Consider the following 57,671-nt stretch of genomic DNA (forward strand, 5'->3'; position numbering starts at 1 on the left):
CGAATTGGGCATGGGCACCTCCTGAAAAGGAGTATGCCCGATTTATCCAGCGCCGCATCCGCTGCGAATTTTCCACCGAGTCTGACGCCGTTGGGACTGGTCAGTTTGTTCCGGAATCGGTGGTCAGTTTGTCGTGGAATCCGTGGTCAGTTTCCCATGGAATCGGTGGTCAGTTTCCGCCGGAATCCGTGGTCAGTTTGGACCGGAATACGCACTCATTACTTTCAGCGCAACATGTACAATTCCAAGGCTGCGCTATGTGCTTGCAGCGATTCAATAAATTCTAAAGGGAGGATTTTTTATGTACCGAAAAATGACTGTCTTTTTTATTGGAATGGCGCTGCTCTTGTTTACAGCAAGCGCTCAAGCCGCAGTGTCTTTCGAATTTACAATTGACGAGGGGACACCCGCAAATGGCGGATCTACTTGGTCACCGTATGCGGAGTTTAACATAAATTTTAGCGATAGTTTTCAAGGAGTGACGGAGACTTTTGGATATTGTGCAAAATTTGACGAAAATATTTATCTCAACAATGAATACGGATTTACAAGCGAGGGGATTTCAACACTTGGAGAATACCGAGCGGCTTGGCTGATGGAAGAGTACGCTTTTAAATCAGGCGGTTATAAAGGTTTAAGCGACAACGACAGTAACACGATCACGGCGTTGCAGGCCTCGATATGGAAACTGCTGGGCACAGAAAATCAGTGGACCCCAATCACCAAACCTGAAAGCGTCCAAACTCTTTATGATGAGATGATATCCTTAGCCGAATCCAAATCACTCGCCGAGCTAACGAGCCTAGGCCTTGGCCTGAACTATCAGATTCTCATGCCGAATCTTCGACTGCCTAATACGACCGGCAACTTCCAAGACCTGATCGTCCGCACCAATGCCGTTCCCATCCCCGGCGCAGCCATGCTGCTCGCTCCGGTGCTCCTCGGCCTGGTCGGCATCCGCAGAAAATTCGCTGCATAGACGGCACCACTGCGCAAAAGGCGGAGCCACACTCCGCCTTTTCACTGCCCCAGCGCCAGCAATCTGAATTACAAGCCTACCCCAAGTTTTCGCGGCCTCCATCCCCGCCTCGATCGCTGCCTCTATCGCTGCCTCAGTCGTTGCCTCAGTCGTTGCCTCCATCCCCGCCTCCATCGCTGCCTCTATCGCTGCCTCCGTCGCTCTCCCGTCACTGCCTCTATCGCTGCCTCAGTCGCTGCCTCAGTCGTTGCCTCTATCGCTGCCTCTATCGCTGCCTCAGTCGCTCTCCCGTCGCTCTCCCATCGCTACCTCCATCCCAGCCTTTCCCACCACCTTGACTTCATCCACACCCAGGCTGCATGCATGATGACAACCATTCTCACGTGAACCGAAACGAGGAAGTTGCACATGAAAGAAACGACAATCCTTCTGGCGGTTTTGATGCTACTTGCGATCTGCCCTATCGAGGCCGGGAGCGCGTCGCAAAAGGCGATGGAGGCGTTTGAGGACGTTTGCCTGCGTACGGATGAATACGGCTGTTACGTCAATCACAAATATGGATACGCCCTGGCCTGGCCGAAGCGGTTGCTCAGGCCCTTGGGCGAGTCGGATGCAGGAGACGGTCAGATATTCGCATCAGCGGACGGCCTGGCCGAGCTGCGCTGCTGGGGGAGCTTGAACGATCCGCCGCAAGAGACGGTCTCCGCGGCCATGGCCCAAGCCCTGGCCGCGCCGGGGAGACAGGTGACCTACAAACATTTGGGCAAGGGATTTTTTGTACTTTCCGGCTACGCGGACGGCAGAATCTTCTATCGCAGATCAATCATGGCCCATGGAACGCAGGCCACCTTCGAACTCACCTACGAAACATCGCTCAAGAAAGTCTTCGATCCAGTGATCCGGGACATCTCCACAGGCTTCATCATCGATCCAGCCTTTGGACTGCGCTAAAAAATTGAAATTTGAGGCAGGATGGAAGCAGGGCGCAACCCAATGACACGCCGGCTCCCAGCCCCAACGGGGCGAACGGTGACAGCCCAGGGCAACGCCCTGGGAACAAGGTTCAAATGAAATCCAGCCCTGAAGGGGCGGAACACCTGGCCGGGCCAATGATTGTAATCTGGCAAAGAGTTGCGCCCTTTCAGGGCTTGGAAATTTGGAGCTCCCAGCCCCAACGGGGCGAAGGGTGATAGCCCAGGGCAACGCCCTGGGAACAAGGTTCAAATGAAATCCAGCCCTGAAGGGGCGGAACACCTGGCCGGGCTGATGATTGTGATCTGGCAAAGAGTTGCGCCCTTTCAGGGCTTGGATATTTGGAGGACCTGATACCCAGGGCGTTGCCCCGGGCTATCACATGATGCCCCGTTGGGGCTGTGCGTTTCACCCCGATTCCCCGCCTTTCCCAATCACCAATGAAGATATTTGCCTTCTCCTCCGGCGCGACCGCCTCACATGCGATTTCTGTTCGTCGAGCCAGGGTCTTGCCTGCGGCTTCCTTCAGATTCCACCTCGCGATGGACACCCTTGCCGTCCGGCTACCGCTTCCCCCTGTCGGGTGCGTAGAGGGCTTCACACCTCCAAATGAGTGCGCCCTGCCGGGCGCACCAATAAAAAAGCCGGAAGGGACTGATCCATTCCGGCCGTGAGGACGATGAGGTAAGATTTTGGGATGAAGAAGGTGTGCTAGGAAATCTGTCTGCGACGAATACCCACGATGCCGAGCAGGCCAGCGCCGAGGAGGAGGGCGGCGGCGGGGACGGGGACGGATTGGACAGGCGAAATACCAAAAGCGTATGTACCACCAAAATCCCCAGTAACAGTCCCTGTTATTGCGATAAAATATTTAGCTGCAGGCAACGAGGACATAATCAACTTTTCAGTATCTGTGAGAGACCCAACAGATCCACCCTCTGCATAATTTAAAGTCGCTGAAAAACCATCAATCCAAGATACTTCTGTAAGACCGAAAGAGAAATTAAAAGGGTTCGCAGATCCATAAACATCAGAACCACTCAATTCAAAATTATAAATATGATTAATCGTATTACCAATATTTTGTTGTACGGTCGCAACATACTCTAATCCATTTGTTAATATACCGTAATCCTTATCCCAAGTCTCTTCACTTGAACTTGGCAAGGGGTTTAAATTAACGGCCGCAAATGCAAAATTACAAACCATCAACAACCCAATCGTCAGCAAAGCAACCTTTTTCATCTTCTACCTCATTGTGAATATTTTGGTGACTCGTCTTCGGGCCTTTCAAAGTTGATCAGCCCTAGGAAAAATCATGCCAATCCATAAAAAACACTAACATTCAATAAGTTGCAACCAATTATCGTGACAAGACAGCAAGCATTCCTCGCACCGTCCAGCCGCATGAGACACCCCTTTAAGCAGCCCTTTTGCGCTCAAGCTGCCGAACTTCAAGGCATAGCCGCCAGCTCGGTCTTGCGAGCCCGTTAAAAGGTCTCCGGGCAGTCCGAAACGGTCGGACCTACCGAGGCCATGGCCTTGCATTAAAAAAGGCGGGACCAACCCGCCTTTGCAGATGCACGGAAACGAAAAAATCCAGGACGTGCATAAGCGGCCTGGATTTTTTTGTTGGCGAAGCTGTTCGCCGTTTTTAAGCAGCCTGTTAGGCCATGAACTTCTTCCGCACTCCGACCATGCCGATCAGGGCGCTGCCCAGGAGCAGGGCTGCTCCGGGGATGGGGGTCGCTTATCGACAACTGACCGTTTACACAAAATTTTTTACACCCCCAATCGTGATCGACAAGGCACTTTACCTCTGTCGCTGCCGCCATGAGCTATCCCCGCCTTTACCCTGCCTCCACCATTCACCATTCACTACTCACTATCCACCAACCAAGAAACACACCGCGCCGCCGTCAGCCCGTCCCACAGTTCCGGACGCTGCGGTGCGCGGTCATTTTGCAATGCGGTGTGGAATTCCTCGCGTATGCGGTCCACGTTGTTGCCCACCAGCACGCTGGCCCCGCCGTGTTCCTTCAGGGTCACGGGGCGTTCGGTGTTCCAGCGCAGGGTCAGGCAGGGCGTTCCCAGTACGCAGCATTCCTCCTGAAGGCCGCCGCTGTCCGTCAGCATGATGCTGGCCTGCATGTTGAGGCGGAGCATTTCGTGGTATCCGATGGGATGCAGCAGGACCAGGTTTGCGCAGGCCACGGCTTTTTCCCATAGCCCGAAGTTTTCCAGCATCTTCCTGGCTCGCGGGTGGATCGGCCAGATGAGCGGCATTCTGGGGGCGACTTCGCCCGTGAGAAAGTTCAAGATGGGCCCCAGTACCTCTTTTTGGTCCACGTTGGAGGGGCGGTGCATGGTCAGGAGCGCGAAGTCTCCGGACAAGTCCACTGCGGGGGATTCCTTCTCTGGCAGGAGCAGGTTCTCGCGCAGAATGTCTTCCATTAAGAGCTGCGCGGCCTTGTCGCGGTTGGCTTCCAGGGTGTCGATCATGATGTTGCCGACAAAGCGGATCTTCTCCTCGGGGACGCCTTCTGCCCGCAAGTTATGGCCGGAAATGGCGTCTGGGGTCAGCAGCAGATCGCTCAGACGGTCAGTGACCAAGCGATTGATCTCCTCGGGCATGGTCATGTCGCCGCTGCGCAGACCGGCCTCGATATGGCAGACCTTGACGCACAGTTTCTTGGCCGCCACCGAGCAAGCCAGTGTGGCGTTAACATCCCCCACCACCACGACCCAGTCGGGCTTCTCCTGGATGAGCACCTTTTCAAAGGCGATCATGGTCTGGCCGACCTGTTCGGCATGAGAGCCGGAACCGATCTCAAGGTTGATATCCGGGTCCGGAATGCCGAGGCTGTGAAAGAAGCCTTCGGACATGCGTACGTCGTAGTGCTGGCCGGTGTGAACGAGGATGTGTTCGATGAGCCTGTCTGGATCGGCGGAATTATGCGCGCTTATGGCCTTCGCGAAGGGCGCGATTTTCATGAAATTGGGGCGAGCGCCCACCACGGAAATAATCTTCATCGAATGTCACCTTTGGCGCATTGCGCCGGAAATTTACAATGAGTGAACAGTGAATGGTGAGCGGCTAACTATTTCTTTCCATTCACTAATCACCAGTCACCAATCACCATTCTCAACTTACGGCCTCCGCTGAAACCGTCACACCATCACCCCGCGCGACCTCTTCCAGCACCCCCAAATACGCCATCGCCAGCACCTCCCGGTCAAACCGCCGCGCCACAAACTCCGCGCCCCGGTCGCCAAGCGCCGCCGCCAACTCCGGTTCCCGCGCCAGTCTCAGCACCGCCTCGGCCAGCTCCTGGTCGTTCTCCGGCTCAATGCACAGGCCGCAGCCCCCCTCTTCCAGCAGCTCGCGACTCTCGCCTTCCACGCCCAGGATGATGGGGCGTTTCATGGCCATGGCCTCAAAAATCTTGGACGGGAGCACGGTCTTGAAAAGCTCCGACTTGATGAGCAGCACCAGGCAGGCATCGCTTGCGGCCAAAAACTCGGGCATGCGCTCCTTGGGTTGCTGCCCGAGCATGATCACGTTGGGCAGGCCCAGGGCCTCCTTTTCGCTCAGCAGCTTTTCCCGCTCGGCCCCATCGCCCACCAGCAAAAAGCGGATATTCGGCTCGTTCTCCAGGCGCTTCGCCGCCCTCATGATGGTTCCCAGGCCGTGGGCCATGCCGTGGGTGCCGATATAGGAGGCCAGAAACACGTCCGCGCCCAGTCCCAATTCCTTGCGCGCCTCGTTCATGCTTTCGCCCGGACTGTAGCGCTCCAGATCCGCGCCGTTGGTCACGACGCTGATTTTGCCGCCCGCGATGCCCCGGCCCATGATGTGGCGCTTGAAGGCGTTGGTCAGTGAAATTATGTGGTCGGCCTTGCGGTACAGGAAGCTCTCAATCCCTTCGAGGGCCTTGATCACCCGACGATTCTTTATGGCACCCACGGCGATGATGGATTCGGGCCACAGGTCGCGGATCTCCAGCACCCAGGGGCAGCCCTTGAAGCGGGACACGAAATACCCGCCCATGCCGCAGAAGAACTGGGGCGAGGTCGAGACAACAAGATCCACGTCCTTCACCCGCCAGCACTGCGCCATGGCCGAGAGCATGAAGGACACGTAGTTGGCCGTGCGCTTCACAAAGCCCTTGTTCGCGCTCAAATAGGTGCCCACCCTGAGTACCCGGATGCCGTCCTTCTCTTCCCAAGCATGAACCGAGTTCTTGAAGCCCGGATAGACCACGCCCCCCGGATGACTCGGATGGCAGGTCAGGACCGTGACCTTGTGCCCGGCCCGCACCCAGCGCTTGGCGTTCTCATAGGTGCGCGAGGCCGGGGCGTTCACCTCGGGCGGAAAATAGTGGCAGAGAAACAGAATATGCACGCGTCAGCTCTCCTTGGTCATGACAAAACCGCCAGTCCAGGGCAGGACAGCCCTCTGGCGCACGCAAAGCACGAAGCACGGCAATGGCTGCCCAAATCGCGGACAATACCAGCCCCGCTCAAGTTCCAGATCGCCCTGCGCCGATGTAACGCAAAGGCCCTCCTTCCCCAGCTTCAGGGTCACGAGTCCGCCCGGGCCAGACTCCACAGTCCAGTCCGGGTGGACGTGCAAGCGCAGTTCCAACACGTGCTCGCCCTGCCCTTCCACCTGATCCCGAATCTCGATGCGGCCGCCGGACCAGACAATGCGCCGCCTATGTATCGGCTTGCCCGGAAGGCGCTTGTAGCCATCGTGAGCCCCTTCGAAAATCAGCGCGCCGTCGTCATCCCTCGCCTCCGCAAAGAGCGGCCTTGCGCGGCGGGCCACCCGGTGCGCCCCCCACACTTCGGACTGATTCACTCCGTCGATGGCCAGCGTGTTATGACCCAAGCTACCCCGGTTGTACTGCCGGATTTCCCCGTCCACATACTGGCTGCACCCGGAATCCACGATGACCCGCCGCCCGTTCAAGGACAGTTCAAAGCTCAAGGTGTCGCAGTGCGCGTGCCCCGGCTGATAGTCCGGGCCGATCGGACCGCAGTCCACGACCAGCATGTCACCGGGCATCGGTTCAAGCCGGAAATATCCGCTTGCGGGAAAGGGCAGAACACGCGCCATCGGCTGCGCCATTGGCTCCCCTCCAAGCCGCTCATGATAATCCCGAAGCTGCGCGAAATCAGGCTCGATGCCGAGCGCCGCGTCATTGAACAGGGCAATGCCGCCATCAGGATGGGTCAGGCCCCCGGCAAAGCAAAGCATGGCCGGGATCACGCGTTCCAGTTCCCGCGCAAGCTCAGTCAGCTCCGACAACCCGCTGCCCCGGCACAGATTCAAGAGGTCCAGGCAGTCCTCCAGGATCATGCAGTGATACATGGGGCTGCGCTCAAAATGCCCGCCGTCGGACAGAACCTGTTCGGCCAGCTCTTCGGACACAATGCGCAGACCAAGGCTGAGCCAGCGCCGGGCTTCCGGGCCGTCGAAAAAAATCCCGGCAAAGATCAGGGCCTTGGCATTCTTGAAATAGTGGTTGGCCAGCAGATGGTATTCGATGTTCTTTGAGAGCCAGCGGGCCTGCAGGGCTAGGCTGTCCAGCCACGATGCAGGAAGGGACGGAGCGCCGGGCGACAGGAAAAACTTGATCCAGTTGACCAGCCGCAGCGACACGGGAAACGGCTCCCACGCATCCGCCCTGCCCTGCGGGTTGGCCGCTATCCAGCTCTCGATCAGCCCCGGCCCGTTAGTGCGACCCGGCTCATGCAGATAGTCGAAATAGTGCTGATTGTAGCGCCAGAGCTTGTCCTGTTCCATGCTCGCCCAATCAAAACGGGCGGGATCGAAGCTCTTGCGCACGCCGATGAAGGTCATGGCCCATGGCTCGCCGCCGCAGTCGCGCGGCAATGGAGGCGTCAGGGACAGGCCCGGCCTTGGCGAAAGGCCGGACGGCGGCCGCACCCGCGACTTCGGCCCCAGCCTGCGCAGCAGCTGATAGGCGATCTGGCGCGGCGTCAGGTGGGAGATGGTGCGCAGGAGGCGAAGTTGGGTGAACAGCACGATTACACACGGATGAAGTTAAAAATCGGAAATAATGGATTTTTCATATAAGTTTGAACTATGGTCTCACGCCTGAAGCTTTTTCCAACAAAAACAGCCTCGTCTCTTCAAAAAATTTGTAGTCATCAGGGATGGAAATGACGCGATCCAGTCGGCGATAAAACTCGGCCTTTTCAATTTCACTGCTCAAATTCCTTTCAGCCAATTCTAGCAGCGCATAATCCTCGCACCCTTCACGCCACGCTTCCCAGCGTTTACTCGAGATGATCGTATTGTTTCCTTCGTAAATGACGGAATAATCAGGTCGCGCGCCGTCAATATCGTTCCAGGCGGTTCCTTCGCGTCCAGTATCCGCATACGCCCAAAAACCGATCCCGGTTGCACCACGACGAAATGCCCTCCAAGCCATCAAACGATAGCCCTGCATCGGACTCGCTGTTTTCTCGCCAGAAACACCGTAAACCCATAGCTCCCTGCCAAGAGACTGCACATACCGCGCATCTTCGGATAACAGATCATTCTCTTCAATCTGTATAACGTCGCACGCTTGAGCCAAAGAATAGAAATCAGATTTTGAAAGTCTACTGATACGGTCGATGGTCGTATAGGTGCGCAATTTAGAATCAATATTTTTGAGCACTGCAGCAAAATTAAGTATCATTTCAACGTGTTGTGAATTTTGTGGCTCATCAACTGGATAAAAGAGAATCCGCTCTGGTTCATATCCGTTTTTAACGAAACGATCTCTCATGCTAACTATCCATCTTTTAAGATTTGCATTCCACCGTGGCTTGTCAGCATAATCACCGAATTTTTCAAGATTTTTTTCATCACGCAAGTGAAGAAACAGTAAAACGTGTCTTTTGTTTTTCAGGAGGGAAAGAGCCTTGTCGAATTTAAGCACATCTTGGAGCGAAAGGGATTGCGTCAGCTTTTGAGGCCATGGGATCTGATTCGGGTGGATGATCCCGATATTGACGTGATGCTTCTGCAAATCTTCAAGCGCCTTTTCAGGCATATCCTTAACGGGACGCCACGATAAATATGCCCATGCGTTGGAGTACGGTAGATTGCCATCGTGGATGGATGCTCCAAAGACATGAACCTTGAATGGAATAGTAATTACTGGCGCTACGAAATCAGGAATCAGCTGAAACGAACCAGAATAGGTACCGGGAGGTACATTTCCCTTAGCGGCAAGGATGATCTGCCGGGCTACTCCAGGCTTTAATGAAAGTTGACCAGCGACAGGCAAAAGAGGGTCGCAGAGCAAGATTCCTGATTTTGTGGTAACGGGCAGGCAATCAAAGACTGAAATTTCAGGTGCAGTTACGGAAGGACTTTCATCCCAAATGACAGCAAAATCAGTCTTAGTTACCTTATCCAACGTCGAAACAATATTTACGCTCTGGCAAGATGTACCATTGGTGAGGACTTGAAAACTCAGTGACGGCGAGTGAAAAGCATCGAGCCCAGGATTGTCCACAGGCGTAAAAATATCCCAAGGGCTTCCAGACCAACATATTAGTCTGTTGGGATAGTTAGCCGCAATTTGCTGGGCATTGGCAGCAAATAGCTGCTCCCTGTCCCTTGCGATCTGCTCAACCTTCAGAGGGAATAACGCAGGAGACGAAGCGGATGGTGAAACTTGTTGTTGAACTAGCCTTTGCTGAAGAAAAGAAGAAATTTCCAACTCGTGTTCATTCGAAATGATGGCGCTTTGAAAATTCCGCAATTTGGAAACAGGAATATTGAAACCAGATTCGGCTTTACCACCTGGCTTTCCCCAAATTTCAACCTCATCGAGAAAAGTGTAGTTCCCTTTGGGAGATATAAAAATTGAAACGTAGCGAGTTGTTTCATTCAAGGACGGAGAGATGAATTTTTTAACCAGATATGGGCCGTCCGGCAAATCAGCACTTTCAAGAATATTACCTACATACTTATAAATTTTCGCATCAGCAGAAATATAGACATCAGCACGTGAAGGGAAAGAAACTCCGGCTTTTATGCCACGCGCTGTTTGGAAATGAATATTTTGAATTAAATATATTCCCTGCAAATCAAAATCTAATCTTATTAGTCCATTTTGTTGCCATCCAACAGTCGATTTTGAAGACCAAAAATGACCACTGGTGTATTGGCCATCAGTTAAAATATTTCTCGTAGAATCTTTAGAAGTTAAGGAATAATTAGGTTCTGGAAATAAATGGTACTGATGATTTTTCACTATATTTGTGGATGAAAAAGACAAACAAGGGGAAAAAATAAAAAAAAGAAAACAAGAAAAGTAATAAAATCGGAAAAAATACATTAAACTGAACTCTCAAGTAAATTGCTATAAAATCGTTCCGCTGCTGATTTATTTAAGTGCTTTTTGAAATAGTCGTGACAATTTTGAGACATTTCATTGATAAGCGGTCTATTTTTGGACAAAGCCTTTATTGTTGAGACTAACGCTTCGACATCTCGTTCAGGAACTTTAAACCCAGTCACTCCACCTACAACTAAATTATCAAGTGCACCTGAACTCGTGGAAATTATAGGCACACCGGCACGCATAGCTTCAATGACTACGTAAGGAAATCCTTCAGGATGGTATGTTGGGAAAACCAAGAGGTCCGCGTCACGATAAGCCATTTCTAAAGATTGACCACTCAAGTACCCAAGGAATCGGATAGATTCAGAATTAAATTCTCCGGCAAATTTAATTAGTCCAGAGAGGTCTGGTCCATCGCCAACTATGGTCAAACGGACTTTTACATGACCTTCAATCAACTCTTTAACTGCCGAAACAAGTTCATAAACACCTTTTTCTCTGACAACCCTGCCTACAAACAAAAGTTGGAGACATCCTTCTTTCTCGTGTCGTTTAGATGACCAAATATCGTCAGAAGTAGCGTAGTTTGCATAGAGCCTTGAAGGGTAACCAGGAAAAAAAAACATAAATCCATCTCGTTGAACATTACTCAAGAAATAAAAATATCTGACTTTTAAAAGCGCAAATCGAAAGAATATTCTCAGCAAAAAAGCAGTGTTCGAATTTAAAAAAGAAAACCTGCCGCCGTGAAAAAAAACATCCACTACAGTGTGTTTGTTTCCGGGCAAAACAGAAAGCATTATTAAGAGTTTAAGAAGTGAAGAAGGATAAATAGAAGAGTTTACGAGTATGTGTTTATATTTTTGAATTCGAACTCTATTGAACAAACTAAACAATGAGTAAAGAATTTCAAAATATCCTTTTTTAAAATTCGAATTCGCCGAACCGATATCTATAATATCAGCATATTGAAAACACGACAGCGATTTCAAATTTTTAATATGTGTAGCAACACCTCCTAAGTATTTAACACTAGGTGATGGCCCAATAATACAAAATCTTTTAATTTGAAAAACTGACAAAATACGCACCAATATTAAGTAAATAAGTTTTTATAAATTTTAAAATAACCATTAGCAGTACATTCAATGGAATAACGTTGCTGAAATTTATCCCAAGCATTATTCTTGAGAGAAGCTATCGGTAATTCGACCTGCAACACTCGCAAAATTGCATCAGCAAGCTTAACTTTATCACCTTTAGGCACAAGCAAACCATCCTTCTCGTGTTCAATAACGTCAGGAATTCCACCGACAGACGTACAAACCACGGGAACTTTAGCTCCCATAGATTCGAGAAGCGTAAGGGGGACACCTTCCCAATCAGAAGAGAGTACAAACACATCAGAAACATTAAGAAGATCTGGAATGTCGCCTCGTGAACCTAAAAATAACACATTTGACCTGACACTTTCCGAAAATGAAGATAATTTATCCTTAAGAGATTTCTGGTAGTGCCCACCCATCGCATCCTCTCCAACCAGCAAAAGAGCACATTCAACTTTTTTGAATACCTCATTAAAAGCATCTAGTAACAAAATTTGATTTTTTTGCTCACAAAGTCTACCGATTGAAATAAGCACAAGCTTATCAACTGGTATACCTAAGATTTGCTTAAACTGATCTCGGTCTAAAATATTTAAAGATTCATCAACCTTAATACCATTCATCACTATGGGCGAATTTACACCGTAAACATCGTGAATACTCTTCTTAACCTCTTTGGATAGAGCGACAGGTTGCCAACCAAGATATTTAAAAGCAAGTTTATGAAAATATTGAACATATTTAGAACACTCGTATTTTGCAATATTATGAACGGTGTGAACCTTAACAGCATTTATAAAAAATATGGAGGCAAAAATTGAGTACCGAAGGCCAGCAAGATGCGTATGAATTACATCAGGCCGAATGAGCAACAGCATTTTTAACAAGCGAATAACTACAATAAGATCAAAACCTTTTTTCTTACCTAAAGAATGAATTTTAACTCCAGAAGACAATGCTTCATCATAAACTACAGTTGATATTGGATCGTAAAGGCTAATGAGATTAATATTATATTCAGGTCTTTGCCTCAAAATCTCCGCACATAGCCTTACAGCCAGCAACTCGCCTCCACCCACATTAAAGCTTGGTATGATTTGAACAATCTTCATAATGTTATAAATTCAGTTTTTACTTTCAAGTGAGTGCTGCTTGATCAAAGAAGAAAAAGAAAAACCAATTCCGACCATAAACCATAACACAGAATTTTTACCTTGAGACAAAAATAAACCCGAAAAAAGCAAACCAGACAATGCGATTGCATAAGCGCTACCAAGACCAAAAGGCTTATCTAACTTTGAATTACAAAATAGTGCAATTCTGTCATATTTGAGCATACTCATAATAGCGAAAAAGAATATCCCAAGGAACAACAGACCTGAAAATAAACCATTCTCAACAAAAAATTCTAAATACATATTGTGAGCAACCGACGCAGCATGTTTAGATCCAATATTCAACGAACTATCCGTACCATAGCGCGCAAATGATTCACCAAAATTCCCAGCACCAACGCCCAATATTGGATTATCCATAAACAGAGCAAGACCTACAAATTGGAGTTGTGAGCGGCTAGATAAAGAGTGACCTTGGTGCAAATCTTTTCCAGAAACCAGTGTTTGCATACGATTCCAATAATTTTGAGGGGCAGCAAACAAAACCAAAAATAATAATGATAATAAACAAAAAGCAATTTTAATATCTGGTTTTTTTATAAAAATAAGAATAGAAACAAAAATCATAGCGATAAATCCACCACGAGAATGGGTGAGAACTATCGAAGCTACCAATGATAAAAGAATAAAAAAGTAAAACAATTTGGTTAAAATTTTATTCCTTTTAAATAATGCATAAATAGTTAATGATAAACCAGACACGAGGAGCATAGCAGTATCGTTTGGATCACCGCGCAATGTAGCTACCCTCTGTATATAAACACTATCAATAGCGTAATTACCCATGAAATGCTGATATAACGCAAATAATGAGCCTATAAAAAGTCCATACAAACAATAATTTAACATTAACTCAATATTTTTTTGCGATCTAATTATTATAGAAACTACTATTGCGAGTAAAAATGATTTACAATATGTAACAAAGGATAAAATTGAATTTTCGGGGTTAATTCCAAAAAAAACAGAAACAGACATTAAAAAAATTAATGATAAAAGCAAAGCAAACAACAATAAATTGACGTCGGAAAATTTCCGAAAAAAAATAATTGAAAACAAAACTCCAATACCTGCAAAAAATGGAACATGCTGAGTTGATGAGCCAAGTATGTTATATAATATCCCATGAATTAACATAAGAACAAGCCAACATCCAACAGAATGTGGAATTGAAAATATAAAACTTATTAAAAACATGAAAAAAGAGACTAGCGCGTATATCATATGTTTTTTTTATTATTTAACAAATATTTAAAACCAGAACATATCCCAATGATTGGCTGAAAAGTCATTGAACGCGCTGATGCGACACATGCTAACAACACTATACCAGTAATATATCGCGTTATTGAAATTTTTGAATTCAATTTTTCTGTAATATGAAATGAATATTGCGGATAGATATACCTTTTCCAAAACAGATAATGATTAAAAATTTGAGCCTTGTAAGACATTTCCAACCGTGATGGATCTAATCTGGTTGTTCCGCCAAGATGATCAAAATAAATCCCCCCAACCATGAGGCAAAGCCCACCTTTCTGTGAAATATCCAAGATAAAAGCACCGTCATCACGAAGGGCGTAAACAGACACAGCTTGCAGGGCTTCTTCTCCAAAACAACCTTGTTGCATACAAAATTCTCTATCCACCATAATTACTGCCCCGGAACCACCCTCAGTTTTCAAGGGAATTGTCGGCTCAGTTCGAGGATAATAGTATCCTCCGCCAGATGTGTACCGAATACCCCCCGATTCCTGAGAAATTGCAATCCCCCAAAAGGCCATATAGGCCCTGATAAACTTTTTTCTGGGCCATCCCTCATCCCAATAAGGCAATGCGCACGCAGCATTGTGCATTCGAATGCAATTTAATAGCAAAGAAGCTGTATTGTTGGACAGAACAACATCGTCATCCAAAAGCAAAATATATTTATTCATTGCGGCTATTATTCCAGCCGCACGTTGAGTAACCATGCCACGAACAGATTTAACAAATCTAACAATAGAAATACTTGTCTCCCACACATCAACATCGAAAGGAATTACAATTATTATTTCATTTGGCAATACATCTTGTGTCATTATAGCGTTAAGATTTTTACGCAAAAAATCGTTATTATTAACAGATCTTATGACTACAGAATAGGAAAAATCACTCATTATTGAGCTACACTCCACTAATCGACATTTTTAAAACAATTCGATTCACAAATAATGATTTAACAAGTTCACCAACTAACAATGCAACTACGTATGCAACAACAACAGCTAAAAGTGACACATACTTCATGAGCAAAACGCCACATAGGACAAAACATATTAATGTTGCTAAATTGACATAAGCTCCAATTTGTGGACGTTGAATCGTATGCATAACCATGGAATAGTAGCTAATACATGCTGTTAAGGCAGTACCAAAACCGGTCACCCAAAATATCGGCATGGATCTGGAATAATTTTCACCGAGAAACAAGACCATAGCTATGGATAAAATGAAAATTATAGTTACGGTTCCCATTACGAGCAAAGGGGCAAGACGGAGCAGGCGACGACGGTATTCGCTAATGCGTTCATGTGGCAAACTGGCGAGCTTACTGTACAGTACCTGACAGACGGCGTCGTTGATCAGGCTGAAAACAGCTGTGAACACCAGGCCGGCAGTTAAAAGAGCCACTTCCTTTACTCCACCTATAACGGATACGATATATACTAGACTTTGCTGAATAAGAATAAAGGAAATTCCTGTCAAAGCTATCCACTTTGAATAGCGGACGCTTTCGAGTCCGGCGAAAACTAATTCTTTAATGTTGATTCGAAAGTTCTGCACATTACTCTTTAATTGAACTAGGCCCCAACAAAGGATGACAAGCAAAGGGATTACATAGATAGCTAGAAGCAATAATTCCTCTGATACAGATCGGTGCCAGAGGAATAATGATCCTAATAAAGCCACTCGCAAAAGAGCATAAACAATTGTCTGGCAAGCTATGGCTTTAAAACGTTCTACAGCCTGTAAATATGCACGGACAAAACTGGATATCCCAAGAATACCGCCGGTGACAAACGCCACAGTCGCCAAACTCCATCGATCTACATCGTGCATAAGAACATCAGCAAAAACTCTGCCCCCTGCCAAGCCGAAGAAGATCAAACATAACAATAGTAGCAATTTAAAATAAAGATTAGCCAATAAAACTGATCTACTTTTCGCCTTATCGTCTATGTAAATTTTATATAACCTAATCATTGAATAGTTCATGCCAAATTCAGATACTGATAGCGTCAAAAGAGCAATGTTTACGGCAATAGAAAATAATCCATAAAACTCAGGCCCATAATTACGAGCAATGATAATATTAGCTGCAAATATAGTAGCATTATTCACAATATTTGAAGTCATGATATATACTACATCGCTAAAAAATTTTCGCGGGATCCGACAACGGTCTACAAAATTATTTATAAAATTTAAAATCATCTAAATAAAACCTTTAATAAACTTTACAATATCATAATAAACAATAATTATACAAACATTCAATTATATTATTTTATTTAAATAGAGAAAATTTATTTATACATTAGTATAAAATTATAAATAAATATATTTAAAACAACTAAAACCACTCTCATTTTACGCTAATTAACACATCTGTAATTAATTAAACAATAAGAGTCTAATAAACTTTAACATTTTTCGACTATAGCTATAACACATATTTTTTTTAACAGAATGATTTTTACATGAACTTAAAAAATACTTCACGTCGCTGACTAAATAAATTACACTATTTACATTTTTATCTATTTGATAATTACATAAGTTCTTTATATCAAATGTTACAATATGATTATCAATAAAATTAGGACGCGGAAAACAAAAGCAAGCGCCACAACCGCAACTACTTAATAAATTCAAATTATTTATATTATCATCAATAAAAATAAAAGATTGAATGTCAAAACCATTTGATTTCAAATAATCACAAACATAGCTTTTTTGCACACCCTTTCTAAATAAATCGAGAATTTTTCCATATTGAATACTAAAAACTGCTAAATCTTCAGCCGCAACAATACGTTTAACCCTAGCGCTTAACTCAGGATATAAATCAACAATCTGCGACGCCTCATACCTACACCTGTGAGTTAAAACAAAAATTTCTCCATCAAACACACTTAAAAACTTATTTAAAAAAGGTTGTAACACAACAATAGTTTCTTCAAAATTCGTACTAGAAATAGTAGTCACAAGAACTTCGTCGAGATCTAGCAATAAATTCGGCACATTTACTCCCAAATCTGCACATTTCTACAACTAAGCCACTTTAAAAAATCGTCATATTGTTTATTATTTTGCGACCAAGGATAGTGCATAACTTTTGTATTTAAAAAAATTATCGGAGAATTAATCACTGAAGTTTCTTGAAATTTATTAAAATTTTTAAATGTTAAAACACCAACAACAATTAATGACGCATTTTTTTCTTGTAAAATATCATGTGAAACACGAATCGATGCACCAGATTCAACACAATCGTCAATTAAAATAATTTTTTTATTTTTGTATCTATTTTCATCACAATCTACTTTTTCGATTTGATTCATTGAATTAATAATGTATTTAATTAGGGTACTAAGTATCGGAATATTCAAACTCACAGAGCAAAATTTAACAATACTTTTAAAATTTCCGAAATATCTTTTGATTTTGCTATTTTTTCTTCTAATTTTTAATGTTTCAAATGGAAGATTTAATTTTTCAGCAACTATTTTTGCAACCATCAACCCGCCATTTGCAATACCAACCACAATTGTATCATCATCAATTACACCTGAATGTTTCTCCATAATTTTATTAGCAAGCATCTGAGATAAAATCTCAGATTCCTCCATGGACATATATAATTTCTCATTTGCTTGAACATATTTTTCTAGAACTTTCTGTTTATCCATCGAATCAACCCTCTTTGCTACTAATATATGGGCGCAAAACTGCTAGTAATGAGGTAAGAAATTGTTTTATTCTCTCATCAGCATTTGAAATTTCTTCACCTTTTAATAACGGAGTCACGATCCTGATTAATGCGCCATCAGACCTATTAAACAGCAACTTATTAAATATTAAATAAAACTTAACCAAATACTCATTTGTTACGATTTTATTTCCAACTATATATGTATAATAAACAAGCTGTTTCTGGTCACCAATTTTTATTATAAATCGTTTAAAATTGAATTTTTCACTTTCAATAAATACATCCCCCCCATCGATCATTTCCCATCCTCCACCGCGCAAACAGGCTTTAGGAGAATGAATTGATGCGCCAGGTTTTTGTGAGCCATAATATGCAACCCAAATTTCAATTGAAGATTGATTATCTATTGTATATATTCTGCTCAAATAATCATCTAAATGTAAACTTGCTAAATCATTTTTATCAACATAAGACTCTTTTCCATGATAATTCTTAATAATTACTGGAAAATTTACAAACATTTCTCTTTCAGGAATATAATTTTGATTATGATTTTTTAAATATATCGAACTTAAAACAATTAAAGACAAATAAATTATTAAGTTTAATCTAATGAAACGAAATTTATTAAAACTATTTTCAAAAGAAAAATATCTAGATGCTGAAAAACTAATATTTGAACTGTTTTTTATGAAATAAAAATACAAAAAACTAAATAGGCAAAGAACAGTTAGAATGATATAATTTACAGATGAACTAAGAATTTTATTTAACTCACTACCTATTTTCACATAATAAACAAACAAAATTGACTTAAATACTACAGCACAAAAAAATAAAATCAAATTAGACAATAAAAACACAATCCGAACAACAAAATTTCTATTAATAAAATGTGATAAAAAAATTATAAAACCAATAAAAAAAAACATAACAGACAAAAAATTATTTATATCTATACTGCTAATTTTTGCAAGACCAAGATCAACAATATTTCCATCAAAATAAACAGACCATCCAAGGAATAACAAAATTTTTTCAGAAATTAACGAAGATATTATCGATATTTTTGAATAGATTTGAATTAATATGTATTGCGGCAATGGAACTAAAAAGAAAATTAAAAATACTAAAATTTTGTTTTTTAAAATCCCATCATAGCCATAAAAATAAATTATACACGTTAAAATTGATAATATAATACCGATGTTTGATACATAGTAGATCGAAGATAATGACCCTATAATTATTAATACAAGCGAAATAATAAGAATAATAAACGGAGAGATATAATTTTTTGATTCTATATAGCAAATTGAATCTTTAATAATTTTCCCTAAACATATTGGAAACAAAATTATAGAATGATTATGAATAAAAAATTTGTTGACTTCTCTTTTTGGGATTTCAAACCATAGACGAATCATGTACGAAAATTGTTCACGAAATAAAATAGGAACACATAAAATTACTGCACAAAATATAAGAAAGTAATATCGACTCTTAATTTTCATTTTCCTGCCTGGGGTCGCGGGGCCTGGGGTCGCGGTAGGAATGCCGGTTACCCGGCACCCCCCGCACAGATCCGTACGTGAGGAATTACCTCATACGGCTCCTATCTCGAGTACTTGGCGTCAAATTCGCCTGGGTCTCTGAGCTGCCTGGGTCTCTGAGACCAAGAAACCACCAATTTCATTCACTTTTTTCTCTAAAAAGGCCCTTTTTTCGACCTTAGAATGAGGTCAGCTGCCGAAAATCAGCCTATTTTTATATCTAATACTCTAAAATTTATGAGCGCCTGGGTCTCTGAGACCAAGAAACCACCAATTTCATTCACTTTTTTCTCTAAAAAGGCCCTTTTTTCGACCTTAGAATGAGGTCAGCTGCCGAAAATCAGCCTATTTTTATACCTAATACTCTAAAATTATTGATAAAAACTCGCGCTGCGAACCTTCAAAATCCCCATTCTGTTTGTGATTGGTGAATAGTGGCTGGTGATTGGGAAAAGGCAACGGAACAGGACAGCGATCATCAACCGCATCCCCTGACGGCCTGGGTCTCTGAGACCAAGAACAGACTAATTTCATTCACTTTTTTCTCTAAAAAGGCCCTTTTTTTACCGCCTGGGTCTCTGAGACCAAGAACAGACTAATTTTATTCACTTTTTTCTCTAAAAAGGCCCTTTTTTCGACCTTAGAATGAGGTCATCTGCCGAAAATTAGCCTATTTTTATATTTAATACTCTAAAATTATTGATAAAAACTCGCGCTGCGAACCTTCAAAATCCCCATTCAGTTTGTGATTGGTGAATAGTGGCTGGTGATTGGGAAAAGGCAACGGAACAGGACAGCGATCATCAACCGCATCCCCTGAAACCATCCAATCACCGTTCCCAGATTCTCACGCTAAGACGCGCAAATAATACAAGTCCCGTGCCAGCAAGACTTTTCTCGGAACCAGCGGGAAAGCCACGCCAGGCGGAGTTTTGGCTGGTTTTTCAGAGGAGTTGAGCAAGGAGCGGGTTGTCTGATTTGGTTGGACTGTCGTGATTGGGGTAAGCCGAGCCTCGCAGAGCCAATGCCAGGGACGGCCTTGGAATACGTATTCATCTGCATTGCTTCCCGTGCTTTCAAAAGACATTGGACTTTGAGTGATCGGTGAACTCTGCGCTTTCAAACCAATTAGCGGCTTTGACATCCGTAACCAATATGGTTACAAACTATGATAAAGACATTTGCACACAAGGGGCTTGAAGCATTTTTTAGAACGGGCTCGACAAAGGGGATTCAAGCCAAGCATACATTCAAGTTGTCTTTGATACTTGACCGGCTTGATGCCGCAACGTCTCTGCAAGACGTTCATTTCCCAGGCGCTGGGCTTCATCCCCTCCAGGGCAACCTGACTGGCCATTGGTCAGTTAGGGTTTCAGGCAACTGGAGGGTGACGTTCCGACTCGAAAATGGTGACGTTCACGTCGACAATTATCTCGACTACCATTAGGAGGCCGCATGCAGACCAGAACCCGCAAACCGACGCACCCAGGCCGCATCATAGAGCACCACTACCTGAGGCCCTTGAACTTGACAGTCACGGCCCTGGCCGGACACTTGGGTATATCCCGGAAGCACCTTTCCAACCTTATCAACGAAAAGGTGGGAATAACCTCGGATATGGCCATGCGCCTTTCCCGTGCTTTCGGGACTTCTCCCGATCTGTGGATGAACATGCAGAAAACTCGGGATTTATGGGAAGCGGAACACGAGCGCACCGGCTGGGAGGAGGTGAAACCTTTGCCCGGAGTGCAAGGTGTTGGCGGCGTTAATGCGGTGGCGGATTAGGGAGTGGTGATTTGTGAATGGGAAAGGCAGCGACGGAGGCAGCGACAAAGGCAACGACCGGAGAACGACGGCGGTGCCTGGGTCTCGTGCCTGTATGCCTGCTCTGCTCTGCCTGGGTCTCTCTGCCTGGGTCTCTGCTCTGCCTGGGTCTCTGAGACTAAGAAGTGCCTTATTTTTTTATCTTTTTTCTCGAAAAAGGGCCTTTTTTCGACCTTAGAATGAGGTCAGCATCCGAAAATTGGCCTATTATTATACCTATCTATCAAATATTATTACTTAAAACTCACGTCGCGGACCTTCAAAATCCCCACTCCAGCATGTTCCCGCCATCCGCCTGCGCACCGTACGGGGCCGGTTGCTCGCCGAGCATGTTGCTTTCGTCCTTCACAATGGACGCATATCCGCTCTGCCTGCGCACATGGTCCACAAACTTTACGCTCCCCACTGCCAGCTCCGCTGTCCACACATCATCCCGGCACAGATGCCCGCGCTTGACCACGTTCTCCACCCATCCCGCGTAATGTTCCGCAAATGACGGATCATCCGGCATACCCGCCAGCCTGGACAGCTCGGACAGGTTCACGGTCTTGTAACGCTGCTTGGGCTTCACGATCTCGTGATACCCGCCATGCTTCCATTCGGAAGGATGCCTGACCACTCCCGCCCGCAGCATGTTGGTATCGATATACAGCGAACACCGAACCAGATGCTCTCCGCTCTCCACAGCCGTGGCATGATAGCGCCGCTCCCAGAAGCTTCCCTTGCGGCCGCTCTTCTTGTTGTAGGCGGCGGCCACCTTGGAACCCAGATCGCGCATCATCTCAGGAATCGCGTTCTTGTCTGAAGGACTGACCACCAGCAGGTGAACGTGGTTGGACGTCACGGTAAAGTTCAGCACCGGCACCCGGTAGCGGGCCTGATTTTCAAACAGCGCGTCCGTCAGCAGTTTGCGATACAATACCTGGCTCAGAAGAAAGTCCCGGTTGTGGCAGCGCGCAGTCAAATGCCACACATAACCAGGTTCAAAAAACCTTTGCGGGTAACCCATAAAGACCAGTCCGGCGTTACTGGTAGCATCCATGGCCCAGACCGGCGATTCACCGATCAGGACCGGGCATCATCCAAGGTGTGCGCGTATGCTGTCTAATTATCGCGCTCAAGAACGGCAGACCTCATGTGCACAACCTGGATGGACCGCTACCAGCGCAAAAATTCCATGCCAATTCGACCTGTTACCCATCTTTTACTGCAGGAGCCTCTGGAACAAAGAACAATTGACCAAAAAAAGGCGACAGGATCAGGATCTGACTACTGCCAACGCCCTGCTCTGAAAGCGGTCACGCACCTTTCCCAGATTCTCACGCTAAGACGCGCAAATAACACAAGTCCCGTGCCAGCAAGACTTTTCTCGAAACCAGCGGGAAAGCCACGCCGGGCGGGATTTTGGCTGGTTTTTCAGAGGAGTTGAGCAAGGAGGGGGTTGTCTGATTTGGTTGGACTGGGAGGGGGAGGGGGGGGGAGGCAACGACCGGAGGACGACAAAGGCAACGACAGAGACAACGACCGGAGAACGGGAAAGTCAATCCAGATGAGGGCGTCTATCGCTGCCTCCGTCGTTGGTTCTATCGATGCCTCCGTCGCTGCGCGATAATTGAAAAAAAATTGACCTGTCCATTCACCATTCACCATATTCACCTTTCAAATAAACCCGAACAGCCACAGCGGAATCCTCCGCCCCACTCCTATCTCGATATTATCGAGAGCCAACCATGCGTTTTCAATGCCTTTTATCTGCCCGCCATCCTTGCCTTTCCCGCCGATTTCAAAGGTCAGGCTTCCGTCAACCAGAAAATCACCCTTGGGCGCGACCCTGACCGTGTGGTCGGCCTGCAGCATGTTCAGGAAGAACGTTTCGCGGACCGCGCCCCTGTCCGCTACCGAATTGCCGGCAAGGGCATGGTAGAGGTTGGGGTTGTTCAGGTAGATCTTCTCGGGCTTCTCCATGGCACGCAAGCCCTTGTCGCTCTTGGGCACGGTCAGCAGAATGCCCGCCTCCTCCAGAAATCCGAGATAGTTTTTCAGGGTCCGCTCATCGCCGATCTCAAGCATGCCCTTGAGCGCCTTCATGTCCGGGGTAAACGGCACCAACCCCGCAACGACAGCAAGGAGTTTACGCATCTTGCGGATGCTCGCCCCGCCGAGCGCGGGATGAATGGCGGGCAGGTCCACTTCCAGCGCAGCCTGGACCTGCTGGGTCAGCGTGAGTTGAAACTGCGCCGTATCGGGGTATTCCAAAAAATACGGATAATATCCGCGCATCAGGTAGTCGTTGAAAAGGGGCAGCACCTTGTTCCCGCCCTGCTCCAGTTCTCGGACAATCAGCTCCGCCGACCGTGCATGCCCGGCGACCAGATCCGTGAGCGCCAGCCGCTCGAACTCCAGCCCATGGACCATGCCGAGATACTCCCTAAACGAAAGTCCCCGCATCCGCAGGACCAGCGCCCTGCGGCTCAAGTCATGGCTGCCGCGCGCGATCTCCAATGCCGAACTGCCCGAGGCGATGATTCTCAGACCAGGAAAGGTGTCGGCCATGCTTTTGAGTTCCATGGACCAGGATGGATATTTGTGAATTTCATCAAGGCAGAGAAGCTCCCCGCCATACTTGTGAAATTCATCGGCGATTTCATACAGGGATGAACGTGCGACCAGAAAATGGTCCGCCTGAACATACAAACCCGTGCGCGTGAAGATGTCGCCTCCACAGCCAGCCAACAGGTTCTGGATCATGACTGTGGTCTTCCCGACCCCACGCGGACCGACGATAATGTGAAATCGGCCGCCGGAAAGAGCATCCTCAAAGAAAGGACGTCTGTAGGGGCGATTGCGGACGCGGATCAATGTCTGGCTGAGGCCGAAAAGGTCGTCGAGCATGGCGAACTCCGAAAAATAGGATTGGAGTCCGACCATATTTTTGTTTTATTAGGATTGCAATACTATTTCCAGGTGTGAGGACAGGAGTCGGTTGTCGATAATCGCCCTCACAAGGAAACGACATGACCGCACGCAAGCCTCTTCATCCATGGTAGGCGCCAAGGCGTTGCCTTGGGCGTAGGTGCAACCGTGTTGCTGGAAACCTTTGCCAGGCGGCGTTAATGCGGTGGCGGATTAGTGAGTAGTGATTGGTGATTGGGAAAGGCAGCGACTGAGGCAACGACTAAAGCAACGACCGGAGAACGACGGAGGCAGCGATAAAGGCAACGGGAAAGGCAATCCAGATAGAGGTGTCTGTCGATGCCTCCGTCGCTGGTTCCGTCGCTGGTTCCATCGCTGGTTCCATCGCGGCCCCCTATTCCCGCTCCTTCGACAGATATCCGATAAGAGCCTCTTCATCCATGGTCGGTGCCAGGGCGTTGCCTTGGGCGTAGGTGCAGCCGTGTTCCTGCAGTGAGCACAGGCGCGTTGCGTCCTCGACGCCGGGGGCGATGAGGGTGAGGCCTGTGCTTTTGGCGATGGCGGAAAGGCTTGTCAGTACTCCCGGATCGTTCTGCAGCGAAACGTTCAGTTTGAGCCCGCGCAGCGGGAAGTGGTGCAGGTCCGCAAGGGAGATGTGGGTCGCGTCGAAATGATCCACAACGATGCCCACCCCGGCCTTGTCCACTTCCGCGAAAACACTTGAAAACCGCTCCCCGAAATATTTCAGCCACTCCTCGCGCACCTCCAGAACAATGGCCTCGGGTCTTAATCCATGTTCAAGGACGACTTCCGTCAACTCCTCGATGAAGCCAAGACGCAGGGCGTTTCTGAGAGAAACGTTGAGGCCCAGAAAAAAACTTTCCCCCATGACCTGCTGAAAACGCTTCAAGGCCGAGCAGGATTTCCGGACCGCCCACGCCTCAAGTTCGAACACCACGTCGCTATGCTCCGCAAACGGCAGAAACCATTCAGCCCGCAACAGTCCCTTGCGCTTGTGGTTCCAGCGCATGTACGCCTCGACTCCGCAGATCGTTCCGGTCTGCAGGTGCACTATCGGCTGATAATGCATGCACACTTCGTTCTCCAGGAGCGCGTTGCGCAGCCCGCTTTCGATCCGCAAGAACTGCACGGCCTCGTTGTTCTGCCGGTCATCGAAGATCACAATCTGCCGCTCGCCCCGCTGCAGCGCCCTACCGAGCGCGACCCTGGCATCCTTGAGCATGTCCTTTTCGTCCGTATAATCCCTGGGCGCCATGACCACGCCGAAGCTGCACGTCACCCGCAACTCGCTCTGACCGAGCTTGAAGGCCCTGGCGGTTTCCTCCTGGATGCGCTGGGCGACGCGGACGGCTCCGATGACGTCGGGGACATTGTCCAGCAACATGAAGAACTGCTCGGAATCCAGATATGCCGGAATATCGAGGGTGCGCAGACATTTTACGGTCCGCTTTGCAAGCATTTCAAAAAATGCTCTCTGATCCTCGATCTGGAGGAGAACCTGCTCCGCATTGTCGATGCCCATGACCAGCACGGCGAAAGCGTAGTCCGGGTGGCGGATGGACCGCTTCAGGGCGTATTGCAGGCTGTCGGAAAACGTGTGGTCGGAACCTGCTTTCGGACTATCCGAGCCCGGCGAATCCGTGGCCGGATGATAATGCGCGGAGAAAAAAAGCGGATAGTCCTTTTCATCCTTGTGCAGATAGACGCGGACATGGCAGGGCACGAACTTTCCACCGGACGTTTGCAGCTCCGTATCAAGTTCCTGTGTGCGGCCGGTTTCAAGAAGGGAGGCCAGGACATTTTCCTGCAAGGCTTGAAAATCCAGGCTCGCCAGATCGAGAGTCCAGTTGCGTGTCGCAAGTTCAAACCGGGAATAACCGCTGAGATTGAGAAAAGCCTCGTTTCCCCCCAGAACCCGGCCGTCAGCGTATCCGGCCAATACCGGAGTTTCCAGATGACCGAGAATTTCTTCCATGAAAACATTTTTCTGCGCCAGGCGGTGATACTCCACAAACCCGTCGAGAACCGAATCGACCGAAGGCGTTGCCTCGGCGGGCCTGTCTGACGCGGAAGACAGATCTGGCCTGAGATAGACCTCCGAATCGATGATCACGGCGGGAGAGATCATGAGCGCGCCCAACGCCTCGGGTTGCAAGGGGGGCCGAACGAGCGTGAACGACACCACGGACGGCTTTTGCTCCCCGGACCGACCCGGAACCGAGCCCTGCGAATCTTCCGCGGACGGTTCCGGGGCGCGCTGGGCTTGGACACGACAAATCTTGAACGCGCCACTCCCCGCTTCATCACTGACAAGATTGGTCGCCGGTGAATCCACATTCCCCGGTGCATCGAAACGAGCATCGCCACGCAGGGGGCCAGGCGCCGGAGTCCGGCAAGGCTGATCGTCCTCGCCACCATCAAGCGCAAGCCGATGGCCTGCAAGGCCTGCCTGGGTTTTGAGCGCATCGAGAAAATTCCGGACGCTCTGCTCGGAAGTGCAGATCACAATGCAAGAATCGACAGGCAGAAGAAAGAGAAAGTTGTCCAGATCGGGAGAGACACGACGCAAACGGAAATATTCCGTTTTTCCTGAAGCATTCAAGGAAGGAAATGAGAAAAAAACCAATTCTTCCGGTGAAAGTAAATTATTACTCACGGCACATCCCGGCTGTCTTATCTCATCTTTTGGAACTCGGACTTGCGTGAAAGTTTCAAGACACAATTTGTTTTTCTATACATTGCGGTCTTAAAGTCAACGAAAGCGGCTTTGTGACGACACTATAAAAAGTCGCAAAAGAACCTGGGTGTCATTCCCGCGAACGCGTGCCAGCACGGCCAGCCGGACCAAGTCGGGCGATAGCGCGAATGTCGGGCGATAGCGCGAATGTCGGGCGATAGCGCGAAATCAGTTCTTTTCGGATAGTTAAAAAGGCATGGCTCCCCTTCTTCAAGGGGATGACAACTTTATGCAGGCCGCCTTTACCCCCGTCGCCACAGCCATTGCAGAAAGCCGCCGGATTTTTCCGGTTTCTTTTCCGTGGGCATGGGCGGGGTTTGGGCGGGTGGAGCCTGAGGAGTGAGAGCCTCGGGCTGCGCGGGGGCCGACGGCACGGATTGCCCTGGGTTCGTTTCACCGGCTTTTGCAGGCGTGTTCCCGGCTGGCTTGCGCAGATCCGCAAGCTCCAGGGCCATGAGCTGCACGTCCGTGCCCCAGGCCGCGAAGCGCTCCTCCATGACCGTCAGGCGGCGCTCCATGGCGGCCAGGCGCTCTTCCAGATCCGGCGTGACCGTCATCCCGGCCGAGGGCTGCGTGTCCGCCAAGGCCTGGACACCGTTTGAATGCAGCATGGGCGCCATGTCCCGGGCCACGTCCTCCACCACCTCGGGGCCGATGATGGTCAGCTCGTCGGCAAAACCGTGCACCAGGGCGGCGTCGCAGATGATGTTGATCAGACGCGGCACTCCGGCCGACACGGTGTGGATGGCCTCCATGGCCTCGGGCGTGAACAGCAGCGGGTTGCCACCGGCCTGGGCCAGGCGGAAGCAGATGTAGGCCCTGGCCTCGTCGAGTTCCAGGGACGGCAGGTGAAACGTGGAGGTGATGCGCTGGGCCAACTGGGTCAGGGTCGGATCGGCCAGCTTGCGGCGCAGCTCCGGCTGGCCCACCAGCACCACCTGCAAGAGCGGACGACTGTTGCCCTGCAGATTCGAGAGCAACCGGACCTCCTCCAGGGCGTCGCGGGACAGGTTCTGCGCCTCGTCCACGATGACGATGGCGTGCCGCCCCTGACTGAAGCGCTCGATGAGAAACTCGTTGAGCATGGCCAGGTTCGCGGCCTTGTCGTCGCCGGGATCGCCGGCCTCGAACTCGCGGATGATGAGCCGAAGCAATTCGTCGCCCGTGACATTGGTGTTGAAGACCAGCGCCACGTCCACGGCCTTTTCGATGCGTCCCAAAAGATAACGGATGAGCGTTGTCTTGCCCGTACCGATCCCCCCGGTCAGCACCACAAACCCGGTACCCTCACCCAGACCGTACTTCAAATGCCCGAAAGCCAGCTTGTGCTTTTCGCTCATGTACAGATAGGCCGGATTGGGCACGATGGTGAAAGGCCGCTCGCGTAGATTGTAGAAATTTTCGTACATGCTTTTCTTGTTTTTTAATTCATCATTCACCACAAAAACGCTACAGCGTTTTGTTCATGACAACACCCAGCAGATTCCGTCCTTCCAGCATGCCCAGCGCGGTCTTGAGATCGCCTTGCGCGGTCCGGCCTTCGTCGGCCACGAGCACTATGCCGTCCACATATTCCGCGAAGACCAGTGCATCGGGGATGCCCAGCAGATGCGGGCAGTCGAAGATGACGTAGCGGTCCGGGTAGCGGCTCTTCATCTCCGCCACGAGATCCTGCATGCCGGGCGAACTGATGATATCCACGGAGTCCTCCTGGGACCCGCCCGCGGGCAGGACCACGAGCTTGTCGATGCCCGGGTTCACGAACAGGTCCTCAACAGGCAGGCCGCGCAGGAAATGGTCGGACAGTCCGGGCCGCGAGTCCATGCCCAGCCCGCACGAGATGCCGGGCCAGCGCAGGTTGGCGTCCACCAGCAGCGCCGTCTGGCTCGCGTCGCGGGCGATGGTGATGGCCAGATTGGTGGCCACGGTGGTCTTGCCCTCGCCGCGCCCCGCGCTAGTGACCATGATCGTGTTCAGGCCCCTGGACCGCGTCTGACGCAGGATTTGCGTACGCACCACATTGAAGGCGTCCCGCAGCTCGCGCGGCGCGCCCTCTCCAAGAAGCCTGCGCTCCTCCATCTTGTGGAAGCAGGCCTGCTCGACCTTGGTCTGCTCGTAACGCACCTCCACGCTATCCCGCCGCCCAACACCCCCGGCCTGCGTGGCCTGCGCGGCAGGCACGACAGGCGCGGCCTGTTCGATCTGTGCGGCCTGTGCGACAGGCGCGGCAGGTGCGACCTGTGCGACAGGCGCCACGTGCGTCACGGTCCTGGCCGGGACCGAATCGGGCACAATGATCCCACCCGAATTCCCCGCCGCCAGCCGCTCCGCTTCCTCGGCCTTTTCAAGGGCCTTGATGATCTTACTCATGTTACTCCTGAATATTTGAGAGGGTACGACGGAGGCAACGGGAGAAGCAGGGCAAGAAATTTACTCGTATCACCCCTGCCTTTGCGTCGATCCTGTCCCAGACGTCCATCCTTGCCTTATCTCTACCTTGTCGGCGCCTTACCCCTGTCTTATCCCCGTCTTATCAATATCTTGTCGCGGCCTCTATCGCTGCCTTTGTCGTTGCCTCTATCCCTGCCTTTGTCGTTGCCTCTATCGCAGCCTTTGTCGCTGCCTTTGTCGTTGCCTCTATCCCTGCCTTTACCCTAAAACCTGTCCAAAATCTGATAAAAAATAATGTCCAAAGGCCGCACGTACACGTGGAAGAGCAGCACCAGCACCGCGAACGCGCCCGCCAGGCCCGACATGACCAAGGCTATCTTGCGTTTGCGCCTGACCACTTCCGCGCCCGTGGCGATGTAGGGGATGGCTCCCAGGAGCGGGGCGTCGGTCAGGAGGCGCAGGGAGCGCATGCCGCGCACCGAGCCGTCCATGGCCTCGGCCAGGGCTCCGCAGCCGGCCCCGAAGCCCACGGACATGACGAACCCGACCAGCATGAGCAGCATGCGCTTGGGCTTGGCGGGCACCTCCGGCAGCATGGGCGGCTCGATGAGGGTCAGCTTCTCGCCGGCCCGCTCCTGCTCGAGCTCCTTGGAATCGCGCGCGGCCATGAGCTTCTGCGAGGTTTCCTGGAACTTGAACTGCGCGTTCTGATGATCGCGTTCGAGCTTGCGGTACTGCTGTTCCACCCGCGGCGCATTCTCCAGCCGCCGGGTCAGCTCGTCCTGGCGACGGCGCAGGTCGGAAAGCATGGCCTGCTGGCTCTGCAGATCCATGGCCGTGGCCTGCAACTGGCTCTTGAGCGCCATCCAGGCCGGGTTGTCGGCGCTTTCGGCCACGGAACTGGCGACCATCCGGCTGGACCCCGCGCCGCTGGCTTCAAGGGCCTCCACACGACGCTTCGCCGCGAGCACGTCGGGATGATTCTCCCCGTATTTGGCGCCAAGATCGGATAGCTTGGCACGCTCCGCCGCCAACTCCTCGGCCAGATCGACGCTGACTCCCGAACCCTCCAGGGCCGCGATCTGCTCGCGCAGCTTGATGACCTCCGGATGCTTGTCCGAATGCGTGGCCGTCAGCGACACGTATCTGGTCTTGAGCGCCCGCAACTCCTCCACCGGAGGCAGCACGCGCCCGCCGTCGGCCGTGACCAGGGTGCGCTGCGGCGTAATCGTGGCCAGCTGCCCTTCCAAAAAGGCCCGGCGTTCAAGGATGCCGCGAATGTTCTCCTGATGGGCCTGCACGTCGCGCTCGATGCGGTCCAGGGTCTGCAGATTGAGCTGGGTCAGCTCCGGCAGGGAGCCCAGGTGCTCCTCCTTGAACCGAGCGATGAGCTCCTCGGACTGGGCCACCTCGTCGCGCAGGGCCACCAGCTGCTTTTCCAGAAAGGAATAGGCCGTGGACGCCTTCTCCTCACGGTTTTTGAGGTTTTCTTCCAGAAAAAGAGAAACCAGGGTGTTGGTGGTCTGCAGCACCTTGGCCGGATTCGTACCTTCGAAACCCACGGAGAAGGCGATGGTCGCCGTGGACGGCCGCCCCGTGTTGCTCATGACCTCGGCCTGGATGGGCTCCATGGTGATGTTCTTGCGCATCATGGCCACCAGCGCCTCGGAAGTCATGGTCTTGCGCTCTTCCTGATACAGGCCGACGCGCTCGATGATGCTCATCAGGTTGGAGCGGTTCAAAACGACCTGGGTGATGGTCTGAAGCCGCTCCTCCACGAATCCGGTCACCGTGGAACGCACCAGTTCCTGCGGCACCTCCTGCCCTTCGATGAGAATCGTGGCCGAGGATTGATACTTGGCGGGCAACAGGGCCACCACCACGGCAACCACGACAAAAAGGGCCACGGCAGGCAAAACCATCTGCCAGATACGACGCCGGACGACGCCGACAAGATAACCAAGTTCCGTATCTTCACTGAACTGAGACATTTATTCTCCTTGGGAGAATGGTTTTTGGTGATTGGTGAATGGTGATTGGACAAGAAATTCGAGTATCAATTGCAATGAAATAACAACTCGCAATTCAAAACAGAAATATAAACCCACACACAATCCTAACCAATCACTATTCACCAATCACCATTCACTATTCACCAATAATTATTCACCAAACTCCAGGCCAATCCATCGTCACTCCAAGATATACGCGATTGCGGTCGGTAATCTCGCTGGCTTCGATATCGTCTTCATGGGTATACAGATAGCCGCCGTCCAGGGTGCAGTCCTCGGTCAGACGGTAGCGCAGGGTCGGGCCCAGGCTGTAGGTCTGGGTGTTCTCGTCCTGCACCAGGCCAGAGGTTTTGGACATGTACCAGGCCAGCTGTGCCCCAAGATAGAGGCGCTCGGACAGATTGCGGCCGAAGGTGGCGCGCAGGCGGTCACGGGTGATGAGCTCGCCGTAGGTCGAGGGTGATTCGGACCTGTCGGCGCTCAGGGTGAGTTTCCAGACTTCGTCGGTCCAGGTGGCCGAGACCGAACCCGAAAAGGTCAGCTGACTGTCGTCCAGGCTCAGCCCCGAGTCGAATTCCACCTCCGACTCGGTCTGACTGGCTCCGCCCATGACCTGAAACTCCAGGGTCTCCGAGGCTTTCCAGGCAAAACCGACCAGGGCGGACAGGACCAGCTGCGAGGTCTCGCCGTTGACCAGATCGAAGCGGTAGGCCTGCGCACCGGCCTGGCCGATGACGCGCCACAGGCCGTCGCCCAGGGCGTGGCTCCAGGTCGTGGTCAGGCCGCCCATCTGGTAATCGGTAAAGCCCGTGCGCTCATAGCGGACCAGTCCGGCGCTGCCGTCCAGAGACAGCTCGTCGCGTTCGGTCAGGCGCAGGGTCAGGCCAGGGGTGGCCGTGTAGGAATTGCGAGCCACTTTTTCCGTGGTGATGCCCGACTCGTCGAACTCGCTCTCCACGGTGTGATCCCGGACCCAACGCGCGCCGAGGCGCAGCACCAGCCGTTCGCTTGCGGCATGGGAGACATTCGCCCCGAACTGGACGTTCTCCCGGGAGTATTCGTCGTGCTCGGCGTACTGAAAGGCATCCAGGCGGCCCTGCAGCCCAAGGCGCGTCACCTCGTCGCCTCCCTCGACCTTGAAGGCCGGAGAAAGCATGAGCTCGGCATCGGAGTCGCCCTTGCCAAGAGTGTTGTCGTCATAAGCCGCGCGCACGCCGATGGACGGCGTGACCATGGTTTCGCACACGCCGCTTGCGGCGGTCAGACCCAGAAGCAGGACCGCCGCCGAAAAAGGGACGAAAAAGCGCATGATGAAAGGCGTCATGAGAGCTGTCAGGGAACGATGACGATGTCGCCGGGTTCGAGCAGCACGTTCTGCTCCAGGCTCTTGCCGCCCGCGATGTTGTCATAGTCGAAGGGGAGATAGCGCTGCCCGCCCTGGGCATCCGTGCGGATGACGCGCACCGAGCCGGTGGAGGCGTAGGGGGTCATGCCGCCGGCCATGGCCAGGGCCTGCAGGACGTACATGGGTCCGTCCATGGGAAAGACGCCGGGCTTTTGCACCTTGCCGACCACGGAGACCTTGGGACTGCGCGATTCGATGAGCATCACGGTCACGGGCGCGCCGTGGATGTACTCGCCGATCCTGGTCTCCAGCCCGGCACGCAGCTCGTCGACGCCGACCCCGGCAGCCTGCATGTCGCCGACCAGGGGAAAGGAGATCTTGCCGTCGGGCCGTACAAGAACCTTGCGCGCCAGGCTCTCATCCCCCCAGACGGAAATCTCGAGCACATCGCCGCTGCCCAGGGGAAAAGCAGCGCCCTGACCGGCATGTGCGGGAACGCAGAGCAGAAAAAAAAGAATCCCGAACCGCATGAACAAATTCATAAATGCTCCATTAAAATGCAGAAAATTATAGCGCTCAAACGCGCCAGGCCCAGTCAGACAGTCGTCAGTAGCTGACTTCGGCCAGCGATCCCAATGGATTTCTGAAAACCGCGCCGATTATCACCCCGGCCTCGTCCAGCGCCTTGCGACAGGCGGTGCAGGCCATGTGCAGGGGTTTACCGTGATCCGAAAACTGAAAGAGCACCTCGAACTCACGCCCTTCCGCAAAGCTCTCGGGCTCGGTCGAATTCAGGCGCAAGCCGATGCCCGTGGTCGAGATGTCGCGCAGCTGTGCCACACGATACCGCCCTCTGCGCCCGTCCGGATCAAGCGTGTGCACCACGGCGAAGCCGGAGAGGAGCTGGCGGGTGGCCCTGCGCCGGTCCTGAATGCTGTCATCGGGGGTAGCCTGAAGGGGACCGCCCGGAGCAGGCGCGGCCTTGCCACCGGAAGAGTCCTGTTCGCGCAGGTAGCTTTCGAGGTCGGTATCCAGCCAGAGAAGGGGGCGTTTTTTTGTCACGGGGGACTCCCTTGCAATTTTTCGCAATCATATGAAAGAATTGTGCCATTTTCAAAATCACCGGATCATTCCCCGCTCACCCGCCCGTACCGGGAGGTTTCAAGACCTTTCACGCCTTCCCAGCCACTGTCCAACGAAACAGGACTGGCACAATGCGCCACGAGTCAAGCACCATTCGTGTCCGATTGAATCGGACTTTCATCATCTCGGGGCGTTATGAAAATAATTTCGACAGTCCGATGACCGTACCGATAGATGCTTCACATTCATTATTGTTTCGTGTAGTCGCCCTTCTTCAGAGATATAACGCAAAAGTAACGCTGTATTACATTAAAGTCATACATTTTTGAGCTCATTTTTCAGAAAACAAAAATGTATTACGTCAATGTCATACAATTCAGACTGTTTCAATATGGATGGCTGTGATTTTTCAAAGGCGATAAGGCTATGGCATCAGTACTCATCATTCACGAACGCAGCGATATTTGCCACCTGCTCAGCCCGGCTGTCGAGAGTCACGGGCATGAATGCTTTTCCCTTGCCTCTTGTGAACAAGCTACACTGACTCTCAAAACCACCGCATTCGACATCGTCATTCTTGACATCGACATCACCGAGAAACCGGGCGAGGCTGTGGCGGCCCTGGCCAAGTCAGAGTGCAGGCCGCATATCCTGATCATCACCAACGGCTGCAATCCCGTCACCCTCGAAGAAGCCATCCGCGCAGGTGCATGGGACGTGGTGTGCTCGCCGTTCACTCACGAGGAACTGGGCCAGGCCATCAACCGCTGCCTGCACCACCGCCGCGCCAGGATGGAGATCAAGAATCACGGTGACATCAAGCGCGATGCCATCCTCGGGACCAGCCCTTGCCTCGAAGAGTGTCTGGAACACATCGCCACCGCCGCGCACAGCAACGTCAACATCCTTATCCTGGGCGAAACCGGGACGGGCAAGGAACTCTTCGCCAACGCCATCCATGAGAACAGCAAACGCGCGGAGAACAATTTCATTGTCGTGGATTGCACCAACATCCCCAAGACCCTGGCCGAGAGCCTGCTCTTTGGTCATGAGCGCGGCTCCTTTACAGGCGCGGCCGAGGCGCGGGATGGACTCTTTCGGCAGGCCGACGGGGGGACAATTTTTCTCGACGAGATAGGCGATCTGGATATCGAGGTGCAAAAATCGCTGCTGCGGGTTCTGCAGGAACGCCGGTTCAGGCCGCTGAGCTCCAAGAAGGAAGTCGCAAGCAACTTCAGGCTGGTCGCCGCCACGAACCGCAACCTCGAAGCCATGGTCAAACGGGGCGAGTTTCGCAAGGATCTCTACCATCGCCTGCGCACCAGCGTGATCCAGCTCCCCCCTCTGCGCGAACGCAAGGAAGACATCCTGCCCATCGCGAGCTACCATGTGCGCCAGATTTGCGCGGAATTAGGCTTTGAAGAAAAGGAACTTTCCTACGATCTGCACCACGCCCTGACCCTCTACAACTGGCCCGGCAACGTGCGTGAACTGATCAATGTCCTGCACGCGACAGTGCAAAACGGCACCGGGGAATGCAGGCTCTACCCCCAGCACCTGCCTGTGGATATCCGCGCCAAGGTGCTGCTCAAACGTTCGGGCAGACCACAGAGCGACGGGTATCTGGTGGCCGACGAGGATGGCGCATGCAAGGCCAAGGGAGGAACTCTTGGCTGTCCACTCCTGCCCGCCGCGATTGCCCGGATAGCGACCCGGCCAGCGCCTCCGGCGGAAATTGAATCCATGAACCCGCAAGTGCGACGGCACGTGGAAATGACCGCAGGCCCCGGCTCGTGCGCGAAGCCCTCCGGGGATTTGGGCTCGAATCCGTCACCGACGCCCAAAGGTCTGGTCGGCTCGCCCGCGAAGCACAAGCCCGGCAACGGTTTCGCGCACATCGAAGGCCCGCACATCACGCTACCCCTCCCCCCGGAAAACGCTTCGGACTCGCAGCTGCTGCCTCTACGTACAGTCCGCGAACTGGCCATGCAGGACGTGGAGGCCATCTACCTGAAACGCCTCGTGAGCAGCAGCCAGGGAAACTTCCAGCGCGCCCTGACAATATCCGGTCTCAGCCGCGCCCGGCTCTACGACCTTTTGAGCAAGCACAGCCTGAACATTAGTGGGAATTGAATTGGTGGTTTGGTGAATAGTGAATGGATATGGTCTGCTGGTCTTGCCATTCACCATTCACAATCTTTCCCTCACATGCTTCGGCAGAAATCACTTTTCTTCGATCTTGAACTTGTTCATCCCGAAATTCCGCGACGGGTTGGGGTATTTGCTGGTCAGGAGCAACTTGTTGTCCTTCAGGAAGCCAAGAACGTGATCGACCCGAGGTTCTATCTCGGCCGGATCCATTTCATAAAGGCGCGACACCAATCGCACGCATTTGTCTCGTGAAATTCTGTTGTACATGAATAGCAGAACGGTCGTGCCCTCGACTCCCTTGAATTCAGCCGGCTCGAAACGCCCCTTTTTGCTGCCCATGACAACGCCGGTCTCCGACAACTCGACCGAAACGTAATTTCTGGCCACAATGATGATATCTTCCTCGACCGTTTCGTTATGTGCTTGAACGCCAATGGCGCAGCACAAAAAGGCAATGATCAGAGCGATGCTCGGCAGCAGCATCTTCGTCTTGAAATGCTCCATAATGTCCTCCTTTATCATGTATCCTTAAGGTGATCATATCAATCCCCGTGCCACAAGCCATCTGCCAGCCGCCATGCCCAAGCCCTCCGCCAACAAAGACCTGCTGGGCTTTTGGAGGATGCTTCGCAACCGAATGAGATGAGCTTTTTGTCTGATTTTTCCGGAAACTGGAAAATTTTCCGATGAACATGCGGTGGCAGGAGAAAATCAGCGGAGTGGGCAGAACCAACCAAAACAGTGGATGGATGCGGAGGAGGCATTCACGCTGCGGTGCTTACGATCCAGGGATGATCAGCGTGCAAAATCCGAACACGCGCCCGCGAGACAACGCGATTGAGCCACTACGCTCAGGACGGATCTTCAGGAAAATCGCAGAAAACATCCTCGAAGGCCCGGGCATCAAGGATACGCTCGGCCCAGAGGTCGAGCTGTTCGGGAGAAGCCGTGCGCAAACGTTCCTGGACCCGAATATCCAGGACATCCTGTCCGAAACGCTTGGTCAGTTGACGCTGAAGAAGCAGCAATCGACCTTCCTGGCGACCTTCCTGGCGTCCTTCCTGGCGGCCTTCCTGTTTTCCCCTGTGAAGCAGGCGTTCGGCAAGCGTCATGATCGTACCCTTCTTGGTTGATGAAAGAAGCAGTTCTGCTGCATCATGCATAACGTTTTCCTCGACGCTATTGCCCTCAAGTTCCTTCGCACCCAACACATTCAGGCAGAATCTCCCGGGGAATCGCTGAAAACATCCTCGAAGGCCCGGGCATCAAGGATGCGCTCGGCCCAGAGGTCGAGCTGTTCGGGAGAAGCCGTGCGCAAACGTTCCTGGACCCGAATATCCAGGACATCCTGTCCGAAACGCTTGGTCAGTTGACGCTGAAGAAGCAGCAATCGACCTTCCTGGCGTCCTTCCTGGCGTCCTTCCTGGCGTCCTTCCTGGCGGCCTTCCTGGCGTCCTTCCTGTTTTCCCCTGTGAAGCAGGCGTTCGGCAAGCGTCATGATCGTACCCTTCTTGGTTGATGAAAGAAGCAGTTCTGCTGCATCATGCATAACGTTTTCCTCGATGTCCATGGTCTGGGTCAGATAGCGGAAGATGACCTGGACCCAGCGTAGGGATGGCTCATCGTCATCAAGCTCGCTCAAGACCCGGTAGATGTCGAGCAGATGCTCGATGGCCCTCGGATCGTTCTTGGCGCGGAAACAGGTCAGCATCAGACGCAAAATGATGGAGCCCTTGATGCGCTCCTCGGATCCCGGAGAGAAGTCATGGAAAGCCAGCGCAAAGTCCGGAACATACGCCTTGAAACCGGCGTCCGGCAGATCCACGAGTTCGCCCAGATGAACGGCCCGCTGCCTGGTTTTGCCGTGATAGACCACTATGGGGATGATAAGCGGCAGGATTCTGCGCGCTTTGCGCTGCTTGCGGGACAGTTCCCAAATTTCGAGCATGTAGCGCAGCACCTGCAGGGCCACGAAACGGTCGGGGGTGCTTTTGTGCTCGAACAGGAAATAGACATAGGCGGGCCTGTCACCGCTGAGCCGGACCTCGTAAAGCAGATCCGAATGATGCATGGTCTGGTCCGGGGCCACAAATGTGTCCTTGCAGATGGCCAGGGTTTCAAGGCGAACATGCCTGACGACGCCCTCCGACAAATACTGACGCATGAAATCCGCGGCGACTTCCTTGTGGCTCATGGTTTCGCGAAAGAGCGCGTCGTGGATGTTGTTGACCATTTGCATGGCGCGACCACTACGTCAGGAACGCCGAGAGAAACAACACCACCTTTTGCCGGAAACCTCGTACGGATCAGAAATGCAAGTCGTGGATCAAATGAGGGACAAAATCGCGGAGGCCACAAAAAAGAATAAAACAAGGGGATGCACTTGCATGCACCCCCTTGTTTCTTACTGGAGCCAGGAAAGAGAATTGAACTCTCGACCTACTGATTACGAAAATCCCGCAGAAGGCCACATAAACACTGAACCAAACCCAAGTAACCCTCTATAACTATCAAAATTTTCACAACATAGCATCACGCCTGACATAGGGAATCTTCTTCGCTAGTTAGCACATGTTAACCGTAGATTTGTGAGGCACATGTGAGTCACAAAGGTATTAGCGTGAACTTAATAGTTCAAACATGGAGACGCGTACATGTCGACAAGATTATTCCGATCTGAGCCGAAAACTCTCAGAAACACGCTAAAAAAACACACCAACGGCTGACCGTAAATTAAACAAGCTAATAATCTCAGACAAATACACATACAAACCCACGTAACTCGACTTAACTTAGTGTATTTAAGAGAGATTGCATTGCTTCAACGAAGCAATGCTTGACAGCGTAATCCCGATTAGTCTGACATCCCTCGGAATTCTGAATCCTTTCCATAGGATCATAGGGATTCTTTTAACCACAAAAACAAGTCCATTGGTTTCCAATAGGGTGCCGACGTTTTGGCTTCATAGAGGTGCTGATCAACAGCGTGGCAATCCTGCGTGATGCCGACCTGAAATGCCACCATCCGACTCACTGTCCGACATCAATTCCCTATATCCTGAATTTTTTGACCAGAGAACTGAGCGTTGCGGAAACCGCGGACAGTTTTGTGGAACTTCCCAAGACATCCCCGGCATTGGCAGATATTGTTCCTGCCATCGAACTCACATCGGTCACATCTTTTGCCACGTCTCGGACCACGGAATCCGCCTGAGTCACATTCTCATTGATTTCCTGAATACCCGAAGATGCCTGGGCCAGATTCTGGGTAATCTCCCGTGTGGTCACGGACTGTTCCTCAACTGCTGCTGCAATTGCAGTGACAATGGAATTCACATCATTGATCACATTGGTGATCTGCTGTATTTCGCTGACAGCTGTTCCCGTAGCACCTTGAATGGCTTGAATCTTGGCTCGGATATCCTCAGTTGCACGGGCCGTCTGTTGAGCCAATTCCTTGATTTCATTTGCCACGACAGCAAACCCCCGCCCTGCCTCTCCTGCGCGTGCAGCCTCGATTGTTGCATTCAAGGCCAGTAAATTGGTTTGGGATGAAATTGCCGTGATCGTCTCCGTGACTTTGTTTATTTCCCTGGCCGCTTCCCCAAGGTCATTGACTCTGTAAGAAGCATTCCCTGCGGACTCGACCGCCAGTCCTGTGATTTCACGGGCCTTCCCCGCGTTCATGGAGATCTCGCTTACCGTCGAACTCATCTCTTCCGTGCTGCTCGCCACGGTGCCTATGTTAATTGAAAATTCTTCCATGGCTGAAGCAACGGTATTCATGTTCGAACTCATCTGCTCGACAGCAGCAGCAACGGCGTGTGACTTTCCATCCATTGTGTCCGAAGTTTTATTCAAACTTCCGGCCAAAGAAAGCAGATCATCAGAAGAACTGTTCATCTGCATCGCATTAGTAGTAACTTCACGAATTATAGCATGCACTTGAGAGACAAATTTGTTGAATAATTCTGCAAGTTCTTGTGTCTCTGTTCCAGAAGTATCATTCAGACGTTTTGTCAAATCTCCATCACCTTCAGCTATGTCTTTTAACATGAAGATCATCGCATGCAGTGGGCGAGTAATTCCTCGGACAATAAACCATGATAAACAGATCATGGCTAAAGCGAGTACGGATGTCATAAGAAGGATCGCCAAACTGACGTTTCGTTTGGCACTTTCGATAACATTCAAAGGCTTGCCCACGAAAAACATTCCGGAAATTTTACCATTCGGGTCCTTGATTGGCCAATAAGCGGCTTGAAAGGAATTTCCAAGAATGACGTTGGTGGAAAAAAACGTTTCTCCCTTTGAAAGAACAGTATCAATAACCTTGGGGTTGTCCATCCTGGTGCCGACGACACGCTTGCCATCCTTTACAATCGTGGTGGTCAGACGGGTGTCCATTTCAAAGACGGTTGTTTCAAGTCCCGTAAATGATTTGATCACATCAACAAAGTCGAAATCTGAAAGTGAGATTCCCACAGTCACCACTCCGACAATTTTCCCGTCATGGGTTACGGGACATCCTGAACGAAGAGAAAATTTAACCACCGTACCAGGCTCGATGCCGACATTTGCCTCACCTGCCAACGCCTTGGCGACGTTGACTTGATTCATGACGCTATCTCCCTTTTTCTCGGAATGTGACCGAGCGATGACGACACCATTGTGGTCGGATACCGTAACAAAATGTGCACCTGTGTCTTTCATCGCCTGAACGATGAGCGACCGAAGAAGTGCACCATCATTTCTTTCAACAGCATCCATGACGGACGTGTTCGATGCGATGAGCGTGCCTGCTTGTAAAAACTTATCTTTCAAACCAGAAATATAGTTTTCAACAACACTTTTTGACGAAAATATGTTCTCCTGAGAGACTGTGTCAAAAGCAATATCCGTGTAGTACTTTGATGTGAAAAAAAGACCTATGCTTGTCGCAAGGACACAAAATATGGCGAGTATTGAAATCTTGGCAGCAATTTTTAGCTTCATAAATTCCTCAATGACAATCTTTCGTTAAAGTTAAAAAATGTTTCTTGAACTATAAAAATTTAATATTTATTAAAAATGTATCTATTTTTTTAAGAAATAATAATTTATCTAAAAAAATTTAATTTATTAAAAATATCATCAATAAATAATTCAAAAATTCAAAAAAAATCATAGTCGAAGATCTATAAATATTTTTTACATAAAATAAATTTTAATTTATTATACATTAAACTAAAAATACGATGATATAAATATCCTAGATTTACGTATAAACATGAAATTTCTTCAAAGTTTTAAAAATGTGAAAAACAGTACAAGAAAAATTGTACCTTGAGGCTTGTTTTGAATAATTCAGTCAGTCGTCATATATCATGTGAAATTATGAACAATCAAGCACCAATTATCACCAAATGTTGCTCGGACAGGAGTTTCGAAGATTTCTGGTCAAAAAAGCCGATTCCTCAAAACAATACAGCATATTAGCTTTTGATTTTTTGCAAGACCCCACGCGCCACTTCGTATCCGAATGCGGCCAGGATTTTGGATTGTTCCGGCGATGGCTCCTCGATCGTACGCAAGGCCTTTACCTTTTCTCCATTCCAACACCGGCATAGCAGTGACAACCGAAAATTGACCATCCGTGATCACCGAATTTTGACCACCCTGAGACGTGTTTGTTGCTCTGGACGCTCTGAGGGCGATCGTCCTGCTTCTGCCAACTGGTAGCCTTCTTTATATCCGCGTTGCCTTTTGATTCAGGCTCTGCTTCAGCCGATAGCTCTCCCAACTGCAATTGATGATGTGGGCTTTATGGGTCAGCCGATCCAGCAAAGCTGCGGTCATTGTGGGCTCGCCAAAGACCTGGGTCCAATCAGCAAGGTCCGTGATCAGGATATTCTTGCCGAACCTGTCGATATATCTGCCGATGCGGTAATTGTTCTTGCGGAATCCCTGGGTAACGCGCCCGTCTTTACGCTCAAAGCCCAGATCGTACAGGTCTTTGGATAGGTGCAGACCTTCGCAGATTTGTACGTAATGATCGCGCACCTTGCCTTGCTGGATTCATCCGCGAGCCTCATCCCTGACTTTGGCTAGCATCTCGTACAACGCGGCCTGGAGCTTTTGTCGTTTGCCCTTGAATGCGTATCTCTGCTTGGTTGCCGTGAGCGTCCGTAACAACAGACACTTCTCAATGTGGTCAGAATTTACGGATCACAGATGGTCAATTTTCGATTTTCACTACTGCACGCCCCGGAAACTGCTCAAACAGAACCTTCGCCGAGCGTCGATATGGCTTATGCTGACGGGCATCGTGCTTCAGTTGTTGGACAATCCACTCCCTAATCCCGTCCATCCGCGCATGGGTTGAACCGTGCGATGGTATCCAAACCTTGTCGCCTCGGATCTGAGGACCTTGCGAACAGTGTTCCGGCTCAGATTGAAGTCCCTGACTATCTGCCCAATCGCCTTGCGTCTCGACCATGGGCCAGTTTGATCTTGTGTATCGCCTCCACCATCAGCATCTCCTCGTTCCCCTCAGTCGTTTAGTCGGAAGATCTTGAAGGGCATACCCGGGTGGGTCAATTTTCGATGCCGATCACCGTGGTAGGTGGAACATTGTTCCAGCCCGATTCATGACAAAAATGAATGAGTCCGTGAAAAACCAAATCCTTACCCAATCGGCAACGGCGGTGCCGAATCTGTGGATCATTACGTCACCAAGAAAGGCAACATTCGAATGTCGACATTTAGATTGACACAAATATCCCAATCTGGTTATTCGGGATCGCATATTCGTAATGTCGACACGAAGTTCATCGACAAGGAGAAGTGGGCTCAATAGCATTGTCGACATTTGTCATTAATAAAAACGACAAACACGGAGGTTGGCTCATGGCTAATAAACAGAGTGTTTCAACGACAAAAGCTCCTGGAGCGATCGGGCCGTATTCCCAGGCGATCATCACCGGGAACCTGCTTTTCGCTTCAGGTCAGTTGCCCATCAACCCGGAAACCGGAAAAATACCTGAAGGCCCCATCGGAAACCGCGCTCGTCAGGTTTTTGAGAACCTGCGCGCCATTGTCGAAGAAGCTGGCGGGAACTTGAACGATGTCGTCAAGACGACAGTTTTTATGACCAACTTACAGGATTTCAAGGAAATGAACGAAGTTTACGCAACGTATTTTTCCGACCCATTTCCAGCTCGCAGCGCAGTGCAGGTGGCGGCCTTGCCTTTGGGAGCAGATATAGAAATGGAAGCAATCATTTCTCTCAAATAATTTCACTACACGGAGTTTCGATATGAATTTGGCAAAGTTTTCTCGTCGCGGATACGTTACGACACCAACCCCCATCGAAGCCCTTCCTTCCTTTTCCAAGGCACTGGGCGGCAAGGTCAATATCTTTATCAAGCGTGACGATCTCCTGCCCGGCTGTGCTGGCGGCAACAAAACCCGCAAACTGGATTTCTGCATTGCGGACGCCCTCGACAACGGCGCAGACACCATCATCACCTGCGGCGCGGTTCAGTCCAACCATTGCCGGCTGACTCTGTCCTGGGCGGTCAAGGAAGGTCTGGATTGCCATCTGGTGCTCGAAGAACGCGTCAAGGGCTCTTACAGCCCCGAAGCTTCCGGCAACAACTTTCTGTTCCACCTGATGGGCGTCAAGAGCATCACCGTGGTGCCCGGCGGATCCAACATGATGGATGAAATGCAAAAAGTGGCCAGTGGCTTGAAAGCCGAGGGCAAAACCCCCTACATCATCCCCGGCGGCGCATCCAACACCATCGGTGCAACCGGCTATGTCGCCTGCGCCCAAGAGACCCTGCAGCAGCTCTTCGACATGGGTCTCAAGATCGATCACATGGTTGTTCCCAGCGGTTCCGCCGGAACACATGCGGGCATCGTCGTCGGCATGCAAGGCAACAACGCTGGCATTCCCGTTTCCGGAATCAATGTGAGCCGCACCAAGGCCGATCAGGAGGCTCTGGTGTACAAGTTGGTCGAAGCTACAGCCGAGCGCGTCGGCGTGGCCACGCCCATCGCCAAGGAAACGGTGGAATGCTTCGATGGCTATGTCGGCCCCGGCTACTCCCTGCCGACCGACTCCATGGTTGAAGCAGTCAAGCTTTTGGCTTCCACCGAGGCGATCCTTCTCGATCCTGTCTATTCAGGCAAAGCCATGGCCGGCATGATCGCCCTGGTCCGCAAGGGCCATTTTGCCGAAGGCTCCAACGTCCTTTTTCTGCACACCGGCGGATCACCCGCCCTCTACGCTTACCAGAACATTTTCTAATACTCTTTCTTCCGGAGGGTGGCTTGCTGGCCGCCCCCTGGAGGAAAATTTTTTCGGAACACTTGTGAAATAGTGAACTAAAAAAAAGGAAAAATGATGAACTTCGCCGCAACGCCTGCCGAGTCCTCACAGGCATGTGACCCAGAATCTTCACAAACCAACCGCGAAAAAATAGTCGGGATCATTGGCGGCATGGGGCCGGAGGCCACCGTCGACCTGATGAACCGAGTCATCAAGGCAACTTCGGCAAAGGACGACATAGACCATGTCCGAATGCTGGTGGACAACAACCCCAAGGTGCCGTCCCGGATCAGGGCCCTGATCGAAAAAAACGGGGAGAGTCCGCTCGACTGCCTGCAGGACATGGCCCGTCGCCTGGAGAGTTGGGGGGTCGATTTTCTGGCCATCCCCTGCAACACGGCACACTTTTACCATCATGGCGTTCAGCAGGCAGTTAACATCCCGCTGCTCGACATGATCGGACTGTCTGTAAACTTCATCACCTCTCAAATACCGGATCTGAAAACCGTGGGCCTGCTGGCTTCCAGCGCGGTTTTTGACCTGGGACTCTACAACAAGCGGTTCGCCGATGCAGGCGTCAATCTCATGGTCATGGATCCGGACGACCAGAACAAAGTCATGGCCGCCATCCGCAAGATAAAAACCAGCAATTATGGCCCCGAAGTGGTCCAGATGATCCAGGAAGTCGCCGACAGCCTCGCGCGTCAGGGGGCCCAAGCGCTTCTGGTGGCTTGTACGGAACTGTCTATCATTGGAGGTCACGTCACGCCCGCAGTACATATGTTCGATGCTTCTCAGATATTGGCCGAAGCAATTGTCAAGGAAGCAAAAAGCTGAGTCGCAGTTCAGTCAGCGTAATGTTTGGCTTGCCAGGAAATCGGAGAGCATCGACCACGATCGATGCATGACCCGAAAAGCGCAGCAAGTTAGTCCTGAATAAAACTACAGCCAAAGGGAGAGATCATGAGCGAAGTGAAAAAGAAGTTGGGACTGCCCGCCAAAATGGGCATCGGTTTTGGTCTGGGTATTCTACTCGGGTTGATTCTTCAGGCGACCGGTTGGGATCCTGCCACCGTAAAACCATTTGGCGACGTCTTCATCCGGCTTATCCGCATGATTGTCGTGCCCCTTGTCTTTGTATCCCTGGTCAGCGGGGCTGCGAGTATGGGCAATCTGGGAAAACTGGGACGCATTTCCGTCAAAACACTTGCGTATTACCTCATTTCGACCGGCATCGCCGTATTTATCGGGTTGATGATCGCCAACATTTTTCAGCCTGGAGCTGGACTGAATCTGGCAACTGAAGGTCTGAAGGCAAAAGAGGTTACACCTCCCGGAGTAATCAACACCCTGTTGAACATCATTCCGCTTAATCCTTTCGAGGCTCTTGCAAGCGCAAACCTCCTGCAGACTATCTTTTTTGCGATATTCTTCGGATTCTCATTGTCTGCCTTGGGTGAGAAAGCCGCCCCGCTGACAAAGATTTTCGATGCGGCAAATGCCGTCATGATCAAAATAACGGCCGCCGTCATGCAGTATGCTCCTTACGGCGTTTGCGCACTTATCGCCTACACCGTCGGATCGAGCGGCGTGCATGTGCTGCTCCCGCTGATCAAGCTCATTGTGCTGATGTACGTTGCTGCCGTCATTCAGATCTGTGTTGTCTACCTCCCGCTGATCAGAGGCGTTGCCGGGATTAATCTCAAGACATATCTTCGTGTCATGGCCCAGCCCTTGCTCATCGCCTTTTCGACCTGTTCCAGTGCCGCAGCCCTTCCGGCGAACCTCACCGCAACAGAAAAAATCGGCGTCCCCCGGGAAATTTCCAGCTTCACCATTCCGCTCGGGACCACGATCAACATGGACGGCGCGGCCCTGTACCTCGGTCTGGCCGCAATGTTTGTCGCGCAGGTTTATGGAATAGAACTGAGTCTTTCTTCCCAGGCCAGCATTCTCCTCATGGCCATTCTGGCTTCCATCGGCTCGGTCGGCGTGCCTTCTTCGGCCCTGGTTGTCATGACCATGGTCTTCACTCAGGTTGATCTGCCCATGGAAGGGATCGCCTTGGTCGCCGGTGTTGACCGCATCCTGGACATGGCCCGCACCACCTTGAACGTCATGGGTGACTCCACTGCCGCGCTGGTTGTTGCCAAGTCCGAAGGCGAACTGGGGGAACCGGAATTAGAGGCTGAAATCGTCTCGTAAGAGTCGAGGCTTAAAGGTTGAAAACGCGGTAAAAAATCCTCAAAGTAAATCAGTTGTGCTGCCAATATCAAGAAATGCCCAGAAACATGACATGTTTCTGGGCATTTCTTGTGCTGTGCTACGGAATTTCAGGCGACTTTATTCATGCTCAAAACATCGCTTCCAAATTGCTTCATGCGCTCCCCAGCCTCTTTGTAGTGCTTGCGGATACCATTTTCAACGGCAACAGGATTCTTTGTACGCAACACGTCGAGCAATACTTGATGTCGTTCAAAATTTTCTTTTGTGGTGAATTGCTTGCGCCAATGTTTGAAAAAAAGAAATTTGGATATGCCTCGGCATGATCGATGCGATAGCTCTACAAGCAAGCTGTTGTCTGTCTTGGAAAGAAGAATATCGTGAAAGGAATTGTCCAGCGGAGCAAGCTTATCCCTGTTCTCTCCGTTCTCCGCCAACTGCTTCATCTGATTTATGATGTTCTGCAATTTGTTGAAATCGTTTTCTGTAAACTGGTCTATGGTCGATGCGACTGCCGCGCCTTCGAGTACGCCCCCGGCAAAGTAGCTGTCCTGAATTTCTTTCGCGGTTAAAGAGGTTATGAATTTGCCGCGCTGAGGAATCGAAACGATCAATCCTTCCTGCACAAGCATCTGCAAGGCTTCGCGAATCGGCGCCCGGCTGATGGAAAGACGTGCTGCAAGATGCGCTTCGTTAACCTTGTCTCCGGGACCAAGTTCTCCTTGGAGAATGGCATCTTTGATATGCTCTATAATCTGAGCGCTATACGTTTTTATGCTATTCATAAAATCCTTTGCCATCGCTTTGAAAAATAATGATGACAAGCCGCCATATTCCGAAACAATGGGCAACCTGTCCGGACGGCCAAAGCCAGGCCCGAAAAAACAAACACAGCTCAGCGCCAACCGATAGCAACAATGTCGACATTAAAAATTGAGTAATGATCATTGGGAACCGGTGTCAAGCCTTTTCAAAAGACCAAAAAAGGGACTAGCCTGTTACAGCTAACCCCTTATTCTTACTGGAGCCAGGAAAGAGAATTGAACTCTCGACCTACTGATTACGAATCAGTTGCTCTACCAACTGAGCTATCCTGGCCAAAACAGCGAAGTCGTAGCTATCCAAGGCATGCGCGAGCGTCAAGGGAAAAGTGACGAAAGCCGGGTAGCAACTTCAGAAAACATCAACGTGCCTTCAATCGATCTGCATCACCACCGGCACGACCAGCACCGTTCCCGCTCGCTGAAACTCTCCCCAACCCTTGTAAATACCGGGGCCGGGGAAACGGGCTTCGAAGGCGACCGCGTTTTCCCTGTCCCCGGAGACGGGTTCGGCCTGGACATATTGGCGGCCGTCCGCGCTCAAGGCAATGAAATGGCCCTTGGCCCCAAGGAACGGCTCCAGATCGGTGACCGGCTCTTCATTCAGGTCCATCAGGACGAAGCTGATCCTGTGCGTGACCAGCCCCGCTTCAACGCCGACATTCGCCAGCATCTCGGAAGTCTGCACCATGCCCGGCACATACGGATCCAGCGGCGGCGCGGCGGAGCCCGTGCCTTCGACGTGCAGTTCGGCCATGAGGGTCACGCCGCTGCCGTCCCTTGGCGTGAACTCGACATGGAAAAAATAGGTTCCACCCTCCGGAAAGGTCATCCCGGTGACCATGGTTCCCTGCGGCCCGGGTTCCGGAAAAGTGTGGGTAAACTTGTCGAGGCCCTCCCGGACGATGGTCAGGTGCACTTTCTTCCCGCGCACGATCTCAAAATCGGTCACGGGTGCGCCGTAGGCGTCGGCCAGTTGCAGGGTGACTTCAACCTGCTGGCCTGCCTCGACCACTTCCGGGGCGGCGGTGAGAGTCAGATGAAACGCGCCGGTGTCGAAGCCCTGGGAGGAGTACCCCGTCGCGGCAGGAAGATGCGTGGACCAGCCGCAGGCCAGAATGAGCAAAAGCCAGAAAACATATGTGTGACGCATGAAAACCTCCGGGATGAAAGCTTGTTCACCGCCCTTTCTTAAACAGCTGCACGGTTTTCGCAAGAAAAATCGCCTCGGCGGAGCAAGGCTGTGCAATCTCCCTGGAAACTCTGTCTCCGGAGGGCAGGGCAAAAAAAAACCCACCATAAGGTGGGTTGGTTCGGCGTCTGGTGGAGGGGGGAGGATTTGAACCTCCGAAGTCGTACGACGACAGATTTACAGTCTGTTCCCTTTGGCCACTCGGGAACCCCTCCGGACAGAGGCGGTTGATAGATGACCCGCAGGCGGCGGTCAAGGTTTTTTTTCACGATGGGGCATTTTAATATCCTGACTCTGCTGAATAATATCCTCCCGCAGGGCCAGAAACTCGTCCTTGTGCGCAAGCAGCGTGTCGATCAGGGCCGGGTCGAACATGCGCCCGCGCTGATCGTGCAGGTACGCCAGGGCGTCGGCCACGGTCCAGGCGCCTTTATAGACGCGCTCGCTGAGCAGGCTGTCCAGGACATCGACCACCCGTGCGATGCGGCTGAAGATGTGGATGTCCTCCCCCGCTAGGCCCTTTGGATAGCCGCTGCCGTCCCAGGCCTCCTGGTGTTCGAGAGCGATGCGCGCCGCTGTCTGCATGATGTGGTTGCCCGATCGGTTCAGGATGTCGAAACCCAGACGAGGGTGCTGCTCGATGATCCCGCGTTCGACCTCGTCCAGAGGTCCGGCCTTGAGGAGCACGCTGTCGGGGATGGCCACCTTGCCCACGTCATGCATGGGCATGGCCAGACGCAACAGCTCGCAGTCATCCGCGGGCAGCCCCGCATGATGCCCCAGCAGCCAGGCCATCTCAGCCACCCGGTGCACGTGCATGCCACCGGCCAGGGCCCGGTTTTCCACGACCTCGCCGAGAGTGAAAATGACCTCCCGGTGGGTCTGCGCGATCTCCTGGTTCAATTGCAGGTTCTCGAAAGCCACGGTCACGTTGGCCGCGAATATCTGAACCAGATCCTGTTCCAGGGGCGTAAGTTCACGCAGCACGCGCAGGAAAAGCACATGACGCGCTCCGCTGGTCATGCCGAAACAGCCCGCGTAGCTGGTCTGGCTGAAAAAGCACTGGTCCGTGCTTGCGGCCCGGCGGATCAGGTCCATTTCCTGCGCATCGAGCACTTCGCTCGCCAAACGGGACTCAAGGCTGGAAAAATCTCCGGTGCCCGCGATGATGACAAAATCATCGAGCCTGTCACGGGCCGCAAATCCCGAGGCATCGCCCAGATACATGGAGCTGTCCTCCAGATGCAGGAGCGAGGTCATCTGGGTCAGCACCCCGCGCGCGAAAAGCTCCAGGCTGTCGGCCTGGAACAGGTCGACCGACGCGGCGATGATGTCTTCGAGTCCCTGACGGCTGGAGTCGATGGCCCGCAGATCGCGGTAGGAACGAATGCCCGTGGTCACGGCGGTAAAGAGCTTCTGGGCCGTGAGTTCGGATTTGCTCTTGTAGTCGTTGATGTCGTAGTTGATGATGACCTGGCGTTCCGGAGCCTGGCCAGGCTGGCCCGTGCGCAGGATGATGCGCACCAGCGCATTGCCCAGTTCCTCGCGCACCTGCCGGGCCAGATCGAGACCCGCATGAGGCGTCTCCATGACCACGTCGAGAAGCATGACCGCGATATCGGGGTTTTCGATCAGGGCCTGCCTGCCTTCATCCGCACTGAACGCGCTCAGGAATTCGAGTCGTGCGCCCTCGAACTCGAATCCCTCCAGGACCATACGCGTGATACTGTGCACATCCTCTTCGTCATCCACGATCAGAAGTTTCCAGGCCTTGCGTTCCCGTGGGGACGCGCCCATGTCGTCCTCGGCGGCAAACACGATGTCGTCGCGCAGCTCGTGATCGGTCATGAAACCCTTCCCCCCATGAAAACGTCTAGTCCGGATACGCGACCCGGATGGCCAGTATCTCGTCCAGATTCTCCAGAAAAATGTCCACCAGAAACGGATCGAACTGCCTGCCCCTCTTCTCCCTAAGATAGTCCAGCACCTCGTTCAGTGGCCACGCCCTCTTGTAGACCCGATCGCAGGAGAGCGCGTCAAAAACATCGGCCAGGGCCGTGATGCGCCCGAAAATATGCGTCTCGTCCTCGACCAGCCCATGGGGGTATCCGCCGCCGTCCCAGTGCTCGTGGTGCTGCAGGGCAATGGTGGCGGCGGTGCGCATGATGCGGCGCGGCGAGCCCTTCAGGATGGAATGACCGATGACCGTGTGCGTCTTGATGATTGAGAACTCATCGTCGGTGAGCTTCCCGGGCTTGAAGAGGATGGAGTCGGGGATGCCGATCTTGCCCACGTCATGCATGGGCGAGGCCATGCGCAGAAGACGCGCCCGCTCGTCCGAGAGTCCGGCCTTGACCGCCAGCACGTAGGAATATTCGGCCACGCGTTTGACGTGATGGGCCGTTTCCTTGGAGCGGGTCTCGACCACCTCGCCGAGGGTGAGCACGACCTCGCGCTGCGTGGCCACGATCTCCTCGGTCAGAAAGAGGTTGCTGAGAGCCACGGCGATGTTCCCGCCCAGAATGTGCAAAAGGCCCTGCTCGGTTTCGCTCAAGGGGCGACCGAAAAAGACGTAGAAAAAAAAGTCCTGGTCAGTGTGCGAATTGAAAAATCTGGCCGCGAACTCTTGGTCGAGCACCAGCACCCGCCCTTCCCTGCTCGCGCGCTCGAACAGCTCCCGCAGGCGCCCGACAGGGACGTTGTCGGGACCGGAAGCGAGCCCGCGCGACTCCAGAATCTCGAACCCCCCGTCGGTGCCCAGCGCCACCAGGCCGTTCTCACGGCAGCACGGCCCGGCGCAACGGCCGGTGCGCAGGATGTGCTCCAGGGCCAGGACGAAGAAGTCCTGCACCGAACCGGCCGAGAACAGGGCTGCGGAGGCGCAGATGACCTCCTGCAAGCCGAGACGGCCAAGCTCGATGGTTCGCAGGTCGCGGTAGGAGCGGATGGCTGCGGTGATGGCCGTGAACAGGCGCTGTTCGCTCAGCTCCGCCTTGTGCTTGTAATCGTTGATGTCGTATTCGGTGATGACCTTGCGCTCGGGGGCCTGCCCCGGCTGGCCCGTGCGCAGGATGATGCGCACGAAGGAGTTGTTGGCCTCCTTGCGCACGTGCCTGGCGAACTCAAGCCCTGCGTTTTCCGTCTCCATGACAACGTCGAGCAGAATCACGGCCGTATCCGGATGCTCGCGCAGGAGCGCCCGCGCCTCGGCGCCGGAATAGGCGTGCAGATAACGCACGGGAGTGTTCTGGTAATGGTAGTCGCCCAGGGTCAGCTCCGTGACCTTGTGCACGAAGTCGTCGTCATCCACGATCATGACCTTCCACAGCCCTTCGCTCTCGGACTTCAGGGGAGGAGTTTCGTCTGCAAAGTGAACTTCTTCCATCGCATGCTCGCTTTTCATGAAAAGGGCTCCGGTTGGAGGAATCAATCGGGAAAATCCTGGCGGATGGCGACAAAGGCGTCGAACTGCCGCATCATCGTATCGACCATGTGCGGGTCGAACATTTCCCCGCGTTCCGCGAGGATGAAGCCACGCACCTGGTCGAGGGGCCAGGGTTCCTTGTAGACCCTGCGCGAGAGCAGGGAGTCGAAGACATCGACCAGGCAGACGATGCGCCCGTACGGGTGGATATCCTGTCCGGCAAGGCCCAGAGGATAGCCCGAACCGTTCCAGCGCTCATGATGCTCATGGGCAATGACCGCTGCGGCCTGCATGATCGGCCGACTGGAACCCTTCAAAATCTGATGGCCGAGCAGGGTGTGGGTCTTCATGATCTCGAATTCCTCCGTGGTCAGCTTGCCGGGCTTGAGCAGGATGGAATCGGGGATGCCGATCTTGCCCACATCATGCATGGGCGAGGCCAGACGCACAAGGTCCACCTCCTGGGAGTCGAAACCAAGCTCCGAGGCCAGCAGCCGGCAGCATTCCGAAACCCGGCGCACATGCCCCGCCGTCTCCTTGGAGCGCGACTCCACGCATTCGCCAAGGGTCAGGATAATCTCCTTCTGGCTATGCAGCAGCTCCGTGTTCAGCAGCATGTTGTCCAGCGCGATGGCCACATTCCCGGAGAAAACCTCCACCAGCCTGCGCTCGAAGGCATTGAGGGATCTGTCCAGACGAAAATAGAGCAGATTCTCGGACCCGCGCCGGGAACGAAAATACTGGACGAAGGAGTCCTCGCCGAAGACGCCCCCCCTTTGCCGCAAGGCCTGCTGCAAAACGAGGGTCACGTTGTCGTCCAGTACGCAGGCATTCTCTTCCTGACCGCAGTGGCCGAACTCTCCCGTCCCCGCGAGAACCGAAATATCCCCATCCCGAACCGTGGCCGCGAATCCGGAAGGGGAATGCAGAAAAAGGCAGTCCTCGTTGACCCGCAGCAGGGAACTCATCTGATCGAGGACGCCCTGGGCAAAGAGCGCCATGTTGCGCCGCTCGAAGAGTCCCCTGGTGGAGGCTATGATCAGATCGAGGCCCTGGCGGCTCTTCTCGATGACGTTCAGGTCCCGATACGAACGGATGGCCGTGGTCACGGTGGAAAAGAGCTTCTGGGCGGTCAGCTCCGTCTTGTGCTTGTAGTCGTTGATGTCGTAGCGGGTGATGACCTCGCGCTCCGGGGCCTGACCGGGCTGGCCCGTGCGCAGGATGATGCGCACGGCGCGATTGCCGAGCTCCGAACGGATGAATTCGACAAGTTCCAGTCCCGCCTGGCCCGTCTCCATGACCACATCAAGGAGGATGACGGCGACATCGTCGTTCCCGCGCAGGAGCTCCCGGGCCTGCGCTGCGGAGTAGGCGCTCAGAAAGGTCAGCCCCTTGCCGGAAAAGGTCAGGCCCTCAAGCACCATCCTGGTGATGACGTGCACCTCCTCCTCGTCGTCGACGATAAGCAGCTTCCAGCCGGGCACCACCCGGGACCGGGACGGCTCCTGCTCGTCGGCAAAAAACAATTCATCCGAAAGGAATGAGGAACCGACTTTTCTCATGTCATCCATCAAGGTTCTCCACGTTCTTGAAGTCCGTACCACAGACTACTCGCCGTTGAGGCTGCATTACACGTTCATGCCACGGGCGCCGCAATTTATCAAAACCTTTTTAAAATCAAGGCACATGCCGCATAAAGCGCGCGCCAAGCCAGTCGTCACCTCGGCACAGGAGTTTCAAAATTCCATCAGCCCGGACATGCATGGACCGCGCCGGAGAATCCAAGGCCATGCGCCGCATGAAAAAAGGCCGCGCGCCGCGGATATGCAGCGCGCGGCCTTGCGATGCGCAGCCAAACAAATCCGGCTAAAGCAGACGAATTCTGCGCGTGAACTCAAGGCCCTGGGAAGTGGCCCTGGTCAGGGAGTCCTCGCCTCCGAGCACGCAGACCAGCCCCGTGGGCGCGACCTCGCGCAGCAGCGCCCCGAATTCCCGGAAATGGCGCTCGTCCGTGGCCAGGACCTCGTCCCGGATGCGCTGGCGGGTCTCGGTGGTCACCCCGGCCAGGTGTTGGCTCAGGGCCGTGAAACCCTTGGAGTCGGGGAGCTGATACGGATCGAGATCGCCGGAAGTACCGATGATGGCCTTCAAGAGCTCGCCCCGGTCCAGGCTGACCGTCTCCAGGAATTTTCCGCAGCCGTCGAAAGCGGCCAGGGTGGAGGTGACGTTCGGGTCGCGATAGGAGCCGAAGCTCATCAGACCCGAAAGGCGTCCGTAATTACAAAAACCGCCATATGCTCCGCCCAGGACCCGGACCTGCTCCCACAGCCAGGTCGTGCGCAGGTACTTGACCGCCACCAGGCTTGATCCGTGAAAGGAGTAGCCGGCTTTGTGCAGGTCGCAGATCTTGCCGACATAATTGACCTGAGCCGGGATGACGAGCCCCTCGTGCCCGTCCTCGCCAAGTCCAGGCCAGACCGCGCGCACCGGGGCGCCGCCCGGCAGGCTCGCCACGAATTCCCGAAAGCGCTCGCCATGGGCGGCGAGCATGCCCTCGTCCATGGTCAGGTTCAGCACCGCGCCGTTCCTGTTCACCAGCGCCCGGCGCAGCTCCTCCAGATCGGACAGCACGCCGTCGAAATCACTGTCCATCCTGTCAGCCAGTTCACGCAGGAAGAAGAGATTCTCAAGGCCGCCCATGCGCTCCTGCAGGCTGTCCGCCAGGTTGAGGCGCGAGCGCAGGCGAAGGCCCACGAAATGATGGCCGGAGGGCACCAGGGCGTGCTCAAGGCCCGCCTTCTCCTCCAGCACCATCTGACGGAAGCGCTCACGGTCGTCGAAACGGGCCAGGGTCAGGGCGTCATGCACGATGTCGATCATGTCGCCGACCCGCTCGCCCACGGCCTTGGCCCGCACCACCAGCCGGGCCACGGGGCCGGGGCCGTCCTCGCGCTGGGACAGGAGGCTCCTGGCGTAGACCCCGCCGGTCTTGCTGTTAATCCGCTTGGAGAAGGACACGTAGTCCTCCTTCATGGTGCCCATCTCGGTCAGGGCGCGGCCGAAGAGCGGGACCAGGGGAATGAGGCGGTCGGGCACCGCGCCAAGGTCCAGGGCCAGATCCATGTAGCAGATATTGTTGGTCGGCAGGTCGTGCAGGAGCGCCGTTGCCTCATCCCAGTCACGCACCTCGGTGGGCACGACCCGCACCTTGGGGTCGATGTCTTCCCGGGTGAGACTGGGCAGCAGGGCCAGGGCCTCGGGCGAATCCGGGGCCTCCTGCATGCGCCGCAGCTGCTCGGTGCGCCGCACCAGCTCGTCGTCGGCCAGGGCCGCCTGATCGGCGCGCAGCTTGGCTATCAGCTCCTGCTCCTCCCGCTCAATCCGCGCCGCGTGTCCTTCCTCGGGTTCGAGGATGACCACGCTGGCGTGGGGATTGCCCAGGATGTGGCGCTCGATGAGATCCTCGAAGACCCTCTCGCCCCGGGCCAGCCGTTCTTTCAGGGCCGCCATGGGCGCCTCGAAGGCCACCAGCTCCAGCGGATCGAGGTCATACAGCCAGGACCCCAGCGAGCGCAGCATGACGATGAGGCCGCGCGGATAGGAGCCGGTGTTGTTCTCGCGCAGATCGAACTCGGCGGAATTGACTCCGGCCTCGATCAGATCGGCCTCGAACCCCTGAGCCACTATATCTTCGAGGGTCTTGACTATGAGCTCGCGTACCGCCTGGAAATTTTCCGGCAGCACACCCTTCATGCCCACGGAATAGTACATCTGGGCCATCTCGTGCTCGACGCCCGCCCCGGTCAGGTCCTCGCCCAGGCCCGACTCGATGAGCGCCTTGCGCAGTGGGGAAGCGTTCATCCCGGTCAAAAGGCCGTCCAGAATCTTGCAGGCCAGCACGGTCCCGGCGTCTTCCTTGCCGGGCAGCAGCCAATTCATGGTCAGCATGCCCAGCGCGTCTTCATCCTCGCCCATGGCCTCGAAACCGAGCCGCACTTCACGCGGGGCGTCGAAGGGCTTCTGCCGCGCAATGGACGAATTCACATCCAGGGCGGAGAACTGATCCAGATACTCGCTCAAAAGTTCGAGCCGGGCGTCCGGGTCGTCGTCGCCGTAAAAAAAGATCCATGCGTTGGAGGGATGATAGAGCGTGCGATGGAACTCAAGGAACCCTTCGTAGGTCAGATCCGTGATAGCGCGGGGGTTGCCGCCGGAGTCCAGGCCGTAGGTCGTGTCCGGAAAGAGGGATTGCTGGGAATGCTCGGCGAGCTGCGAATCCGGCGAAGAGTACACGCCCTTCATTTCATTGTAGACCACGCCCTTGATGGACAGCTCCCCGCCCTTTTCCGGCAGGTCCAGATGCCAGCCCTCCTGCTCGAAGATCTCGGGGGTGATGCGCGGAAAGAAGACCGCGTCCAGGTACACGTCCACCAGATTGTAGAAATCCTTCAGGTTCTGGCTGGCCACGGGATAGCAGGTCTTGTCCGGGTAGGTCATGGCGTTCAGGAAGGTCTGCAAAGAACCCTTCAGGAGATCCACGAAGGGCTCCTTGACCGGATATTTGCGCGACCCGCACAGCACCGAATGCTCCAGGATGTGCGCCACTCCCGTCGAATCCGACGGCGGAGTGCGAAAGCTGATGCCGAAGACCTTGTTTTCGTCGTCGTTGACCACGGACAGGATGCGCGCTCCTGTCTTGTCGTGCACGAAGATATCGGCCCGGGATGAAATTTCCTGAACATAAGTGGTTGAAACGCGAGTGAATCCGGTGGTCATGGGCGGTAGTTCTCCTGGGAAGCGGTTTTTGTGCCGGTCTTGCGGAATAGGACTGGACACTTTGGCAAACCAGTCCCTTTGCAAGCCCGAAGGACTTCTGTAAAGAGCAGGACTGCAATGTCAATGCTCGAAAGGAGAATTCCATGTCCAAGATTCTGGTCACCGGCGGCGCCGGGTATATAGGTTCCCACACGACCCTGGCCCTGCTTGAGGCCGGTTACGAAGTCGTGGTTTACGACAATCTGTCCACGGGCAAAGCCGAGGCGGTGCTGCCCCCGGCCCGTCTGGTGGTCGGCGATCTGGCCCACACGGAAGCGCTGGACCGCCTCATGGCCGAGGAAAAATTTTCGGCGGTGCTCCATTTCGCGGGTTCCATCGTAGTGCCCGAGTCGGTGGGAAACCCGCTCAAATACTACATGAACAACACCAACAACACCACGGAACTGATCCGCCTGGCGGTGAAGAACGCCATCCCGCGCTTCATCTTCTCCTCCACGGCGGCTGTCTACGGCATGCCGGACACCGCCGCCGTGACCGAGGACAGCCCCACTAGGCCCATCAACCCTTACGGGCGCACCAAGCTCATGAGCGAATGGGTCATCGGGGACACGGCCGCCGCGCATCCGGGCTTTTCCTTTGTCATCCTGCGCTACTTCAACGTGGCCGGAGCCGACCCCAAGGGACGCATCGGCCAGTCCACGCCCGACGCCACGCACCTGATCAAGGTCGCCTCCCAGGCCGCACTGGGTCGCAGGGAAGCCCTGCACATCTTCGGCACGGACTACGACACCCCCGACGGGACCTGCATCCGCGACTACATCCACGTGGCCGATCTGGCCGGAGCCCATGTGCTGGCGCTTGGCCATCTGGAGGTCGGCAATCCTTCGGACACCTTCAACTGCGGCTACGGACACGGCTATTCCGTGCGGGAAATCGTGAGCGCGGTGAAGGAGGCCAGCGGCGTGGACTTTCCGGTGGTCCTGAGCCCGCGCCGGGCCGGTGATCCGCCCGCGCTCATCTCCGACCCGACCCGCATCCGCGCCACCATGAACTGGAAACCCGCTCACGACGACATAACGGCCATCGCCCTCTCGGCCTACAGGTGGGAAATGGGGCTCTGACCACCTGCTCGAAAGCGCGGATATCCTGGCTGTTCAAAAATGGTGAAATTTTCCGCCGTGACGCGGCGGATCGCCGTTTTGGAGCAGCCTTCAGACCGCGCCAAACTTGACTTCGGGTGCGGGATATTCCACTGTTCTGCCCTTCATTGCAATACAAATAACGAAAATTTGTGCTCGCCACGCTG

General features: G+C 52.4%; 44 protein-coding genes and 2 tRNA genes. 11 read left to right on the forward strand and 35 right to left on the reverse strand.

The features are described from left to right. From BMZ24_RS19990 to BMZ24_RS10225, 3 genes are all read left to right on the forward strand, one after another. A partial coding sequence (locus BMZ24_RS19990; protein ID WP_208599832.1) for a hypothetical protein occupies positions 1–287 on the forward strand: 287 nt, incomplete at its 5' end. 14 nt (positions 288–301) lie between these two features. Beyond that, positions 302–979 (forward strand): hypothetical protein, encoded by a 678-nt coding sequence (locus BMZ24_RS10220; RefSeq protein ID WP_092191927.1) that lies wholly within the window; start codon positions 302–304, stop codon positions 977–979. Positions 980–1,387: 408 nt separating this feature from the next. Beyond that, positions 1,388–1,930, forward strand: a complete 543-nt coding sequence (locus BMZ24_RS10225) for a hypothetical protein (protein ID WP_092191929.1) — start codon at positions 1,388–1,390, stop codon at positions 1,928–1,930. A 732-nt stretch (positions 1,931–2,662) separates the two neighbouring features. On the opposite strand, the gene BMZ24_RS10230 is transcribed toward BMZ24_RS10225, so the two are convergent. From BMZ24_RS10230 to BMZ24_RS10280, 13 genes are all read right to left on the reverse strand, one after another. Further along, positions 2,663–3,196 (reverse strand): VPLPA-CTERM sorting domain-containing protein, encoded by a 534-nt coding sequence (locus BMZ24_RS10230; RefSeq protein WP_092191931.1) that lies wholly within the window; start codon positions 3,194–3,196, stop codon positions 2,663–2,665. A 633-nt stretch (positions 3,197–3,829) separates the two neighbouring features. Beyond that, positions 3,830–4,984, reverse strand: coding sequence for a non-hydrolyzing UDP-N-acetylglucosamine 2-epimerase (gene wecB / locus BMZ24_RS10235; protein ID WP_092191933.1), 1,155 nt, complete (start codon positions 4,982–4,984; stop codon positions 3,830–3,832). A gap of 112 nt (positions 4,985–5,096) precedes the next feature. Then, the gene (locus BMZ24_RS10240) at positions 5,097–6,356 is read right to left on the reverse strand and encodes a glycosyltransferase family 4 protein (protein ID WP_092191935.1); all 1,260 of its coding nucleotides are present in this window, start codon (positions 6,354–6,356) and stop codon (positions 5,097–5,099) included. 3 nt (positions 6,357–6,359) lie between these two features. Continuing rightward, positions 6,360–8,006, reverse strand: a complete 1,647-nt coding sequence (locus tag BMZ24_RS10245) for a heparinase II/III family protein (protein ID WP_208599833.1) — start codon at positions 8,004–8,006, stop codon at positions 6,360–6,362. Positions 8,007–8,064: 58 nt separating this feature from the next. Further along, entirely contained in the window at positions 8,065–10,236 is a 2,172-nt protein-coding gene (locus tag BMZ24_RS19455; RefSeq protein WP_161949114.1) for a glycoside hydrolase domain-containing protein, read from the reverse strand. 83 nt (positions 10,237–10,319) lie between these two features. Then, positions 10,320–11,408 carry a glycosyltransferase family 4 protein gene (locus tag BMZ24_RS10255; RefSeq protein ID WP_143077876.1) on the reverse strand — a complete coding sequence of 363 codons (1,089 nt, stop codon included), beginning with the start codon at positions 11,406–11,408 and terminating at the stop codon, positions 10,320–10,322. Positions 11,409–11,422: 14 nt separating this feature from the next. Then, on the reverse strand, positions 11,423–12,544 hold the full coding sequence (locus tag BMZ24_RS10260; protein ID WP_092191943.1) for a glycosyltransferase: 1,122 nt from the start codon (positions 12,542–12,544) through the stop codon (positions 11,423–11,425). 12 nt (positions 12,545–12,556) lie between these two features. Further along, on the reverse strand, positions 12,557–13,804 hold the full coding sequence (locus BMZ24_RS10265) for an O-antigen ligase family protein (protein ID WP_161949115.1): 1,248 nt from the start codon (positions 13,802–13,804) through the stop codon (positions 12,557–12,559). Between the two features lie 23 nt (positions 13,805–13,827). Beyond that, positions 13,828–14,766 (reverse strand): glycosyltransferase family 2 protein, encoded by a 939-nt coding sequence (locus tag BMZ24_RS19460; RefSeq protein ID WP_143077877.1) that lies wholly within the window; start codon positions 14,764–14,766, stop codon positions 13,828–13,830. 7 nt (positions 14,767–14,773) lie between these two features. After that, positions 14,774–16,084, reverse strand: coding sequence for a lipopolysaccharide biosynthesis protein (locus tag BMZ24_RS10270; protein WP_092191947.1), 1,311 nt, complete (start codon positions 16,082–16,084; stop codon positions 14,774–14,776). 180 nt (positions 16,085–16,264) lie between these two features. Further along, a complete protein-coding gene (locus tag BMZ24_RS19465; RefSeq protein WP_143077878.1) occupies positions 16,265–16,858 on the reverse strand; it encodes a hypothetical protein in 594 nt (197 codons plus the stop codon). 38 nt (positions 16,859–16,896) lie between these two features. Further along, positions 16,897–17,562 (reverse strand): phosphoribosyltransferase, encoded by a 666-nt coding sequence (locus BMZ24_RS10275; protein WP_092191949.1) that lies wholly within the window; start codon positions 17,560–17,562, stop codon positions 16,897–16,899. A gap of 4 nt (positions 17,563–17,566) precedes the next feature. Then, the gene (locus tag BMZ24_RS10280; protein WP_092191951.1) at positions 17,567–19,099 is read right to left on the reverse strand and encodes an exosortase C-terminal domain/associated protein EpsI; all 1,533 of its coding nucleotides are present in this window, start codon (positions 19,097–19,099) and stop codon (positions 17,567–17,569) included. A 1,207-nt stretch (positions 19,100–20,306) separates the two neighbouring features. On the opposite strand from BMZ24_RS10280, the gene BMZ24_RS10285 reads away from it, so the two are divergent. Next, entirely contained in the window at positions 20,307–20,585 is a 279-nt protein-coding gene (locus tag BMZ24_RS10285; protein WP_092191953.1) for a type II toxin-antitoxin system RelE/ParE family toxin, read from the forward strand. A gap of 8 nt (positions 20,586–20,593) precedes the next feature. Next, the gene (locus BMZ24_RS10290) at positions 20,594–20,923 is read left to right on the forward strand and encodes a HigA family addiction module antitoxin (protein ID WP_092191955.1); all 330 of its coding nucleotides are present in this window, start codon (positions 20,594–20,596) and stop codon (positions 20,921–20,923) included. Between the two features lie 298 nt (positions 20,924–21,221). Here the strand turns inward: BMZ24_RS10290 and BMZ24_RS10295 are convergent, their stop codons facing one another. From BMZ24_RS10295 to BMZ24_RS10335, 9 genes are all read right to left on the reverse strand, one after another. Beyond that, positions 21,222–22,004, reverse strand: coding sequence for an REP-associated tyrosine transposase (locus BMZ24_RS10295; RefSeq protein WP_092191957.1), 783 nt, complete (start codon positions 22,002–22,004; stop codon positions 21,222–21,224). Between the two features lie 617 nt (positions 22,005–22,621). Beyond that, the gene (locus tag BMZ24_RS10300) at positions 22,622–23,854 is read right to left on the reverse strand and encodes an ATP-binding protein (protein ID WP_161949116.1); all 1,233 of its coding nucleotides are present in this window, start codon (positions 23,852–23,854) and stop codon (positions 22,622–22,624) included. Between the two features lie 415 nt (positions 23,855–24,269). Then, complete coding sequence (locus tag BMZ24_RS10305; RefSeq protein ID WP_143077879.1) at positions 24,270–26,465, reverse strand: sensor domain-containing phosphodiesterase; 2,196 nt, start codon at positions 26,463–26,465, stop codon at positions 24,270–24,272. Positions 26,466–26,875: 410 nt separating this feature from the next. Further along, a complete protein-coding gene (locus BMZ24_RS10310) occupies positions 26,876–28,042 on the reverse strand; it encodes an ExeA family protein (RefSeq protein WP_092191963.1) in 1,167 nt (388 codons plus the stop codon). A gap of 40 nt (positions 28,043–28,082) precedes the next feature. Next, positions 28,083–29,003 carry a P-loop NTPase family protein gene (locus BMZ24_RS10315; protein ID WP_092191965.1) on the reverse strand — a complete coding sequence of 307 codons (921 nt, stop codon included), beginning with the start codon at positions 29,001–29,003 and terminating at the stop codon, positions 28,083–28,085. 284 nt (positions 29,004–29,287) lie between these two features. Then, positions 29,288–31,015 carry a hypothetical protein gene (locus tag BMZ24_RS10320; RefSeq protein WP_092191967.1) on the reverse strand — a complete coding sequence of 576 codons (1,728 nt, stop codon included), beginning with the start codon at positions 31,013–31,015 and terminating at the stop codon, positions 29,288–29,290. A gap of 175 nt (positions 31,016–31,190) precedes the next feature. Continuing rightward, positions 31,191–32,360 carry an outer membrane beta-barrel protein gene (locus BMZ24_RS10325; RefSeq protein WP_092191969.1) on the reverse strand — a complete coding sequence of 390 codons (1,170 nt, stop codon included), beginning with the start codon at positions 32,358–32,360 and terminating at the stop codon, positions 31,191–31,193. A gap of 8 nt (positions 32,361–32,368) precedes the next feature. Next, positions 32,369–32,923: a polysaccharide biosynthesis/export family protein gene (locus BMZ24_RS10330; RefSeq protein ID WP_092191971.1), complete on the reverse strand. Its 555-nt coding sequence runs from the start codon at positions 32,921–32,923 to the stop codon at positions 32,369–32,371. A 64-nt stretch (positions 32,924–32,987) separates the two neighbouring features. After that, complete coding sequence (locus BMZ24_RS10335) at positions 32,988–33,443, reverse strand: PilZ domain-containing protein (protein WP_161949117.1); 456 nt, start codon at positions 33,441–33,443, stop codon at positions 32,988–32,990. Between the two features lie 447 nt (positions 33,444–33,890). Here BMZ24_RS10335 and BMZ24_RS10340 point away from each other — a divergent pair, with 447 nt between their 5' ends. Next, on the forward strand, positions 33,891–35,597 hold the full coding sequence (locus BMZ24_RS10340; RefSeq protein ID WP_092191975.1) for a sigma-54-dependent transcriptional regulator: 1,707 nt from the start codon (positions 33,891–33,893) through the stop codon (positions 35,595–35,597). A gap of 90 nt (positions 35,598–35,687) precedes the next feature. Here the strand turns inward: BMZ24_RS10340 and BMZ24_RS10345 are convergent, their stop codons facing one another. The 5 genes from BMZ24_RS10345 to BMZ24_RS20150 all read right to left on the reverse strand — a co-directional run bounded on the left by BMZ24_RS10345 (position 35,688) and on the right by BMZ24_RS20150 (position 41,657). Beyond that, on the reverse strand, positions 35,688–36,119 hold the full coding sequence (locus BMZ24_RS10345; protein ID WP_092191977.1) for a hypothetical protein: 432 nt from the start codon (positions 36,117–36,119) through the stop codon (positions 35,688–35,690). Positions 36,120–36,466: 347 nt separating this feature from the next. Next, positions 36,467–36,778 carry a DUF4351 domain-containing protein gene (locus BMZ24_RS10350; RefSeq protein ID WP_208599834.1) on the reverse strand — a complete coding sequence of 104 codons (312 nt, stop codon included), beginning with the start codon at positions 36,776–36,778 and terminating at the stop codon, positions 36,467–36,469. A gap of 50 nt (positions 36,779–36,828) precedes the next feature. Then, positions 36,829–37,854 carry an Rpn family recombination-promoting nuclease/putative transposase gene (locus BMZ24_RS10355; RefSeq protein WP_092191979.1) on the reverse strand — a complete coding sequence of 342 codons (1,026 nt, stop codon included), beginning with the start codon at positions 37,852–37,854 and terminating at the stop codon, positions 36,829–36,831. Positions 37,855–38,666: 812 nt separating this feature from the next. Next, positions 38,667–40,610: a methyl-accepting chemotaxis protein gene (locus BMZ24_RS10360; protein ID WP_092191981.1), complete on the reverse strand. Its 1,944-nt coding sequence runs from the start codon at positions 40,608–40,610 to the stop codon at positions 38,667–38,669. A gap of 732 nt (positions 40,611–41,342) precedes the next feature. Further along, entirely contained in the window at positions 41,343–41,657 is a 315-nt protein-coding gene (locus tag BMZ24_RS20150; protein ID WP_244150335.1) for an ATP-binding protein, read from the reverse strand. A gap of 846 nt (positions 41,658–42,503) precedes the next feature. Between BMZ24_RS20150 and BMZ24_RS10370 the strand changes: the two genes are divergently transcribed. The 4 genes from BMZ24_RS10370 (at position 42,504) to BMZ24_RS10385 (ending at position 46,134) form a co-directional block, all read left to right on the forward strand. Next, positions 42,504–42,890, forward strand: coding sequence for a RidA family protein (locus BMZ24_RS10370; RefSeq protein ID WP_092191983.1), 387 nt, complete (start codon positions 42,504–42,506; stop codon positions 42,888–42,890). A gap of 22 nt (positions 42,891–42,912) precedes the next feature. Continuing rightward, positions 42,913–43,908, forward strand: coding sequence for a D-cysteate sulfo-lyase (gene cuyA, locus BMZ24_RS10375; RefSeq protein WP_092191985.1), 996 nt, complete (start codon positions 42,913–42,915; stop codon positions 43,906–43,908). A gap of 96 nt (positions 43,909–44,004) precedes the next feature. Beyond that, positions 44,005–44,766: a cysteate racemase gene (gene cuyB, locus BMZ24_RS10380; protein WP_092191987.1), complete on the forward strand. Its 762-nt coding sequence runs from the start codon at positions 44,005–44,007 to the stop codon at positions 44,764–44,766. 126 nt (positions 44,767–44,892) lie between these two features. Continuing rightward, on the forward strand, positions 44,893–46,134 hold the full coding sequence (locus BMZ24_RS10385; protein WP_208599835.1) for a dicarboxylate/amino acid:cation symporter: 1,242 nt from the start codon (positions 44,893–44,895) through the stop codon (positions 46,132–46,134). Positions 46,135–46,262: 128 nt separating this feature from the next. Here BMZ24_RS10385 and BMZ24_RS10390 read toward each other — a convergent pair whose 3' ends face one another. The 8 genes from BMZ24_RS10390 to BMZ24_RS10425 form a co-directional block, all read right to left on the reverse strand. Beyond that, positions 46,263–47,003 carry a GntR family transcriptional regulator gene (locus BMZ24_RS10390; protein WP_244150336.1) on the reverse strand — a complete coding sequence of 247 codons (741 nt, stop codon included), beginning with the start codon at positions 47,001–47,003 and terminating at the stop codon, positions 46,263–46,265. A gap of 171 nt (positions 47,004–47,174) precedes the next feature. After that, positions 47,175–47,250, reverse strand: a tRNA-Thr gene (locus tag BMZ24_RS10395). Between the two features lie 96 nt (positions 47,251–47,346). Continuing rightward, the gene (locus BMZ24_RS10400) at positions 47,347–48,126 is read right to left on the reverse strand and encodes a hypothetical protein (RefSeq protein WP_092191991.1); all 780 of its coding nucleotides are present in this window, start codon (positions 48,124–48,126) and stop codon (positions 47,347–47,349) included. A 168-nt stretch (positions 48,127–48,294) separates the two neighbouring features. Continuing rightward, positions 48,295–48,380: transfer RNA gene (locus tag BMZ24_RS10405), tRNA-Tyr, on the reverse strand. Positions 48,381–48,417: 37 nt separating this feature from the next. Then, positions 48,418–50,013, reverse strand: a complete 1,596-nt coding sequence (locus tag BMZ24_RS10410) for a response regulator (RefSeq protein ID WP_092191993.1) — start codon at positions 50,011–50,013, stop codon at positions 48,418–48,420. Between the two features lie 25 nt (positions 50,014–50,038). After that, positions 50,039–51,568: a response regulator gene (locus BMZ24_RS10415; RefSeq protein ID WP_092191996.1), complete on the reverse strand. Its 1,530-nt coding sequence runs from the start codon at positions 51,566–51,568 to the stop codon at positions 50,039–50,041. Positions 51,569–51,591: 23 nt separating this feature from the next. Beyond that, a complete protein-coding gene (locus tag BMZ24_RS10420; RefSeq protein WP_092191998.1) occupies positions 51,592–53,160 on the reverse strand; it encodes a DUF3369 domain-containing protein in 1,569 nt (522 codons plus the stop codon). A gap of 295 nt (positions 53,161–53,455) precedes the next feature. Then, positions 53,456–56,365 carry an insulinase family protein gene (locus BMZ24_RS10425; RefSeq protein ID WP_092191999.1) on the reverse strand — a complete coding sequence of 970 codons (2,910 nt, stop codon included), beginning with the start codon at positions 56,363–56,365 and terminating at the stop codon, positions 53,456–53,458. A 143-nt stretch (positions 56,366–56,508) separates the two neighbouring features. On the opposite strand from BMZ24_RS10425, the gene galE reads away from it, so the two are divergent. After that, positions 56,509–57,486: a UDP-glucose 4-epimerase GalE gene (gene galE, locus BMZ24_RS10430; RefSeq protein ID WP_092192001.1), complete on the forward strand. Its 978-nt coding sequence runs from the start codon at positions 56,509–56,511 to the stop codon at positions 57,484–57,486. Positions 57,487–57,671 lie beyond the last annotated feature (185 nt).

Origin of the sequence: Desulfomicrobium norvegicum, from assembly GCF_900114595.1 — a bacterium.
GTDB lineage: Bacteria > Desulfobacterota > Desulfovibrionia > Desulfovibrionales > Desulfomicrobiaceae > Desulfomicrobium > Desulfomicrobium macestii.

Excerpts from the sequence above, each read along its gene's own strand:
- BMZ24_RS10220 (WP_092191927.1), top strand. The coding sequence starts at position 302 with ATGTACCGAAAAATGACTGTCTTTTTTATTGGAATGGCGCTGCTCTTG.
- BMZ24_RS10225 (WP_092191929.1), top strand. The coding sequence starts at position 1,388 with ATGAAAGAAACGACAATCCTTCTGGCGGTTTTGATGCTACTTGCGATC.
- BMZ24_RS10230 (WP_092191931.1), bottom strand. The coding sequence starts at position 3,196 with ATGAAAAAGGTTGCTTTGCTGACGATTGGGTTGTTGATGGTTTGTAAT.
- wecB (WP_092191933.1), bottom strand. The coding sequence starts at position 4,984 with ATGAAGATTATTTCCGTGGTGGGCGCTCGCCCCAATTTCATGAAAATC.
- BMZ24_RS10260 (WP_092191943.1), bottom strand. The coding sequence starts at position 12,544 with ATGAAGATTGTTCAAATCATACCAAGCTTTAATGTGGGTGGAGGCGAG.
- BMZ24_RS10265 (WP_161949115.1), bottom strand. The coding sequence starts at position 13,804 with ATGTTTTTAATAAGTTTTATATTTTCAATTCCACATTCTGTTGGATGT.
- BMZ24_RS19460 (WP_143077877.1), bottom strand. The coding sequence starts at position 14,766 with ATGAGTGATTTTTCCTATTCTGTAGTCATAAGATCTGTTAATAATAAC.
- BMZ24_RS10270 (WP_092191947.1), bottom strand. The coding sequence starts at position 16,084 with ATGATTTTAAATTTTATAAATAATTTTGTAGACCGTTGTCGGATCCCG.
- BMZ24_RS10275 (WP_092191949.1), bottom strand. The coding sequence starts at position 17,562 with ATGGATAAACAGAAAGTTCTAGAAAAATATGTTCAAGCAAATGAGAAA.
- BMZ24_RS10280 (WP_092191951.1), bottom strand. The coding sequence starts at position 19,099 with ATGAAAATTAAGAGTCGATATTACTTTCTTATATTTTGTGCAGTAATT.
- BMZ24_RS10285 (WP_092191953.1), top strand. The coding sequence starts at position 20,307 with ATGATAAAGACATTTGCACACAAGGGGCTTGAAGCATTTTTTAGAACG.
- BMZ24_RS10290 (WP_092191955.1), top strand. The coding sequence starts at position 20,594 with ATGCAGACCAGAACCCGCAAACCGACGCACCCAGGCCGCATCATAGAG.
- BMZ24_RS10295 (WP_092191957.1), bottom strand. The coding sequence starts at position 22,004 with ATGGATGCTACCAGTAACGCCGGACTGGTCTTTATGGGTTACCCGCAA.
- BMZ24_RS10300 (WP_161949116.1), bottom strand. The coding sequence starts at position 23,854 with ATGCTCGACGACCTTTTCGGCCTCAGCCAGACATTGATCCGCGTCCGC.
- BMZ24_RS10310 (WP_092191963.1), bottom strand. The coding sequence starts at position 28,042 with ATGTACGAAAATTTCTACAATCTACGCGAGCGGCCTTTCACCATCGTG.
- BMZ24_RS10315 (WP_092191965.1), bottom strand. The coding sequence starts at position 29,003 with ATGAGTAAGATCATCAAGGCCCTTGAAAAGGCCGAGGAAGCGGAGCGG.
- BMZ24_RS10320 (WP_092191967.1), bottom strand. The coding sequence starts at position 31,015 with ATGTCTCAGTTCAGTGAAGATACGGAACTTGGTTATCTTGTCGGCGTC.
- BMZ24_RS10325 (WP_092191969.1), bottom strand. The coding sequence starts at position 32,360 with ATGACGCCTTTCATCATGCGCTTTTTCGTCCCTTTTTCGGCGGCGGTC.
- BMZ24_RS10330 (WP_092191971.1), bottom strand. The coding sequence starts at position 32,923 with ATGAATTTGTTCATGCGGTTCGGGATTCTTTTTTTTCTGCTCTGCGTT.
- BMZ24_RS10340 (WP_092191975.1), top strand. The coding sequence starts at position 33,891 with ATGGCATCAGTACTCATCATTCACGAACGCAGCGATATTTGCCACCTG.
- BMZ24_RS10345 (WP_092191977.1), bottom strand. The coding sequence starts at position 36,119 with ATGGAGCATTTCAAGACGAAGATGCTGCTGCCGAGCATCGCTCTGATC.
- BMZ24_RS10350 (WP_208599834.1), bottom strand. The coding sequence starts at position 36,778 with ATGCATGATGCAGCAGAACTGCTTCTTTCATCAACCAAGAAGGGTACG.
- BMZ24_RS10355 (WP_092191979.1), bottom strand. The coding sequence starts at position 37,854 with ATGCAAATGGTCAACAACATCCACGACGCGCTCTTTCGCGAAACCATG.
- BMZ24_RS10360 (WP_092191981.1), bottom strand. The coding sequence starts at position 40,610 with ATGAAGCTAAAAATTGCTGCCAAGATTTCAATACTCGCCATATTTTGT.
- BMZ24_RS10370 (WP_092191983.1), top strand. The coding sequence starts at position 42,504 with ATGGCTAATAAACAGAGTGTTTCAACGACAAAAGCTCCTGGAGCGATC.
- cuyA (WP_092191985.1), top strand. The coding sequence starts at position 42,913 with ATGAATTTGGCAAAGTTTTCTCGTCGCGGATACGTTACGACACCAACC.
- cuyB (WP_092191987.1), top strand. The coding sequence starts at position 44,005 with ATGAACTTCGCCGCAACGCCTGCCGAGTCCTCACAGGCATGTGACCCA.
- BMZ24_RS10385 (WP_208599835.1), top strand. The coding sequence starts at position 44,893 with ATGAGCGAAGTGAAAAAGAAGTTGGGACTGCCCGCCAAAATGGGCATC.
- BMZ24_RS10400 (WP_092191991.1), bottom strand. The coding sequence starts at position 48,126 with ATGCGTCACACATATGTTTTCTGGCTTTTGCTCATTCTGGCCTGCGGC.
- BMZ24_RS10410 (WP_092191993.1), bottom strand. The coding sequence starts at position 50,013 with ATGACCGATCACGAGCTGCGCGACGACATCGTGTTTGCCGCCGAGGAC.
- BMZ24_RS10415 (WP_092191996.1), bottom strand. The coding sequence starts at position 51,568 with ATGAAAAGCGAGCATGCGATGGAAGAAGTTCACTTTGCAGACGAAACT.
- BMZ24_RS10420 (WP_092191998.1), bottom strand. The coding sequence starts at position 53,160 with ATGGATGACATGAGAAAAGTCGGTTCCTCATTCCTTTCGGATGAATTG.
- BMZ24_RS10425 (WP_092191999.1), bottom strand. The coding sequence starts at position 56,365 with ATGACCACCGGATTCACTCGCGTTTCAACCACTTATGTTCAGGAAATT.
- galE (WP_092192001.1), top strand. The coding sequence starts at position 56,509 with ATGTCCAAGATTCTGGTCACCGGCGGCGCCGGGTATATAGGTTCCCAC.